Below are 57,671 nucleotides of genomic sequence, written 5' to 3'. Positions count from 1 at the left end.
CGAAGGTGGCGTGAATATCCACTACCTGGAAAAGAAACTGGGTATGGACAAGCACTAAACCAGAAGGGCCGCGCAATGCGGCCCTTTTTCATTCCCTCAGGTATACCAGATGTCGCTCAAGAGCCGCTGCCAGTCCATCTCCAGCGCCTTTGGCGAAGCCACCATCTGCCTGGCGCTTGCAGTGCGCAGCAGCCTCGGCCTCGGCGTACTGACGCGCTCCTGCGGCCTTTGCCTGCTGGCGTTCGGCCTGTGGACCTGGCTGTTCTACGCTCAGTTCGAAGTAATCGCCCAGCTTGCCGGCATGCTCTCGCTGTTCATCGTCATGGGCGCTGCGGTTCTGGGCTTGCTTCCGGGCATGGGCGGCGCCGGTGCTGCCAGCCTGACCGGCATGGCTGGTATTGCTCCTGCCCTGGGGATGCTGGTGCTGTATGCCGGGCTGCTGACACTGGCCATGATCTGCACGCTCTACATCGCCTTGATCGTGATAAGCATCCGCCTGGCCTTGCGCTGGGTGCTGATGGACAGCCTGCGCGAGCGCGCCTTGCGCCATTATCCGACGCTGGCCCTGCGCCAGGCACAGCCGAGTCAGCGGCTGCATGGCGCCCGCTACCATATTGGCCCCTGGCTGGGCCTGAGCGTCGGTACCGTGCTGTGCCTGCTGATACCACTGGTAAATGGCGTGCTGCTGCTCCTGCTGCTGGCTTACCTGAACGTACGCATCCTGATACCCGCCGCGCTGTCCGACCTTGCCAACGGCAGCGAACAGATGCACGCGGTTCGGCAGCAACGCGGTGCCATGACAGCATTCGGCCTGTTGATTCTGCTGATCGCGCCACTGCCGGGCATCAACCTGCTGCTCCCCGCATTGCTCGGTGCTGGCTCATGCCACCTTGCCTACCGCGGCTTGCTACGCGCAGGGCTCCCGGCTGGCGTGGTCGAGACGCCTCAAGTAAGCTTGCCGCCGCCATAAAGGTTCAACGTCACGTCTTCGAGGTTTCTCCATGCCCTGGTTACAAGTCCGTCTCGCCATCACTCCCGAGCAGGCGCCAACCTATGAAGACGCCCTGCTGGAAGTTGGCGCGGTATCGGTAACCTTCATGGATGCCGAGGATCAGCCGATTTTCGAGCCGGACCTGGGCACCACGCCGCTGTGGAGCAATACCCATCTGCTGGCCCTGTTCGAGGCCGACACCGACGCCGAGGCCCTGAGCGCGCACTTGCGACTGCTGACCGGTGGCGAGCTGCCCGAACATCACTTCGAGGTGATCGCCGATCAGGACTGGGAGCGCAGCTGGATGGACGGATTCGCGCCGATGCGTTTCGGTCAGCGCCTGTGGATCGTGCCGAGCTGGCACGAAGCACCGGAGCCGGACGCGGTCAATCTGCTGCTCGATCCCGGCCTGGCCTTCGGTACCGGTACCCACCCGACTACCTCACTGTGCCTGCAATGGCTCGACGCCCAGAAACTGGACGGTTGCAGCGTGCTGGATTTCGGTTGCGGCTCGGGCATCCTCGCCATCGCCGCGCTGCTGCTCGGCGCCCCCCGCGCAGTCGGCACCGACATCGATCCGCAGGCTCTGGAGGCCTCCCGCGACAATGCCGGGCGCAACGGCATCGCCGAGGAGCGCTTTCCGGTCTACCTGCCGGCCGACCTGCCTCAGGAGCCAGCCGATGTGGTGGTGGCCAACATTCTCGCCGGGCCACTGGTCAGCCTGGCGCCGCAGATTACCCGCCTGGTGAAAAGCGGCGGCCGCCTGGCACTGTCCGGCATTCTTGCCGAACAGGCCGACGAAGTGCGCGCCGCCTACGAAGCCGACTTCGCGCTCGACCCGACCGCGACTCAGGATGGCTGGGTGCGCATCAGCGGCGTTCGTCGCTAAGCCCACTGCCGCGTTGCAGGCGCGGCACTTAATGCTGCTTTTGCAATCTGTTGGGTTAGACTAACGCCCCGTTTTCGCCACCCCGCGGCCCTCGGATTACGCATGACCGAAAGTTTCGTCACCCAATGCCCGAACTGCAGCACCAGCTTCCGCGTGAATCTGGTGCAACTCGGTATTGCCCAGGGCTCGGTGCGCTGCGGCGCCTGCCTGCAGGTGTTCAATGCGGCGCGCCAGTTGCGCGAGCAGGGTCACAACATCCCGGACATGCGAGCGGCTGCGCCTGCGGTGCCAAAAGCCGCACCACCTGCACCTGCACCTGCAATCAGCATTGCGCCAGAAACGCCGCCTCCCGCCAAGCCCGGCAAGCTCGACGACGAAACCCTGTGGATCCACGACGACCTGGACCTCGATGATCTGGATCTGGACGAGGAGCTGGCCAAGCTCGAAGCTCAGGAACAGCAGTTGTCCAGGCAGTTTCTCGAACTCGACCAGCCCTCGCGACAGACGCCGCGCTTCGACCAGGTGGAAGATGACGACGAGCCGGCCGAGGACGAGCGCTGGGCCGAAGCCTTGCTGCGCGACGACCCACCCGTCAGCAAGCTGGAGCTGGAGCCGCTGAGCGAACAACCACCTCTGCAGTCGCCGGATTTCGGCCAGCCGCCACCGCCAAGCAGCCATGTGCCTGACGATATGCCGCCGATCCCGAAGACGCCCGGTATCCGCGATCTGATCGATGCTCCGGTGAAACGCGGCACGGCCCGCGACGATGCCGAGCCGGCCTTCAGCCTGAGTGCGCAACGCGATGAAGAACCTGCCGCCATCGAGCCTGAGCCCCAGGACGAGAATCTGGATGAGCCACCGCCCACCAGGCAGAAGAAGGCCCAGCGCGCACCGCGCAGCGAACCCAATCTGCGCAACGATGCGCTGTTCGAGCTCGAAGAAGAGCCGCTGCAACTGGATTGGCGCCCGCCGCGCAAGCCCTGGGGCCGCTGGATTGGCTGGGGGCTGCTGAATCTGCTGGCCGCTACCGCACTGGCTGGGCAATACGTGATCTATCACTACGCCGAGCTGGCGCGCCAGGATCAGTACCGCCCCTGGTTCGAACAGGCCTGCCCGGTGATCGGCTGCACCCTGCCATCGAAGGTCGATATCGAGCAGATCAAGAGCAGCAATCTGGTGGTGCGCAGCCACCCGGAATTCAGCGGAGCACTGGTCGTCGACGCGATCCTCTACAATCGTGCGCCCTTCTCCCAGCCATTCCCTCTGCTGGAAATGCGCTTCGCCGATCTCAACGGCCAACTGATCGCCAGCCGCCGCTTCAAACCCAGCGAATACCTGGCGGGTGAACTGGCCGGTCAGGCGGAAATGCCCCCACAAACGCCGATCCATATCGCCCTCGACATCCTCGACCCAGGCGCTCGCGCGGTGAACTACAGCCTCAACTTCCACTCGCCGGAGTAGCCGCGGCCAGCCGATGGACGGCTGCCGGCGAGCGGGCGTCTGCGACGCGGCAAGCAGGCAGCGCGACGGCAGACCACAGGTCAACTGTTCAGATTTTGTTCAAAACCACCTTTATCCGGTCATTCAGAGCGGGTATGATCTCCACCCTTTTTCGCACTCTCCTACTGGCCTCAACAGCACGTCTCTTGAGCAGGGAAGCCCTATGTCGGCGCTAAGCATCGGCCCCTATACATTGCCCAATCGACTGATCCTGGCCCCCATGGCCGGCGTCACCGATCAGCCGTTCCGACAGCTCTGCCGCCGCCTTGGCGCTGGCATGGTGGTGTCGGAGATGGTCACCAGCGATGTGCGCCTGTGGAATACGCGCAAGTCGAGCCTGCGCATGATCCACAGCGGCGATCCGGAGCCACGCTCCGTGCAGATCGCCGGCGGGGACCCGCAGATGCTCGCCGAGGCAGCACGGGCCAATGTGCAACTGGGCGCCCAGATCATCGACATCAACATGGGCTGCCCGGCCAAGAAGGTCTGCAACAAGGCCGCCGGCTCCGCCCTGCTCAAGGATCAGCCACTGGTGCAAGCGATCCTCGAGGCCGTGGTAGCCGCGGTAGACGTCCCGGTCACGCTGAAGATCCGCACCGGCTGGGACAGACAGAACAAGAACGGTGTCGACGTGGCACGTATCGCCGAACAATGCGGCATCGTCGCCCTGGCGGTACATGGCCGTACCCGCGCCGACCTGTACACCGGCGAAGCGGAGTACGACACCATTGCCGCCATCAAGCAGGCAGTGTCCATCCCGGTATTGGCCAATGGCGATATCGACTCACCGGAAAAGGCCGCCCACGTGCTGGCCGCCACCGGTGCCGATGGTCTGCTGATCGGCAGGGCTGCCCAGGGGCGCCCATGGATTTTCAGAGAAATAGAGCATTACCTGCGCACCGGTGCCCATTGCCCCGCCCCGGCGCTGACCGAAATTGAACGCATCCTGCTCGAGCACCTGGCCGCCCTCCACGCCTTCTATGGCGATGTGATGGGTGTGCGCATCGCCCGCAAGCACGTTGGCTGGTACCTCGCGACGCTACCCGGCGCCCGTGAGTTCCGAGCCGAGTTCAATCGTCTGGACAGCCAGGAGGCGCAGTGTGCAAGCGTTCGCCAGTTCTTCGGTGATCGCTACAACGACGACGAAGGGGTGGCCGCATGACAATGTTGAACGAGACTTTAGGAAGTGGGATTGCACCCGTGAGCGACAACGCCAGTTTGAAACAGCACCTCAACACGCCGAGCGAAGAAGGCCAGACCCTGCGCGGCAGTGTCGAGAAAGCCCTGCACAACTACTTCGCCCACCTCGAAGGTGCGGACGTCACCGACGTCTACAATCTGGTGCTCACCGAAGTTGAAGCCCCACTGCTGGAAACCGTCATGAACTACGTGAAGGGTAACCAGACCAAAGCCTCCGAGCTGCTCGGCCTGAACCGCGGCACCCTGCGCAAGAAGCTCAAGCAGTACGACCTGCTGTGACCCTGCATTCCCGGAAAGGGCGGCTCTAACGAAGCCGCCTTTTTTGCTAATACTCTGCTCTGATGGACGCTGAAATGACCGACCAGACCACCCGCCTCCCCGTCCGCCGCGCGCTGATCAGCGTGTCCGACAAGACCGGCATCCTCGAATTCGCCCGCGAGCTCGTTGCCCTCAACGTGGAAATCCTCTCCACCGGGGGCACCTACAAGCTGCTCAAGGACAATGGCGTGGCGGCAGTGGAAGTGGCCGATTACACCGGTTTTCCGGAGATGATGGACGGCCGGGTGAAGACCCTGCACCCGAAGATCCACGGCGGCATCCTTGGCCGTCGCGCCCTCGATGGTGCGGTGATGGACGAGCACGGCATCAAGCCGATCGACCTGGTGGCCGTCAACCTGTACCCCTTCGCCGCCACCGTGGCCAAGCCTGGCTGTGACCTGGCCGACGCCATCGAGAACATCGATATCGGCGGCCCGACCATGGTGCGTTCGGCTGCGAAGAACCACAAGGACGTGGCCATCGTGGTCAATGCCGGTGACTACGCCGCGATCGTCGAGTCCCTGAAGGCCGGTGGTCTGAGCTACGCCCAGCGCTTCGACCTGGCCCTGAAAGCCTTCGAGCACACCGCTGCCTATGACGGCATGATCGCCAACTACCTGGGCACCATCGAACAGAGTCGCGACACCCTGAGCACTGCCGACCGCAACCTGTTCCCGCGCACCTTCAACACGCAATTCATCAAGGCGCAGGACATGCGCTACGGTGAGAACCCGCACCAGAAAGCCGCCTTCTACGTCGAGCATGCCGACGAAGCCTGCGTGGCCACTGCCGTTCAGTTGCAGGGTAAGGAACTGTCGTTCAACAACGTGGCGGATACCGACGCTGCGCTGGAATGCGTGAAGAGCTTCGTCAAGCCGGCCTGCGTGATCGTCAAGCACGCCAACCCCTGCGGCGTTGCCGTGGTGCCGGAAAACGAAGGCGGTATCCGCAAGGCCTACGACCTGGCCTATGCCACCGACACCGAGTCGGCATTCGGCGGCATCATCGCCTTCAACCGAGAGCTGGATGGCGAAACCGCCAAGGCCATCGTCGAGCGCCAGTTCGTCGAAGTGATCATCGCCCCGAAAATCAGCGCTGCTGCCCGTGAAGTGGTCGCCGCCAAAGCCAACGTGCGCCTGCTCGAGTGCGGCGAATGGCCGGCCGAGCGTGCTGCTGGCTGGGACTTCAAGCGCGTCAACGGTGGCCTGCTGGTGCAGAGCCGCGATATCGGCATGATCACTGCCGCTGATCTGAAGATCGTCACCCAGCGCGCACCGAGCGAGCAGGAAGTACATGACCTGATCTTCGCCTGGAAAGTAGCCAAGTTCGTCAAATCCAACGCCATCGTCTATGCCAAGAATCGCCAGACCGTCGGCGTCGGCGCCGGCCAGATGAGCCGCGTCAACTCCGCGCGCATCGCCGCCATCAAGGCTGAACACGCCGGCCTGCCGGTTCCAGGCGCGGTGATGGCCTCCGACGCCTTCTTCCCGTTCCGCGACGGCATCGACAATGCCGCCAAGGCCGGCATCACCGCGGTGATCCAGCCAGGCGGTTCGATGCGCGACAACGAAGTGATCGCCGCCGCCGATGAAGCGGGTATTGCCATGGTGTTCACCGGCATGCGCCACTTTAGACACTAAATCGGCCGCACTGAAACCGGCATCTGCCTCGTTGCCCCGGGTTTCGCCATGCTCATTGCCACCAGGCAACTCCGCTTGTCGAAACCCAGGGCGCCTGGCATCTACCGGCTTCATCGCAGCCTCGCAATTCGTAGGGTGGATAACGCTTCGCTTATCCACCGCGCGGGCTCAAGGCCCGCCTCCATAGGGAGAGAGACATGAACGTATTGATCATCGGCAGCGGCGGTCGTGAACACGCCCTGGCCTGGAAAGTGGCGCAGGACAAGCGTGTCGAGAAAGTCTTCATCGCCCCGGGCAACGCCGGCACCGCCACCGAAGCCAAATGCGAGAACGTCGCCATCGACGTCCTGGACATTCAGGCGCTGGCCGATTTCGCCGAGCAAAACGTACAGCTGACCATCGTCGGCCCGGAAGCCCCGCTGGTCAAAGGCGTGGTCGATCTGTTCCGTACCCGCAAGCTGGATATCTTCGGCCCCACCGCCGCAGCCGCCCAACTGGAAGGCTCCAAGGCCTTCACCAAGGATTTCCTGGCGCGCCAGAACATCCCTACCGCCGACTACCAGAACTTCACCGAAGTGGAGCCTGCCCTGGCCTACCTGCGTGAAAAAGGCGCACCGATCGTGATCAAGGCCGACGGCCTGGCTGCCGGCAAAGGCGTGATCGTCGCCATGACCCTGCAGGAAGCCGAAGATGCCGTGCGCGACATGCTCGCCGGCAATGCCTTTGGCGAAGCCGGTTCGCGCGTCGTGATCGAGGAATTCCTCGACGGCGAAGAGGCCAGCTTCATCGTCATGGTCGACGGCGAGAACGTGCTGCCGATGGCCACCAGCCAGGACCACAAGCGCGTTGGCGACGCCGACAGTGGCCCGAACACCGGCGGCATGGGTGCTTACTCGCCCGCGCCGGTAGTTACCGCCGACGTTCACAAGCGCGTGATGGACGAAGTCATCTACCCGACCGTGCGCGGCATGGCAGCCGAAGGCAATGTCTATACTGGTTTCCTGTATGCGGGCCTGATGATCGACAAGGCTGGCAAGCCCAAGGTCATCGAATTCAACTGCCGCTTTGGCGACCCGGAAACCCAGCCGATCATGGTTCGCCTGGAGTCCTCCCTGGTGCTGCTGGTTGAGGCGGCCCTGGCCAAGGCACTGGACAAGGTCGAAGCGCGCTGGGATCCACGCCCAACCGTCGGCGTCGTTCTGGCTGCAGGCGGCTACCCTGGCGACTACGCCAAGGGCGACGTGATCGAAGGCCTGGACGACGCCGCTGCGCTCGAAGGCAAGGTGTTCCACGCTGGTACCACGCTGAAGGACGGCCAGATCGTCACGGCTGGCGGCCGCGTGCTCTGCGCCACGGCCATCGGCGCCAGCGTTGCCGACGCCCAGCAGCAGGCCTACCGCCTGGCCGAGAAGATTCGCTGGAACGGCATGTTCCACCGCAACGACATCGGCTATCGCGCGATCGCTCGCGAGCGTGGCGAAAACTGATGTAACAAGACGGCGGCATCAATCGATGCCGCCTGTCGGCAATACCCCGAGGCTCGCGGATCGTCGGCGAGCCCTGGCTGTCAGGATAGCGTCTCCGTGTCATAGTCTGCGCCACCACGGCGGGCTATAATTCAGCGTATAACCTCAAAGGGATTGCCACGTGCGACGGCTCAGGATCGCCATAGGTTTACTCGTCAGCCTGCTGTTGGCCGGTGTCTGCTTTTCGAGCAGCGCGGCGCAGCGAGTCTCGACACCCTATGCGACCGGCTGGTCGGTTTTCGTCGACGAAAGCGCGCAGATGGATCTCGATGACGTGCGCGAGCGGCGCAGTCAGTTCCTCCCCCTCGATAACCTCGCCTTCACCTATCCACCCAGTCAGAAAGCCGTCTGGCTGCGCTTCGACGTGCCCGAACATCAGGCACCGTACTGGCTATGGGTGTTCGCTCCGCGTGTGCAGTTCCTCGATTACTACCTGCTGCAGGGCACCCAGATCGAGCAGAGCGTGCACACCGGCGAGTCGATGCCGCTGAATTCGCGACCACTGCCTTCGCGCGCTTACCTGATGTCCCTGCCCAATGACGGCCAGGCGCGGGAAGTCTATGTGCGGATGACCTCCAACCATCCGCTGATGGCCTGGTTCAAGGTCATCGACGAGAGCGAACTGGTCAGCCTGGAAAAACCCGCCTACCTGTTTGGCGCCCTGCTCGGCGCCCTGCTGCTGGTGGTGGTCTACAACCTGATCCGCTTCGCCTACGCGCGCTCGGCCTGCAGCCTCTGGCTGGCCGGGCTGCACGCAGGCCTGGCAACCTGTGCGGCGGCCAACCTGGGCATGCTCGCGGTCTGGGTGCCGCGCCTGGGGTACAACCAGTCGCTGATCGCCGATATCAGCGCACTGATCGCCGCGTTCTGCCTGTCAGCCTTCGCCCTCGGCTTCTTTCGCAGTACGCCGATGCAGCGCAGCAAGCTCAACTGGCTGCTGCAGGGCCATGCGCTGCTGACCCTGGCGCTGGGCCTGACCATTCTGATCACCGGCCTGCTCTGGTACAGCGCCCTGGTGTATCTGATGGTGTTGCTGGGCACCCTGAGCGTACTGTTGGTCAGCGGCGTGCACTGGCATAACGGTTACCAGTCGGCACGGCTGATCGTCAGTGGCATGGTGGTGTTCAACGTTGGCTTCGGGCTGTTCATCCCCGTTCTGCTCGGTTTCAACCAGCTCGACCCTGGCTGGCTGGTTACCGGGGTGTTCACCATCGCCACGCTCAGCGGCGTGGTGCTCAGCGCCGCGCTGGCCGAACATCAGCGCCAGCTGCAGCGTGCGGCCTCGCGAGCACGCACGGCACTGGCCGCCAATGATGCGGAACTCAAGGCCAAGGCCGAGTTCCTGGCCAAGATCAGCCACGAGATCCGCACGCCCATGAACGGGGTGCTGGGCATGACCGAGCTGCTGCTAGGCACACCGCTGTCGGCGAAACAACGCGACTACGTGCAGACCATTCACAGCTCCGGCAACGAGCTGCTCAACCTGATCAACGAGATTCTCGACATCTCCAAACTGGAGTCCGGGCAGATCGAACTGGACGACGTGCAGTTCGACCTCAACGCCCTGACCGAGGACTGCCTGGACATCTTCCGCGCCAAGGCAGAGCTGCAGAAGATCGAGCTGATCAGTTTCATCCAGCCCCAGGTGCCAAGGATCGTCAGCGGCGACCCGACGCGCCTGCGCCAGACCTTGCTGAGCCTGCTCGACAACGCCTTCAAGCAGACCAGCGAGGGCGAGATTCTCCTGGTGGTGGCGCTCGATACCAGCGGCGAACAACCGCGCCTGCGCTTCGCCGTGCAGGACAGCGGGCACCCGCTCAACGCCAGCGAGCGCGAAGCGCTGCTCAACACCGAGCTGCAGAGCCGTGACTTCCTGTCGGCCACGCGCCTGGGGGGGCGCCTGGGCCTGATCATCGCCCGTCAGCTGATCCGCCTGATGGGTGGCGAGTTCGGCATCCAGAGCGGCGGCAATCAGGGCTCGACCCTGTGGCTGACCCTGCCACTGGACAACGCCCGCCTGCAGCAGCCGGGTACCGATATCGACGGCACCCTGCAAGGCACCCGCCTGCTGGTGGTGGACGACAACGACACCTGCCGCAAGGTGCTGCTGCAACAGTGCAATGCCTGGGGCATGAACGTCAGCAGCGTACCCTCGGGCAAGGAGGCGCTGGCGCTGCTGCGCACCAAGGCGCACATGCGCGAATACTTCGACGTGGTGCTGCTCGATCAGGAAATGCCCGGCATGAGCGGCATGCAACTGGCGGCGAAGATCAAGGAAGACCCGAGCCTCAACAACGATATCCTGATCATCATGCTCACCGGCATCAGCCATGCGCCAAGCAAGATCATCGCGCGCAATGCCGGCATCAAGCGCATCCTCGCCAAGCCGGTGGCAGGCTACACCCTCAAGGCGACCCTGGCCGACGAGCTGGCCCAACGGCAACATGGCCAGGTACCCAGCACCAGTGCCAGCACCACGACGCTGGTGGTGCCCGACGACTTCCGCATACTGGTCGCCGAGGACAACAGCATTTCCACCAAGGTGATTCGCGGCATGCTCGGCAAGCTCAATGTGCAGCCCGACACGGCCAGCAACGGCGAGGAAGCCCTCAACGCGATGAAGGCACAGCGCTACGATCTGGTATTGATGGACTGCGAAATGCCGGTGCTCGATGGCTTCTCTGCAACCGAACAGCTGCGCGCCTGGGAAATCGCCGAGCGCCGCCAGCGCACGCCGGTTGTCGCGCTTACCGCGCACATCCTCAACGAACACAAGGAGCGCGCACGGCTGGTCGGCATGGACGGTCACATGGCCAAGCCGGTGGAAATGTCACAGTTGCGCGACCTGATCGAATACTGGGTGGGCGAGCGCCAGGCCCAGCCTGAAGACGACACCGTCCACTCCTGATTGCACTGCTAGAATTGCGTCAGCGCCCTCGATAAGGGCGCTCTCCACGCGCTTCGCCAGCGCTGCCCAAGCCCCGACGAAGCGCCCATGGATATCAAGCAGCTCAAGTTTCTGATCGCCCTCGACGAGACCCGCCACTTCGGCCAGGCTGCCGCGCGCTGCCACGTGACGCAGCCAACGCTGTCGATGCGCCTGCGCAATCTGGAAGACGAGCTGGGGCTGGAGCTGGTGCGCCGCGGGCAGCGCTTCGAGGGCTTCAGCGCGGAGGGTGAACGCATCCTCGCCTGGGCCCGTAGCCTGATGGCCGCTCACGACGGGCTGTACGCCGAGGCGGCTGCCTGTCGCGGTCAGCTGGTCGGCACCCTGCGCCTCGGCGTGGTGCCGCTGTCCGGCTTCGACCCGATGGACCTGGTGCAACTGTTCGCCGAGCAGCATCCCGGGCTGCGCTTCCAGCTGTTCGCGTTGAGCAGCGACCAGATTCTCGAACGTCTGGGCAGCAATCAGCTCGACCTCGGGCTGTCTTACCTCGACCGTCTCGACCGTGAGCACTTCGACAGCCTGGAGCTGGCTGCGACACGCATGGGACTGCTGTACGACCGGCGCCACTTCCAGTTCGCGGAAACCACGCTGCGCTGGGAAAGCCTGATCGACCTGCCTCTGGGGCTGCTGTCTGCCGGCATGCATTTCCGCCAGTCGATCGACCACAGCTTCCGCTCACGGGGACTGACGCCCCTGCCGAAGCTGGAAACCGATGCCGTTCACCAATTGCTGCAGGCCGTCAGCGCCGGCCTGTGCTGCTCGATCATGCCGCTGCGCAATGGCCTTGCCGAATTCACCAATGAGCTGGTGCTGACGCCCATCGAAGACGCCCATACCCTGGCGCCACTGGGGCTGATCATGCGCCGCAGCGCCCCACGCTCGGCGCTGGCCGAAGCCTGCTTCGCCGAGGCGCGCGAACTGATCAACCTTTGAGCGGAGCCTCGCTGCCCTCGGGCGGCGTCTGCACACCGGTTTCACCACGATCGGCACGCCCGCCCAGGTACCAGCCGAGGAGCCCCCAAATGGCCGCGCATAGCGCTCCGATCACCGCGATCAGCGCCACGCCGTAGCCGAGCATGTCGATCAGGCTTTTCGCCCAGCCGCTGACCGCATCACCACCGCGATAGACCACGGTATCGATGAAGTTCTTGGCCTTGTACTTGCTCTCGGCATCCAGCGGCGCGAAGAGCATTTCCCGCCCAGGCCGCACGAACGCGTATTCACCGATGCGCCGCACGATCATCAACCCCGCCAGCACGGCGAAGGTTGGCGCCATGGCCAACGCGAGAAAGCCCACGCACATCAGCACCGGCACCGCCGCCAGCAACGCGCGCACGCCCAGGCGCTGAGCGACCCGACCGGTGATGAACAACTGTGCCAGCAGCGCTCCAGCCTGCACCACGAAGTCGATCAGCCCGAACACCCGCACCTGCTCGTCACGGTCCGGGAACAGCTCGGCCACCAGCCGCGCCTGCTCGAAGTACAGAAAGGTGGTGACCGTGGCAAGCAGGATGACGAAGGCGGATATCCCCAGCAGGTAGGAGGACTGGAACACCCGCGTCATGCCGCTGAACGGATTGCCTGCCACCGGTCGCCGTGGATTTTCTGCCTGACTGGCGCCCGGCCGCCCTGCTCCGGCGCGCTCGCGCCAGCCCATCAGGAAATGCTTGAGCGCCAAGGCTCCGGCCAGCAGCAACGCCGCCAGCAACGCCAGGCCACTGGCACCGACAGTGCCGACCAGCAGCGCACTGAGCGCCGGGCCGGCCAGGCCACCGACGCTGGCACCCGCGGCGATGAAGGCGAACAACCGCTTGGCCTGCGGCGAATCGAACACGTCGGCCATCAGGCTCCAGGCCACGGACACCACGAACAGGTTGTAGACCGATATCCACACGTAGAACACCCGCGCCGTCCACAGACTCTCGGCCATGACACTGAACGCCACGGCGAAAGCCAGCAGGTTGAGACAGAAGAAGCCGTAGACCCAATCGATGAAATGGATGCGTGGCACCCTGGAGTTGAGCCAGGCGAACAACGGCACGGCCAGCAACATGACCACGAAGGTGGCGGTGAACAGCCACTGCAGATTCTCCACACCGGCCTGAATACCCATGGACTCCCGGATCGGCCGCAGCATGAAGTAGCCGCAGAACAGGCAGAAAAACAGTGCGAAGCCCGCCAGAGCGGCTGCCAGCTCACCAGGCTGTGCATTGATCGCGCGGGCCACGCGCTGCGGCAGAGGAAGGGACATGGCAACGCTCTCGGGGTCGAAGCGTTGCAGTATGGCCTACTCGGGCGAGGCGTATCTCGGCAGCCGGCTCAACCTGCGCTCAACCAGGCCCTGACCTCGCTGTACGGATAGTCCTCCAACTCCGCGAAACCACTGATCTGCCGGGCCTTGAGGCGGGTGAACAGCGGCACGCTGATGCCGCACAGAAAGCGCGCCAGACATTCGTTACTGGGCAATTCACCACCGCGGACGCTTTGGTACTTGCCGATGAACGCACCACACAGCGAGCCACGATCACGACCGGCCAGTGGCACCAGTGATGGAGGCTCGGGCAAGCGGGCGACCTGGCCGCGACAGACCGAGCAGTGGCCGCACTGCCGTGGCGCGCGCTCGTCACCGAAGTACACCGCCAGGCGATGGCTCAGGCACTGCTCACTGGCGAACAATTCGAGCATGGCCTGGATGCGACGGATTTCGCTGCCTTCCTGGGCGAGGAAATAACCGTGCAGCTCGTCCGCCAGGGCCTGGGTGTCGAAGCCCTGCAGCACGGCATAGACATCGGTCATCTGCTTGCTTTCCAGCTCGATCCAGCCACGTTCCTGAAAGAAGTCCAGCGCCTTGACGACCCGCGCGCGCTCGGCCTGATGGCCGCGATACAGGGCCTCGAAGTCCACCGTGCACCAGGTTCTCGCCCGCGTCGAGGCGTTGACGATGGCCTCGACGAACTGCCGTCGCTCCCCTTCGAAGCGCGCCAGCAAGGCCTCGGGTTCGATCAGGTACTTGAAACGGTATTCGGCGAAGTAGGCATAACGCGGCGCGATGATGCCGCGCAGCTCGAGTTGCACGAGCAGCGTCTTGAGCGGCAACTGGCGGATATTGCTCTGATCGCTCAGCGCATTGATGGTCATTTCCCACTGGTCGCCACTGGCGTTGTCGCGAATCTCCTCGAGCACCCTGACGATGCCACCACGCTCCGGCGTATCGCCGTAGACGAAGTTCTCCAGCACGTTGAGGCTGTCGCGGTTGGCCAGTACCAGGCAGTCGGAGGATTCACCGTCGCGCCCGGCGCGGCCGATCTCCTGGCTGTAGTTCTCCACCGACTTGGGCAAATCGAAATGCACCACGTTGCGGATGTCACGCTTGTCGATGCCCATGCCGAAAGCGATGGTCGCGACGATGCAACCCAGCTCACCCGCCATGAAGCGGCGCTGGATCGCCTCACGGACCTCATGCCCCATACCGGCATGGTAGGCACTGACGGACAGCCCATGCTGAGCGAGCTGCTCGGCGACCTGCTCCGCGGTCTTCTGCTGAGTGACGTAGACGATGCTCGGCTCGCCCTTCCTGGCACCCAGCCACTGCTGCAGGCGTCGCTGCTTGTCACGGCCGGCCACGGGCTCGACCAGCAGATTCAGGTTGGGCCGATAGAAACCGGTGGTGACCACGTCATCCGCCGCGATGGCGAACTTCTTCTGCATGTCCGCGATCACTGGCGGCGTCGCCGTGGCGGTGAGCAGGAGCACCTGAGCGATAGCGAACTGGCGTTGATAATCCGGCAGTTTCAGGTAGTCCGGACGAAAGTTGTGGCCCCACTCGGAAATGCAGTGAGCCTCGTCGACCACCAGCAGGGAAATCGGCACGCCGGCGATGAAGTTGCGAAACCGCTCGTTCTTCAGGCGCTCGACCGAAATCATCAGGATCTTCAGCTCGCCGGACTTGGCCTTGCCCATGGTTTCGCTGACCTGCTCGCGGCTTTGCGCCGAATCGATGCTGGCCGCACTGATGCCGTGCCGATGCAGAAAGGCGAGTTGATCCTGCATCAGGGCCAGCAGCGGCGAAACCACCAGAGTCAGGTGCGGCAAATGCAATGCCGGCAACTGGTAGCACAGGGACTTGCCCGAGCCGGTGGGAAAGATCGCCGCAGCCGAGCGGCCGGCAAGCACGGCGCTGATCACCGCTTCCTGGCCGGGACGCAGTTGGCTGAAACCGAAGACACGTTCGAGGGTACTGGGCATGTGCTGTCACTCCATTGACCGCCTGATGGCCAATAACCGTAGCGTGTATGGGAAACGTTTTACAGACCGCGCCAGCCATAAATGACAAAGCCGCCCGAGGGCGGCTTTGTCAGAACGTGGCGAGCTTACAGCTGCGGGCCGGCGCTCTTGATGGCATCGCTGACATCGAACTTGGTGAAGTTGTCGATGAACAGCTTGGCCAGGCCTTTGGCGGCCTCGTCGTAGGCGTTCTTGTCAGCCCAGGTGTTGCGCGGGTTGAGCAGGTTGGTCTCGACGCCCGGAACGGCCTTCGGCACGCTCAGGTTGATGATCGGCAGTTGCTCGGTTTCGGTACCGATCAGCGCGCCGCTCTGAATGGCTGCAATCACGCCACGGGTGGTCGGGATGTTGAAACGCTTGCCGACGCCATAGCCACCGCCAGTCCAGCCGGTGTTGACCAGATAGACCTTGGAGCCGAACGCCTGGATGCGCTTGATCAGCAGCTCGGCGTAAACGCCAGCCGGGCGCGGGAAGAACGGTGCGCCGAAGCAGGTGGAGAAGGTCGACTTGATGCCAGGGCCCGAACCCATTTCGGTAGAACCGACCAGGGCGGTGTAACCGGACAGGAAGTGATAGGCCGCCTGCTCTTCGTTGAGGATCGACACCGGTGGCAGCACGCCAGTCAGGTCGCAGGTCAGGAAGATCACTGCATTCGGCTCGCCACCGAGGTTCTTCTCGCTGCGCTTCTCGACGAATTCCAGCGGGTAGGCGGCGCGGCTGTTCTGGGTCAGGCTGTCGTCGGTGTAGTCCGGCGCGCGCTGCTCGTCGAGCACCACGTTTTCCAGCACGGTACCGAACTTGATGGCTTTCCAGATGACCGGCTCGTTCTTCTCGGACAGGTCGATGCACTTGGCATAGCAACCGCCTTCGATGTTGAACACCACACCGGTGCCCCAGCCGTGCTCGTCGTCACCGATCAGGTAACGGCTCTCGTCGGCGGACAGGGTGGTCTTGCCGGTGCCGGACAGACCGAAGAACAGGGTGACATCGCCCTCTTCGCCGATGTTGGCAGCGCAGTGCATCGGCAGCACGTCGGCAGCCGGCAGCAGGAAGTTCTGCACGCTGAACATGGCTTTCTTCATTTCACCGGCGTAACGCATGCCGGCGATCAGCACTTTCTTCTGGGCGAAGTTGATGATCACGCAGCCGTCGGAGTTGGTGCCATCACGCTCAGGCACGCATTCGAAGTTGGCCACGTTGAGTACTTGCCATTCCTGCTTGGCGGACGGGTTGTACTGGGTCGGCTCGATGAACAGCTGACGGCCGAAGAGATTCTGCCAGGCCGTGGCAGTGGTCATCTTGACGGGCAGGTAGTGAGCTTCGGCGGAACCTACATGGACGTGGGAAACGAAGCTGTCCTGGGCGTCGGAGAACGCCTGAACGCGATCCCACAGGGCATCGAACTTGTCAGCCGGGAACTTGCGGTTGATCGGGCCCCAGCCGATATCGGCCGACGTGCTCGGCTCGTCGACGATGAAACGATCGACCGGAGAACGCCCGGTACGGTGGCCGGTGCGTACAACCAGAGCACCAGTGGACGCCAGTTCACCTTCACCGCGACGAAGGGCTTCTTCGACCAGTTGAGCAGTGCTGATGTCGGTGTACACAGCGTTGTTGGCTTGCGTCATGTGAGTCCCCGTCGGCCGAACGGCCGAGTCTTCCAAACGTTTTGTAGTCATGCACGAGGCAGGACTACAGCTAAAAAAGTGCGCGGATTATGCCAGAAAAGGGAACTGCGAGGGCAGCCCCCCCAATCCGGACACGCTGCGCGTTGCTAGCGGCCCTCAATGACGGGTGTCAGAGGGCTGCTGACTGCCTCCACCGGCAAACAGCTGGGCGATGTCGGCGGCATCGAAGCCATAGCGCTCGTTGCAGAATTGGCAGTCGATTTCCACGCGGCCGTGGTGCTCGCCGAGCAGCAGCTCGGCATCGGCCTGCCCTAAACTGACCAGCGCTTTGGCCGAGCGTTCACGAGAGCAGCTACAACGGAACTGGATAAGGCGTGGATCGAACAGGCGAACCGCCTCCTGATGGTAGAGACGATGCAGCAGGGTTTCGTTGTCCAGACCCAGTAATTCCTCGTTTTGCAGGGTGTCGGCGAGGGTCACCAGGTGCTCCCAGCTGGCGGCGCGCTCTTCGTCATCGGTAAGACGATCGGCAGGCAGTTGCTGCAACAGGAAGCCGCGAGCACGCAGGCCGTCGGCACACAGCCAGAAGCGCGTGGCCAGTTGCTCGGAGGTAGCGAAATAGTTGGTCAGGCAGTCGGCCAGCGTGTCGCCATCGAGAGAAACGATGCCCTGATAGCGCTGACCCTGTTTCGGATCCACCGTCATGGCCATCACCCCCTCGGGCATCAATTGCAGCAGACCATCACCATCGGCGATGCGCTCGGCTTCGTAGCGGGCAATGCCGCGTACCTCACCGTCACTCGAGCATTCCACCATAAGCAGTGGCACCGGCCCTTCGGAGCGCACTTGCAGCACCAGCAAGCCATCGAACTTCAGCGTACCGACCAGCAGCGACGCTGCAGCCAGCAATTCGCCGAGCAGTTGCGCAACGGGACGCGGGTAGTCGTGCTTGGCCAGCACCTGCTGATAGCTGCCGGACAGCCCGACCAGTTCACCGCGCACATCGGTGTCGTCGAAAAGAAAGCGTTGGGTGAAGTCGGACATAACGAGTCGCCTGCTCAAGGATGCGTAGCAGACCAGCGGACGGCGCCCCTGGCCTGGAGGCCGGCAATTTTAGGCGCAAACGCGGCGCCGACCAAGCTGAATGCGAAGAACGGCTGAGGCGCGCTCCGCTGAACGAAGGCTGAACGAGAGCCTGAAAGCCACCAAGGTCGCGCCCAGGCTGCCTAGAATCGGCGGTTTTCCTCGAAAGCCCTCACGCCATGCACCTCAGTTCAAATGCCCGATGGCGCCCTCGCGCGCTGATCATCAGCCATCTGCTCATCGCCCTGCTGTTCGCCAGCTGGCTGTGGCCGGTGACTCGTACTTACTGGAATCAGTTCGACCTGTGGCTGTTCCACCTGCTCAACGACCCGGTGCATGCCGCCGGCCTGTGGGCGCACATCTGGGCCATCGGCAGCATGCGTCCGGTGGACGCCGGCGTAGGCCTGGTGATGTTGGCGATCATGCTGCGCGCCGGCCTCATATTTCCGGCCTCACAGGTGCGTACCGGCTTCTATGCCTTTCTGGTGGCGCTGACCGTCATGCTGCTGATGCGCGTGCTGTTCGCCGACCTCGTCGAGTACATGAACTGGCAACACGCCAGTCCCTCGCTGCTGGTGGAAGGCAGCGCACGGCTCACCGAAATGTTCCCGGCCTGGGAGGAACGCTGGGACCTGAAGGACAGCGCCAGTCGCAGTTTCCCCGGTGACCACGCCTCGGTGCTGATGATCTGGGCGATGTTCTGCAGCTTCTTCGTCAGCGGCTGGCGCCGTGCGCTGGTCTGGACGGTGGCGGTGATCGGCATGCTGCCGCGTCTGGTGGCCGGGGCGCACTGGGGCGCGGATGCCCTGGTCGGCGGCGTGCTGCTCAGTGTGCTGGGTATCGCCTGGAGCTGCTATACACCGCTGGCCTCGCGCGCCAGTGCCGCCATCGAGCGCCTGACCTCGCCACTGATGCGCAGCCTGGCAAAGGCGCCCGTGCTGCGCTCACTCAGTGTGATCGCTGGCGGCTACTCCACCCAGTCGCCCGAACCGCCGCGCAGGTAGAACAACTGCCGCCGCTGCTTCTTGCTGGGTCGCCCCTCGGTCTGTACGCCAAGGGCGCCAGCCTTGCGCTGTTCGGCAGCCAGCTCACGTCGCACGATGCTCTCGCCGGTCTCGGCATACAGCGTCTGCGCCTCCGGTGCGCCACGGCGCACCACCGACAGCGCCTGCACGATCACCGTACGTTCCTCGAAACCGGTGCGAATCACGTACTCCTCGCCTACCTTCGGCTCCTTGCCCGGCTTGCAGCGCTCACCACGACAATGCACCTTGCCGCCTTCGATCGCCGCCTTGGCCAGCGCACGCGTCTTGAAGAAGCGCGCGGCCCACAGCCACTTGTCCAAGCGTACCTTGTCATCGGCATCCTGCTTTGCCACCATCACCTCACCGTTGATTGAATTGCCATCACAATTTCGCTGCCACATCAGCCTGTCCATATTGTCATACGGACACAAGCATTGATCGTGCAAACGCTATATCGGAGCAGCAGTGACCCACTTCCCCAGCGATCTTACCCATCCCGAAAAATGTCGCGGCTGCCAGAGCAGCCCGCCACTGGATTTCGACTTTCATTTCGCTTTCCAGCCCATCGTCGACGTTCGCACCCGGCAGGTGTTCGCCCATGAAGCACTGGTTCGCGGTACGGCGGGCGAAGGCGCGATGAGCGTGCTGGAGCGGGTCAACGACGATAATCGCTACCGGTTCGACCAGCGCTGTCGCACCCAGGCAATCGCCGAGGCGATGCAATTAGGCATGGACACCTACCTGTCGATCAACTTTCTGCCCAATGCCGTCTACCGCCCGGAGTTGTGCATTCGCAGCACCCTGGAAGCGGCACGCCAGCACAACTTCCCGTTGGACAAGCTTATTTTCGAAACGCTGGAAAGCGACCACATGCGCGACAGCAAGCACCTGACACACATCCTGCGTCAGTATCAGGAGTTCGGATTCAAGACCGCGATCGACGATTTTGGCGCCGGCCATTCAGGCCTCACCCTGCTGGCCGACTTCCAGCCCGACTTGATCAAACTGGACATGGCGCTGATCCGCAGCGTAGATCAGGACAAGGCTCGCCAGGCCATCGTGCGGGGCATCATCGCCATCTGCCGTGACCTCGGTGTTCAAGTGATCGCGGAAGGTATCGAGACGGCCGGCGAAAGAGACTTTCTGGCCTGTGCCGGGATCGACCTGATGCAGGGTTACCTGTTCGCCAAGCCGCTGTTCATGGGCTTGCCGACGATTGCGGAGCAGGCTTGGCCCGCCGCGAATTCGACTCACTGACAGGCGCGCACGAGCGCTCATTTTCAGTACCATGAGCGCCCTAGAGCCAGATCTCAGCCGCAACGGAAGCCTTTCTTGAAGACATTCGACCACCTCAACGTGATCGGCCTGCGCGAATGGGTCAACCTGCCGGAGCTGGGTATCATCGGCCTGCGGGCCAAAATCGACACCGGCGCCAGCACGTCGAGCCTGCATGCCAGCGATATCCAACCGTTCGAACGAGACGGCGAACGCTGGGTCAGATTCACTGCCTATATCGGCACCCAGGTACAGCGTCGCCATCGCTGCGAAGCGCGCTTGGTGGCCTACAAGAGCATCAAGAGTTCCAACGGCCTGGCGCAGAGCCGCTACGTGATCCGCACCAGCCTGATGCTCGGCGATCTATCGTGGCCGGTGGAGTTCACGCTGGCCAGCCGCAAGACCATGCGCTATCGCATGTTGCTCGGTTCCAAGGCGCTGGTGGATGGCCACCTGGTGGTCAACCCGGCGCTCACTTACGTACAAGACAAACCCGTGCTTCCCGACCCGAGCGGTGCCCAATGAAAATCGCTGTGCTGTCGCGCAATCCGCGCCTGTATTCCACCCGCCGCCTGGTCGAAGCCGGGCAGCAGCGCGGCCATGAAATGGTGGTGATCGACACCCTTCGTGCCTACATGAACATCGCCAGCCACAAGCCGCAGATCCACTACCGCGGCAAACCGCTGGAAGGCTTCGACGCGGTGATCCCGCGCATCGGCGCCTCGGTGACCTTCTACGGCTGCGCAGTATTGCGCCAGTTCGAGATGATGGGCGTGGTGCCACTCAACGAATCGGTGGCCATCGCCCGCTCGCGGGACAAGCTGCGTTCGCTGCAGTTGCTGTCGCGCCGCGGCATCGGTCTGCCGGTAACCGGCTTCGCCCACTCGCCGGACGACATTCCCGACCTGATCGACATGGTCAATGGCGCCCCACTGGTGATCAAGGTGCTGGAAGGCACCCAGGGCATCGGCGTGGTCCTTTGTGAAACGGAAAAGGCCGCCGAGTCGGTGATCGAGGCCTTCATGGGCCTCAAGCAGAACATCATGGTCCAGGAGTACATCAAGGAAGCCGGCGGCGCCGATATCCGCTGCTTCGTGGTTGGCGACAAGGTCATCGCGGCGATGAAGCGCCAGGCCAAACCCGGTGAGTTCCGCTCCAACCTGCACCGCGGCGGCACCGCCAGCCTGATCAAGATCACCCCGGAAGAACGCATGACCGCCATCCGCGCTGCCAAGGTCATGGGCCTGTCGGTGGCCGGGGTCGATATTCTGCGCTCCAACCATGGTCCGCTGGTGATGGAAGTCAATTCCTCGCCAGGCCTGGAGGGCATCGAGGTGACCACCGGCAAGGACGTCGCCGGGATGATCATCCAGTTTCTGGAAAAGAACGGCGGCCCCAACCTGACGCGCACCAAGGGCAAAGGATGAATAAAGCATTCACGGGCCGCCTGGCCCTCATCGCTCCTGCCTCGGCGATCGCCGACGAGGTCTTCGACGCGACTCTGGCACAGCTCGAGGTGCAGGGCATCGACTATCACCTGGGCCGCAATGTGCGCGCTCGCCATCGCTACCTGGCCGGCACGCAGGCGCAGCGCCTGGACGACTTGCACGAAGCGTTCAGCCTGCCGGATATCGACGCCGTCTGGTGCCTGCGCGGCGGCTATGGCTGCGCGCAACTGCTGCCCGGCGTTGACTGGGCTTTGCTGCAGCGCGCCAGCCCGCGCCCATTGATCGGCTACTCCGACCTGTCGCTGCTGCTCGACGCGTTCGGCCGCAACGGGCTGCCCGCCATCCATGGCCCGGTAACCACAGCCCTTGGCCTGCAGGCACTGTCGGCTCCGAGCGGGCAGCATGAACGCCTGGCCTCCATGCGCTCGCTCTGGGATCTGCTGCAGAGTCGCAGCCATTCGCTGCCGGCAAGACACATCAGTGGCCCTGCCTCTGCCGTCCAGGGGCCCCTGGTTGGCGGCAACCTCACGGCCCTGGCCAGCGGCTGCGGCACCATCGCGGGCATGCAGTTGCCGACCGATGCCATCCTCATCCTCGAAGACGTCGGCGAGCCCTACTACCGCCTGGAGCGCAGTTTCTGGCAACTGTTCGAAAGTTTCGGCGAACGACGCCCGGCAGCGGTGTGCCTGGGCAGTTTCACCGATTGTCCGCGGCGTGGCGTGCAGCACAGCATCGAGGAAATCATCGGCGAATACCTCGCGCCGTTCGATATCCCGCTGTATGGCGACCTACCCAGCGGCCATGGCGACGCCAACTTCGCCTGGCCCTATGGGCGACCGGGCACGCTGCAGGGGCAACGCCTGAGCTGGTAGTTCAGGCTGACGACCGCTCTATCCAGGCGCGGAAATCCGCCTCGGCCATCGGTTTACCCAACAGATAGCCCTGGCCGAACTCGCAGCCCAGTGCCTTGAGGTGTTCGAGCTGCTCAGGCGTTTCGATGCCTTCGGCCACGCACTCCAGATCGAGGTTACGGGCAATCATCAGGATGGTCTCGACCAGCAGGGTATTACTGCCGATCTCACCGACACCGAGATCCTGGGTGAAACTGCGGTCGATTTTCAGGCGATCCAGTGGCAGCCGCTTGAGGTAGGTCAGTGACGAGTAACCGGTGCCGAAGTCGTCGATGGAGAAGCGCACGCCCAAGGCCTTCAGCGCCTGCATGTTGGCGATGCACTGCTCGACATCCTCGAGCAGCACACCCTCGGTGATTTCCAGTTCGAGCGCGGCAGCCGGCACCGCATGACGCTGCAGGCAACTGCTGACACGGGCAACGCAACCGCGGCTGCGCAGTTCGCGCGGGCTGAGGTTCACCGCCAGCACCAACTGCGGACACTCCGGCAGCCAGCGCTGCAAGGTAGCGCAAGCCTGCTCCAGCACCCAGTTACCGATCTCCTTGATCAGCCCGGTTTCCTCGGCCAATGGGATGAACTGGCCTGGCATCACTTCACCGCGCTCCGGGTGCGCCCAGCGCACCAGCACTTCCGCGCCGATGACCTGCCCATCGTCGAGCCGCAATTGCGGCTGAAAGGCCAGGTACAGCTGATTGCGAACGATCGCCTGGCGCAACTCACCCTGCAATTGCAGGCGTTGATCGATGGCTGCCTGCATTTCCGGCGCGAAGAAATGCAGGGCATTGCGGCCGGCCTGCTTGGCCCGGTACATGGCGGTATCCGCCTGCTTCAGCACATCGGCAGCGTTCTGCTCGCCGAATGGATGCAGAGCGATGCCGATACTGGCGCTGACCGCCAGCTCGTGCCCCTCGATCAGGCAGGTTCCCTCCAGGCTCTTGAGCAGTCTCTCCGCGGTTAGGGCAGCCTGTTCCCCTGCCAACTGCGGGTTGGCGTCCAGGGCCTCGAGCAGCACGACGAATTCATCGCCGCCCATGCGCGCCAGGGTGTCTTCGGCGCGAAGCTGGCCTGCCAGACGGGCTGTCACTTCACGCAACAGGCTGTCGCCCACCAGGTGGCCGAGGCTGTCGTTGACGGTCTTGAAATGGTCGAGGTCGATGAACAGCAGAGCACCCAGACTGCCGTCGCGCATTTCCCGGTCCATGGCGTGCTGCAGGCGATCGAGCAACAGACGGCGGTTGGGCAACCCGGTCAGCTCATCACTGTAGGCCAGGCGTTCGATCTCGCGCTGGTAACGCTGGCGCTCGGATATGTCGGAGATGCTGCAGCGAATCAGCGCGGGCTCGCCTGGCAGGCGCACCAGGCTTACCTCACAGGGAAAATGACGCCCGCTGCTGTCGCGGTGGGTCCATTCGAACACCGGTGCATCGCCCTGCAGGGCTGCCTCGACGTACACCCTGCCGGCCTGGGCGGACAGCGCCCCATTGGGCTGCAACAAGGGGCTGAGTTCGAACGGCCGGCGGCTGAGCAGATCCTCGCGACGACAGGCGAACATGCGCAGGGCGTTCTCGTTGAAGTCGACCATCCCGCCATCTCTGGTGTAGAGCAGGATGGCTTCGGGGGCATGCTCGACAATGGTGCGGTAGCGGGCTTCGGCCTCGAAGCGCGCACTGATGTCCTCGACCAGCAGAAGGAACATGCTGACGCGGCCGTTGCCGCGTCGCACGGCACGCAGGTTGAGGCGCGTATGCACCTCCGCACCGTCGGGGCGAATGAAGCGCCGATCGCGCTCGAAGCCTTCGCGAGAGCCTTGCAGCACATCGTCGAGCAGCAGGTGCTCAATTTCGAGATCCTCAGGGAGGCTGATGGTTTCCCAACTGCACGCCAGCAACTGCTCGCGGCTGCGCCCAAGGATGCCGCACAGTTTGAGGTTGACCTCTTCCCAGCCAAAGGTGGGAGTGATCAACGCCATGCCGATCAGCGGCGCTTCGAAGAACAGCCGCAGGCGATCATCGCGCTCGCGCAGTTGCTGTTCGGTACGGCGTCGCGTGGTGATGTCCTGAACGGCGCCATACAAGCGAACCAATTCCGTGCCATCGCGCTCGGCTGCGCCACGCAGGCGAATCCAGCGTGTCTTGCCAAGAAAGGTCGTTACCTTCACTTCGAGATCGAAACGCTCGTCACCCTCGATCATCTTTTGCAGCGTCTGATAAGCCAGTGCCTGGCCGGCCGCATCGAACTGACCCACCGACTCTTCGAAGGTGAGCGTAGCGTTGCGCGGATCCAGCTCATAGATCTTGAAGCAGCCCGCGCTCCAATACATGCTCATGTCGTGCAGGTTGAGCACCCAACCACCCAGGCTGGCGATGTCTTCCGTCTGGCTGAATAGGTGGCTTTGCTGAAGCAATTCCTCGCGCTGGCGGGCTACCTCCTGCGCCAGCCGTTCGCGGGCACTGACATCCTGCTGCATGACGATGAAATGACTGAGGCCCGACTCATCATGCATCGGCGCCAGAATCACTTCGCTCCAGAAGGGCTGACCGTCCTTGCGTTGCAAACGCAGCACCGCATTACCCGGGGCACCACGGCGAATGGCCGTTTCCAGCACCCGCATCTCTTCAGGGCGCTGTTCATCGCGCAGCAACCGGCGCAGGCCAAGCCCGAGGCTGCCTTGATCGTCATGGCCGGTGATACGCTCGAACGAGGGGTTGCAGTAAATCAGCGGCAAATCCTCGCGCCTGGCATCAGCGATCACCACGGCGAGCGGGCTGGCGTCCAGCGCCAGGTTGGCGAGCGCCAATTGTCGCTGCATCGCATCGCTACGGCTAAGAGCCAGGCGCAGATCGCTGAGGCTGCGACCGACCAGAAGCGCCGCCAGCGTGAGCAACAGAATGCTGAAGTGCAGTTCCAACCGCTGCGGTTCGATCCAGCTCGAATTAGCGGCCACGCCGTGAAACCACGGCAATGCCAGAATGCTCAGCACGCTCATCGCCGCGCCACACAAGGCACCGGCAAACCCCCAGACCAACGCCAGGCTGAGCATGACCAAACCAATGAGGGGCAGCTTCAGACTGAGTGGCAGAAGCTCAAGGAGTACCGGTAAACACACCAGCAGAAGCAGCAAAACAGACCTGGACGGCAGAGCACGCAGGACTTCTGGCACCTGCTGCAGCGGCGCTGAAATGCCCTCGACGCTCACCGACCAGCCCCGGCGACGCAACCAGGGCGTGACGTAGGTCAGCAACGGAATGGAGATCACCAGAGCGGTCAGGCTGTCAGCCAACCAGAGCGACAGAGCTACCTGTGGCGCCCCCTGTGCGGACAGGCCACGGAGCAGCAGCAAACTGCCGAGCAGCGCCAGACAGGTGATCGCCGTCGGCACCAATACGCCCAGCAGGATGAAACGCAGCAAGTGACTGATATCCGGTAACGCCGCGTCGAATGGCCGCCAGCGCAACGCCAGGTAACAGAACGCGACCCCCAGCGTCTCCGGCAACGCATGCACCGGCGCCCAATGCCAGTCGAGCCCCCAGAGCGGAGCGCTGAGCATCGCATTGGCGTACAACCCCACCAGCACGCGGGGTCCCCACCAGAGAGTCAGCACCAGTCCCAAGGCAAAAGGCAGATAAAGGATCGCTATACCACCCTGGAATTGAGTGGTCAGGGAAAGCAGCGTGGCCAGATGGAACGCCGGAAGCGGCAACCACCATGTCCAGAACGGCAGGCGCTCGGAAGTGGGGGGCATGCAGACCTCATATCGATACGCCAGCACAGCATAAATCAGCCGGAACCAACTGGGCAGCTGCCTGCCTCGAAATAAAGCCTAGCCGAAAATCACGCCGCGTCGCGCGGCAGCAGCAGCCCCAGCGGCAGACAGATTCGCGCTTCCAGCCCGCCACCGGTACGGTTGCGCAGCTCGACGCTGCCGCCATGCAACGAGGCGATGCGTTTGACGATAGCCAGGCCGAGCCCTGCCCCCTGCCCCCCACGCGCCCGGTCGCCTCGGATGAACGGGTTGACGATGTTGCCAAGCTCGCTCGGGTCGATGCCGGTACCGCGGTCCATCACGCTGAGTACCACGTAGGGTGCACTGTGATCATCGGCCACCGAGAGAACGATCTCCACGGCACCGCCGCCATAGCGCAGGGCGTTCTCGATAAGGTTGACGATCAGCCGCTTGATCGACACGCGGCGCAGCGGGAATGCGGGCACCGCCTCGAGAAACAGGCTGACCTGCTCCTGTTTCTGGTTGTAAGGCGTCACCACTTCGCGGATCAGCTCGGGCAGATTCAACTCCTCCACCGGCTCGTCACGGCCATCGCGGATGAATGCCAGGAACTGATCGAGAATGGCATCCATATCCTCGATATCGCGCACCATGTCTTCGGTCAGTTCGGAGTCGTGATCGAGAAACTCCAGCGACAGACGCAGTCGCGTCAGCGGCGTGCGCAGGTCGTGAGACACCCCTGCCAGCATCAGTTCGCGCTCACGGCCGGCCTGCTCGACATCCTCGGCCATCTGGTTGAAGGCACGGTACACCTCGGCCATCTCGCTCGGCGTGTCGCTGACCGGCAGCCGCACGCTACGCCCCTGACCGAACTGCCGGGCGGCGAACACCAGGCGCTTGAGCGGCGCGCTGAGCTGGCGCACGAAAATCCACGCCGCTGCGGTGGACAGCAGGCCGATACCGAGGAACCAGCCCAGTACGCTCCAGATACGCTGGCCGCGCAGCGGATGCGGGTAGAGCGGCACCCGCAACCAGTCATCGCCCAACGTAGGGGCGTGCACCCACAAGGCAGGCGGACTCTTGGCACGTACCCGGGTTTCGGTATCGGGGCCGAGTTCGGACTGCATCTGCCGCTGGAATATTTCACTGTAGGGCCAGTGCTCTTCGCTGGCAGGCACCTCGGTACGTGGCACCCGCTTGAGGCCAGCCGCCTCGGCGATATTGTTTCGGTCCTCCGGATCAGCCGCCCAGTAAGCGCGCAGCGTCAACGCAGCACCGTGGCTGTACTGACGGTCGACCAGCACGTCCTCGTTCATCATCAGATAGACGAGGGTCAGCGCCTTGGAGAACAGCACGACGATCAGCACCAACCAGAGAGTGCGCGAGAAGAAGCTTTGCGGGAACCACAGCGGGGCTTTCATGGAGAACACACAATCCGTAGGTGTCAGCTAACTGGCGATCGGGATGCAAGGATCGCCAGCACGCTGGCTCCTAGATAGGTTTTGCCGCCGAACCGTTACTTGTTGCCGTCCGGCACGAACACGTAGCCCACGCCCCAGACGGTCTGGATATAACGTGGTTTGGAAGGGTCCGGCTCGATCAACCGACGCAGACGGGAAATCTGCACGTCGATGGACCGCTCCAGCGCATCCCACTCGCGACCGCGCGCCAGGTTCATCAGCTTGTCGCGGGTCAACGGCTCGCGGGCGTGCTGCACCAGCGCCTTGAGCACGGCGAACTCACCGGTGGTGAGCATGTGCACTTCATCGCCCTTCTTCAGCTCCCGTGTCGCCAGCGACAGTTCATACTCGCCAAAGGTGACGCTCTCGTCCTCGCTGCCCGGTGCACCTGGCACCACTGGTGCCTGACGACGCAGCACGGCCTTGATCCGCGCCAGCAACTCGCGCGGGTTGAACGGCTTGGCCAGGTAATCGTCAGCACCCAGTTCCAGGCCCTGAATACGGCTGCCCTCGTCGCCCTTGGCGGTGAGCATGATGATCGGCACCTGATTGTTCGAGGCACGCAGGCGTCGACAGGCACTCATGCCGTCTTCTCCTGGCAGCATCAGGTCGAGTACCACCAGGTTGAACAGTTCGCGCGACAGCAGGCGATCCATCTGCTCGACGTTCTCCACCGCACGTACGCGGTAGCCTTGCTCGTCGAAGAAACGTTCGAGCAGACGCCGCAGACGGGCATCGTCGTCGACAATCAGGATTTTCTCACCTTCGACCGGTTGTGCTGCAGTGCTGCTCATAGGGGCTCCTTGATCGAGAATCCGCGACGCGACGCGCCCGACTTCAACGCGGCATTATGGCTCAGAGGCCGTATAGACCACGTATTGTCCATTGTTAGCAGATTTTTCGCTGCCCTTGGCGCACTTCGTTTCCTTTAATGGTCTCACGGCTGCTCATGTCGGTGACCTGAGCGCATCTTTGCGGGGCTATAATGCGCCGCTTTATCGTCCGGCCGATCATGAGCGAGGCCGGTTTTCGTAGTTCCAGGGTGGATTTTTCCTTCTATGCTCAGCATCAACAACCGTATCGCCGAAGAACTGGGCGTACGCCCGCAACAAGTCGCCGCCGCTGTCGCACTGCTCGACGAAGGCTCCACCGTGCCGTTCATCGCACGCTACCGCAAGGAAGTCACCGGCAGTCTCGACGATACCCAGCTGCGCAATCTGGAGGAGCGGCTGCGCTACCTGCGCGAACTCGACGATCGCCGCGCCAGCATCCTCGCCAGCATCGAGGAACAGGGCAAGCTGACTCCGGAGCTGACCCGCGAAATCAATCTCGCCGACACCAAGACCCGCCTGGAAGATCTTTACCTGCCGTACAAGCAGAAGCGTCGCACCAAAGGCCAGATCGCTCTGGAAGCCGGCCTTGGCGAGCTGGCGGACGCATTGTTCAATGACCAGAACCTGACCCCGGAAACCGAAGCCGTGCGCTTCATCGATGCCGAGAAGGGCTTCGCCGACACCAAGGCGGTGCTCGAGGGCGCCAAGTACATCCTCATGGAACGCTTTGCCGAGGACGCCAGCCTGCTCAGCAATCTGCGCGGCTACCTCAAGGACAACGCCACCCTGAGCGCCCGGGTGATCGCCGGCAAGGAAGCGGAAGGCGCCAAGTTCCGCGACTACTTCGAGCATGACGAGAAGTTCAAGGGCGCCCCGTCGCACCGCGCCCTGGCCATTTTCCGTGGCCGCAACGAGGGCATTCTCAGCGCCAGCCTCAAGGTCGGCGAAGAACTGCCGGGCACCCTGCATCCGTGCGAAGGCATGATCGCCGAGCGTTTCGGCATCTCCAACCAGGGCCGCGCCGCCGACAAATGGTTGGGCGAAGTGGTGCGCTGGACCTGGAAGGTCAAGCTCTACACCCACCTGGAAACCGACCTGCTGGGCGAACTGCGTGAGGGCGCCGAAGATGAAGCCATCAGCGTCTTCGCCCGCAACCTGCATGACCTGCTGCTGGCCGCTCCGGCTGGCCCGCGTGCGACCCTGGGCCTCGACCCGGGCCTGCGCACAGGCTGCAAGGTCGCCGTGGTCGACGCCACCGGCAAGGTACTGGATACCGCCACCGTCTACCCCCACGCACCGCGCAATGACTGGGACGGCACCCTCAACGTGCTCGCCAGACTGTGCGCCAAGCATGGCGTCGACCTGATCGCCATCGGCAACGGCACCGCCAGCCGCGAGACCGACAAGCTGGCCATCGAACTGATCAAGAAATACCCAGGCCTGAAGATGACCAAGATCATGGTCAGCGAAGCCGGTGCATCGGTGTATTCCGCCTCCGAGCTGGCTGCCAGAGAGTTCCCGGACCTCGACGTATCCCTGCGCGGAGCCGTCTCCATCGCCCGTCGCCTGCAGGACCCACTGGCCGAACTGGTGAAGATCGACCCGAAATCCATCGGCGTGGGCCAGTACCAGCACGATGTCTCCCAGCTGAAGCTGGCTCGCAGCCTCGACGCCGTGGTGGAAGACTGCGTGAACGCCGTCGGCGTGGACGTCAACACCGCCTCCAGCGCACTGCTGGCCCGTATCTCCGGCCTCAATGCGACCCTGGCGCAGAACATCGTCGCTCACCGCGATGCCCACGGCGCGTTCAAGACCCGTGACGCCCTGAAAAAGGTCCCACGCCTCGGCGACAAGACGTTCGAACAGGCTGCCGGCTTCCTGCGCGTCATGAACGGTGAAAACCCGCTCGATGCCTCGGCGGTTCACCCGGAAACCTATCCGCTGGTGCAACGAATCGCCGTCGACACGGGCCGCGATATCCGCTCGCTGATCGGTGATGCCGGCTTTCTCAAGCGCCTGGACCCGAAGAAGTTCACCGACGAGACCTTCGGCCTGGTGACCGTGGGCGACATCCTCAGCGAACTGGAAAAACCCGGCCGCGACCCGCGCCCCGAGTTCAAGACCGCCGAGTTCCAGGAAGGCGTGGAAACCCTCAAGGATCTCGAGCTGGGCATGATCCTCGAAGGCGTGGTGACCAACGTCACCAACTTCGGCGCCTTCGTCGATATCGGTGTTCACCAGGACGGTCTGGTGCATATCTCGGCGCTGTCCGAGAAGTTCATCAAGGACCCGCACGAGGCGGTCAAGGCCGGTGACGTGGTCAAGGTCAAGGTCATGGAAGTGGACATCCCGCGCAACCGCATCGCCCTGTCGATGCGCATGGGCGACACGCCAGGCGAGAAAGTCGAAGGGCCACGTGGCGGCGGTCGCCAGGGTGGCGGCAAGGGGGGTCATGCACCACGCAGCGAGCGCCATTCGGGCCAGGAAAAACCTGCACCGGCCAATGCCGCCATGGCTTCGCTGTTCGCCAACGCCAAGCAACTGAGGAAGTGAGCCTGTGAACCAGCCCATGGAAGAAGTCGGCAAGAGCAGCGCCTTCGGGCGCCTGCTTGGCCTGCAGATCGTCAAGGCCGAAGCCGGCGAAGCGGTGATCCGCCTGAACATGCACGATGGCCTGCGCAACCTGCACGGCAAGCTGCACGGCGGCGCGCTGTTCTCGCTGATCGACAGTGCCATGGGCCAGGCCAGCCACAGCCTCAGTGACGGCGAGCCGAGCAGCGTCACCCTGGAGTGCAAGGTCAACTACATCCGCGGGGTTACCGAGGGTGAACTGAGCTGCCGGGCCTGGGTGGTACATGCCGGACGTCGCACCCAGGTGATCGAAGCCGAAGTGCACCAGCACGACAAGCTGGTCGCCAAGGCGCAGGCCACCTTCGCCTGCCTGTAGGGAACACGCTGGCCCTGCCTGCCAACAGCCTGCCGGGCCGTCGCGTCGCCCGACAGGCTTCCATCACGGGCAGCCCTTCGCCAGAACGCCTTGCAGCGTTAGAATGCACGCTCTTTTCGCCAGACGACCAACGTCAGCCATTCGCCCCCTTGTAGAGTGCAGAATCCACCCCCATATTGGGGCGACCGCTGCGTGAAGGAATGCAATCTTGAGCGACCTGTTCTCCCGCCGTCTGGCACTGCTCGGTGAGCACGCCAACCTTTCCCTGCTTTCCCAGTGCCTGCACGGCATCGAGCGCGAGTGCCTGCGCGTCGACAGCGAAGGCGAACTGGCACTGAGCGGGCACCCGGTCGCTCTCGGCTCGGCGCTCACCAACGCGCAGATCACCACGGATTATTCCGAGTCGCTGCTCGAGTTCATCACCTCGACCGCCGTCGATCCGCGCGACACCCTGGACGAGCTCGACCGCATCCACCGCTTCGTCTACAGCAAGCTCGACGGCGAGTTCCTGTGGAGCCCGTCGATGCCTGGCCCGCTGCCGGACGAAGAGACCATTCCGATCGCCCGCTATGGTCACTCGCATATCGGCCAGCTCAAGTACGTCTACCGCAAGGGGCTGGCCCTTCGTTACGGCAAGACCATGCAGTGCATCGCCGGCATTCACTACAACTTCTCCCTGCCGGAGCAGCTGTGGGCCGTGCTGCAGCAGGCCGAAGGCGACACGCGCAGCGCCCGCGACTATCAGTCGTCGCGCTACATCGCGCTGATCCGCAACTTCCGCCGCTACAGCTGGTTGCTGATGTACCTGTTCGGCGCATCACCGGCGCTGGACAAGAACTTCATGCGCGGCCGTGCCCATCAGTTGCAGGAACTCGATGCCGACACCCTGTATCTGCCCTATGCCACCAGCCTGCGCATGAGCGACCTGGGTTATCAGAGCGAGGCCCAGGCCGGGCTGACGCCCTGCTACAACGACCTGGCCAGCTACACCGACAGCCTGCGCCAGGCAGTCGGTACGCCCTACCCGCCCTACGTCGACATCGGCACCAAGAAGGACGGTGACTGGCTGCAACTCAACACCAACATTCTGCAGATCGAAAACGAGTACTACTCCAACATCCGCCCGAAACGCGTGACCTACAGCGGCGAGCGGCCGATTCAGGCGCTTGTGGCCCGTGGCGTGCAGTACGTGGAAGCCCGCTGCCTGGACATCAACCCGTTCCTGCCGCTGGGCATCGACCTCACCGAATCGCGCTTCCTCGATGCTTTCCTGCTGTTCTGCGCCCTGCAGGACAGCCCGCAGTTGAGCAATGGCGAGTGCGGCAGCTGTTCCGACAACTTCCTCAAGGTGGTCAAGGAAGGTCGCCGTCCCGGCCTGCACCTGCATCGCCAGGGTGGGCCGGTGGTGCTGCAGAGCTGGGCTCATGACCTGCTGGACGGTATCGAAGCGATCACCCGATTGCTCGACGGTAGCCAGGGTGGCGAAGCCCACGCCAGTGCCCTGCAGGCACAACGTGCGAAAATCGACGACGCCAGCCTGACGCCATCGGCTCAGGTGCTGGCAGAACTGCAGAAGGGTGAGAGCTTTTCGGCCTTCTCCCTGCGCCAGAGCAAGCGCCATGCCGAGCATTTCCGCGGGCAACCGCTGAGTGCCGAGCAACAGGCCGAATTCGAGCAGGCTGCGCAGCGTTCCCTGCAGGAGCAGGCCGAACTGGAAGTGCATGAGGACGGTGACTTCGACAGCTTCGCCGCTGCCTATCAGGCCAGCATCCTGGCGTTGGCGGTCTGAGCGATAGCTCGATCGCTCACGCCAACCCCGTCACAAAAAAAGCCAGTGGTCATAAATCCGAGACCAGCGGCCCGGTTACACCCGCCGTATTTGGCTAGCATTGTTTGCAGGCACTCAATGCGAACCCATCTCATGAACCACCGCGAAAAAGACCAGCACTGGAGCCTGGAAAGCCTTACCAAGGCTTACCAACAGGGCTACATGGCTGGTCTGGCAGGCCACTCTTCAGACGCGCAGCCGTTCGCTGACAGCGTCCCCGCTGCAGCCTGGGAAGCAGGCTGGGTCGACGGAGAAGGCCAGCGCCGACTCAGCGCCGAGAAGATCAACCGCGCCGCCCCCAATCCCTCCACCACCAAAAAGCGCGCCTGATTACCCCCTGCAGCAGCCACTGGCCGCTGCAGGCGATGCGGGTGAGCGCCAACCGCCGGATGCCGCCCCAGCAGCAAGCGCGGGACAGCCCGACCTAAAGCGCTTTCTCGAATATCTTCGAATTACGCTGGAAGTTGTACAGCGAAGCCCGCGCCGCTGGCATGCGCTCGACGCTGCTGGGCTCGAAACCGCGCTCACGGAACCAGTGCGCCGTGCGGGTGGTGAGTACGAACAGGGTGTTGATGCCCATGGCCCGGGCGCGTTCCTCGATGCGTTCGAGCAGTTCGTCACCGCGCCCGCCGTGGCGGTACTCGGGATTGACCGCCAGGCACGCCAGCTCGCCACAAGTCGAGTCCGCAATCGGATAGAGCGCGGCGCAGGCGATGATCATGCCGTCGCGCTCGACGATGCTGAACTGGCCGATCTCGCGCTCGAGCACTTCCCGGGAGCGGCGCACCAGAATGCCCTGTTCTTCCAGCGGACTGATCAGCTCGATCAACCCGCCGACGTCGCCGATGTTCGCCTCACGCAGCGATTCGAACTGCTCGGGGTCGACCAGGGTGCCGCCCCCATCGCGGGTGAACAGTTCGGTCAGCAGCGAGCCGTCGCCGGTGTAGCTGACGATATGGCTGCGCTTGACGCCGCTGCGGCAGGCCTGGGCGGCGGCATCCAGCAGCTCGCCCTGATAGTCGCTGCCCAGGCGCGAGACATGGGCAGGAACCTGTTGCGGGCGTAGTTCGCGGATCAGCTTGCCGTCGTCGTCGAGCAGCCCCTGCTGGCTGCTGAACAGGATCAGCTTGTCGGCCGCCAGATCGATGGCCGCGCGCATGGCCACGTCCTCGCAGGCCAGGTTGAATATTTCGCCGGTGGGTGAATACCCCAGCGGCGACAACAGCACGATATTGCGCTCGTCGAGTTGGCGATTGATGCCCTTGCGGTCGATCCGCCGCACCTCGCCGGTATGGTGATAGTCGACGCCATCCAGAACGCCGATGGGCCGTGCGGTGACGTAGTTACCGCTGCTCACCCGCAGGCGCGAGCCCTGCATCGGCGAGGCGGCGATGTCCATGGACAGGCGCGCCTCGATGGCGATGCGCAACTGGCCGACTGCGTCGATCACACACTCCAGCGTCGGGCTGTCGGTCACGCGCAGGTCGCGGTGATAGACCGGTGTCAGCCCGCGATTGCTCAGGCGTGCCTCGATCTGCGGGCGCGAGCCATGCACCAGCACCAATCGCACGCCCAGGCTGTGCAACAGCACCAGGTCGTGGACGATATTGCCGAAATTGGGGTGGGCCACCCCTTCGCCGGGCAGCATGACCACGAAGGTGCAGTCCCGGTGGGCATTGATGTAGGGCGAAGCGTGGCGAAGCCAGTTGACGTAGTCGTGCATGTGCAGCGAAACCTTTGTGAAAACGAAAGAAGCATCGGTGGGCGCGAAGCACTCGCTTCGCAGGCAGGCTCAGTGCGTTATCGTCGTCGCAAAGGCATCAGCGGCAGGCTCCCTGTTTTACAGACAATAGTGACGGATCAGCTGTTGCAGCAGCTTGACCGTGGGTTGCAGGCGGTCTACATCCAGGTACTCGCCAGGCTGGTGGGCACAGTCGATGTCGCCCGGGCCGAGCACCAGCGTCTCACAGCCAAGCTGCTGGAAATACGGCGCCTCGGTACCGAAGGCCACTGCAGCTGCGGTGTGCCCGGTCAGGCGCTCGGCAAGGCGTACCAGCTCGGCATCGGCGACCTGCTCGAACGGCGGCACGCTGGGAAACAGCGGGGCGAAGTCGATGCTCACTTCATGACGCTCGGCCAGAGGCTGCAGCTTCTGACGGATTGCCGCGCGCAAGGCTTCCGGCTGCATGCCCGGCAACGGGCGCAGGTCGAACTCCAGGGAGCACTGCCCGCAGATCCGGTTGGGATTGTCGCCACCATGGATGCAACCGAAGTTGAGGGTCGGCTGCGGCACGCTGAATTGCGGGTTGCGGTACTCCTGCTGCCACTGGCGGCGCAACTGCATCAGCTCACCCATGACGTCGTGCATGGCATCCAGCGCGCTATGCCCCAGCGCCGGATTGGAGGAATGCCCGCTCTGCCCGAGGATATCGATGCGCTCCATCATCACGCCCTTGTGCAGGCGGATCGGCTTGAGCCCGGTCGGCTCGCCAATCACCGCCGCGCGGCCAAGCGGCCGCCCGGCTTCGGCCAGGGCCCGAGCGCCCGACATCGAGCTCTCTTCATCACAGGTGGCTAGGATGATCAGCGGTTGTTTGAACGGCTGGTCGAGCAGCCCCTGAACGGCCTCGATGATCAGCGCGAAGAAGCCCTTCATGTCGCACACGCCCAGGCCTACCCAGCGATCACCGGTATCGGTGAGTTTGAGCGGGTCGCTTTGCCACAAGGCTTCGTCGAAGGGAACGGTGTCGCTGTGCCCGGCCAGTACCAGGCCGCCAGGGCCACTGCCAAGGGTCGCGATCAGGTTGAACTTGCCCGGCTCGACCTGCTGTTTCTCGCAGGTGAAACCCAGGTCGCTCAGCCAGTTGGCCAACAGATCGATGACCTGAAGGTTGGATTGATCCAGCGCAGGCTGCGTGCAACTGACCGATGGCGCGGCAATCAGCGCCGCGAAACGATCCTTGAGGGTAAATGACATGGCGGCTCTCTCGGGTCGGTCGCCTCATCATAAAGAGAAGCGAGGCCCGCGAGAACCGCCAATGGAGAATTGCCGCTCAGCCAGAGTTCTTCGAGGTCTAGCGAGCTAGAGCAATGCAAGGCCTAGGCGGCCCCGCAAAAACAGGCGAGGAAGCGGCCGGGGTCGCGGGCGACTGTACTTTTGTACATGAGCATTACTCGCGTCGCTCGACCTTCGGGCCGCGCTTAAGCGCGTTAGCCGCAAGCGGCTATCCGAGCCTGTTTTTAACCCGCAGTGCCGACGCGCAGCAGACCGTCAGAGGATCACAAGAAAATCAGCATGAAGATTTCCAGATAGATGATCGCCAGCGCCGCGCCGATTGGCAGGGTGACCACCCAGGACGTGAAGATCTTGCCGACCACGGCCAGGTTCAGGGCGCCAATACCGCGTGCCAGGCCGATACCCAGTACCGCGCCCACCAGCGTGTGCGTGGTGGAGATCGGCAGACCGATGCCAGATGCAGCGACCACCGTGGCCGCGGTGGCCAGCTCGGCGGCGAAACCTCGGCTTGGGGTCAGCTCGGTGATCTTCTTGCCAATGGTGGCAATCACTTTCCAGCCGTAGGTGGCCAGGCCGATGACGATACCCACGGCGCCCATCAGCAGCACCCAGCCGGGCACCGAAGACTGACCGCCAATCGCCATGTCGCCACCGGCTTCGATCACGCCAACGACCGCAGCCAGCGGGCCCACGGCGTTGGAGACGTCACTGGCACCATGGGCGAAGGCCATGGAGCAGGCGGTGAAGATCATCAGCACCGCGAAGACTTTCTCGACGCTGGCGAAGTGGAAATCCTTGTCGGCTTCCGGGTCCAGCTTGATACGGCGCAACAGGAGAATGCCGAGACCGGCGACCAGCAGGCCGACACCGGCGGACAGCAGAATGCTCTGGCCGGTAGTGAAGTTCAGGCCAACGTGCTTGAGGCCCTTGGTGAAGGTCATCAGTGCCAGCATGAAACCGGTCAGGAACATGTACACCGGCACCCAGCGTTTGGCATTGCGGAACGGGTCTTCGGTGTCGAAGATCAACCACTGCACGCTCATGAACAGGCCAAAGGCGAGCAAGCCGGAGATGAACGGAGTGACCACCCAGCTGGAGACGATCGGTACCAGGCCGCCCCAGTTCACCGCATCGACCGACACGCTGACCGAAGCGAAGCCGATGATCGCGCCAACGATGGAGTGCGTGGTCGATACCGGCCAGCCACGCAGCGAGGCGATCAGCAGCCAGGTACCGGCAGACAGCAGAGACGCCATCATGCCCAGCACGAACATGTCGGCGGGAATCACCGACGCATCGACGATGCCGTTCTTGATGGTTTCGGTCACCTCGCCACCGGCAAGGTAGGCACCGCAGAATTCGAAAACCATGGCGATGAGAATCGCCTGCTTGATGGTCAGTGCCTTCGCACCCACCGACGTGCCCATGGCATTGGACACATCATTTGCACCGACACCCCACGCCATGAACAAACCAAAGCAGCAGGCCATCACGAGGAGTACGAAACCGTAGTCCGCGACAAGAGACATAGAGATTTACCTGTAAACCCAGAAAGGATGCTGGCGGCTTAGCGCGCCAGCAGTTGTTCCAGCCGGTTGCCCACGCGCTCGGCGCGATCGGCAATGTCTCCGACCCAGTCGATGATCCGATAGAGGAACATCACATCGACTGCGGGAAGATCCTTTTCCAGTTTGAACAAGGTGCGGCGCACCTCGATCTGCTGGCGGTCGGTCTCGCGCTCGATTTCTTCGAGCTCCTCGACCATGCGCTCGACCAGGGTGGCCTCACGACCGGCGAAACCGGCCTCGAGCAGCGAATCCAGCTCCTTCATTGCCTTCAGCGCCTGGGCGCTGGCATCCACGCAACGACGCACGTACGCCAACATCAGCGGTTGCAGGTCGACGGGAATGGTCATGGAGCGGCCCAGCATCAGCCCGGCGATGTCCTTGGCCCGGTTGGCCACCTTGTCCTGGGTGCTGAGCAATTCCAGCAGATCGGAACGTGGCACGGGCAGGAACAGGCTCTTGGGCAGGTGCATGCGCACATTCTTCTTGAGCTTGTCCGCATCGTGTTCCAGGCGAACCATCTCTTGCTGCACCTGCTCGACGCGTGTCCAGTCTTCGGCCATGACCGCCTCGAAGAATGGCACCAGATTGGCGGCGCACTCGTGAGCCTTGGCGATATGCTGTTGCATCGGCCCGATCGGCGAGCGGCCAAAAAGGCTGCTGATGAACGGATTGCTTGGCATGGGGGTGACCCCTGTCTGTCAAAGAGGCGGCAAGTATACGGATGACATCCTGGGCAAGCCAGCGCGTGTCATCGTTCCGTCACAATGACGTATTTCGTGACGGATTTTCCGCGAACGCCGGGGAAATATCGGTAAAGCTATGGTAATGCACAGTCCAGCCACTGCCTCCCGCTCCACGATGACCGTTCGCCGACCTGCATCCGTCGCGCTTTTCCACTACCCTGTACGGCCTAAGGTGCCGGGCAGCGTCCCGCACCGTGCAATCCCCGCCGCCGTCGCCGCTTCACCGAGCCCTCGCAATGAATAAAGAAACCGAAATCAAACTGCGCGCCAGTCGCGAAACCCTGGCTGCCCTGCAAACCCACCCGTTGCTGAAGAAACGCAGCAAGGGTGGCTGGGAGACGAGCGAGCTGCTCAACCAGTACTTCGACACCGAAGCGCGCGACCTCGCCGGCGCCAAGGTCGCCCTGCGCCTGCGCAAGGATGGCGATCAGGTGATTCAGACCCTGAAGAGTCGCGGTCAGAGCGTCGCCGGGCTGTCCGAGCGCAACGAGTGGGACTGGTACCTGACCAAGGCCAAACTGGATCTGAAGAAACTCGATGACAGCTGCTGGCCCGCCAGCCTGGCAGAGCTGGACAAGAAACAGCTGAAGCCGATCTTCACCACCGACTTCGTTCGTCAGCGCGCCGAGATCGCCTGGGGCCGCGGCAAGGCCAGAGTGGTCATCGAGGCCGCTCTCGATCTGGGCAAGGTGATCGTGGGCAAGCAGCAGGAAGAAATCTGCGAACTGGAACTCGAATTGCGCCAGGGCGAGCCCGAAGCGCTGCTGGAGCTGGCCGCTGAACTGGCCGCCGACCTGGCCCTGATGCCGTGCGACATCAGCAAGGCCGAGCGCGGGTACCGTCTGTTCGACGAAGCCAGCTACAGCCTGCAGTTGCCCACACCGCAATTGCAGGCCGAGCAGAGCCTGGACGACGCCGTCGCCGCCATCGGCTGGTTCCTGCTCGGCAGCAGCCAGCGCCTCGCCGAACAGTACCGTCACAATGGCCACTGGCGCCTGCTGGTCGACTGGCTGAACTGCCTGGTGGATCTGCGCGCCCTGCTCGGCAGCCTCGGCCAGGCCGCACCACGGGCCAGCAGCAGTGAGCTGCGCAAGGTACTCGACGCCCTGCTCGAAGATTGGCGTCCACGGGTGCTGGCCGGCCAGCAGGATGACACCGCTCGCCAGGACGCACCCGCGCAATTCACCGCCGAACTGGCACAGACCCGCTGGGGCCTGTTCTCGCTGAATGCCTCGCGCTGGCTGCTGGCCCGCAGTTGGACGGCCTCGCGCAACAAACGGGGCGACCGCCAGGGTGCTGCGGCCCTGCAAAGCTGGCTGCCCACCTTCATCGCTGAAGAAGGCCGCGATCTGCAGCTCAAGCGCTACCAGCAGCAGCCCGAAGATCTCGCCGAACAATTGCCGCGCCTCGAACGCCTGCTGCTCTGGCTGCACCTGGCGCGTGACGTGCTCGACGTTGCCGAGACCGATCGCCTGTTCGGTGAGCTGAACAAACTGGCTGAACTGGCCAAGCGTCCACTGAGTCCAGAAGAACTGGAGCCACGCATGACTCAGGCGCAGATCATCATGAGTCTGAAGCCCTGGAAAACGCTGCTGAAAAACGGCTGACAAACCCGGCAGGTAGCTCGCCTACCTGCCTCGCTCGAAGACAGGACGCCCCATCGATGTTCAAACTCAGCCTGAAATCCATCATCGCGACCTGGCTCACCGGCCTGCTGGCCTTGCTGCCACTGGCGCTGACCATGGTGGTGCTGGCCTGGATCGTCAGCCTGCTGAACAACCTGATCGGCCCCTCCACGGCCATCGGTAGGCTTTTCGCGGCCCTGGGCACGCCCTTCGCGAGCAACCCCTACCTGGCCTACCTGCTCGGCACTCTGGTCCTGCTGATCAGCCTCTATCCACTTGGCCTGGCCGTGAAGCTGGGCTTGCGCAGGCCGCTTGGCTGGTTGATCGACGTGACCCTGCGCCGCACGCCACTGATCGGCAACTTCTACAACCTGGCCGACCGCTTCGTCGGCCTGCTGGACAAGAAGAACACCGACATCACCAGCATGCGGCCGGTGTGGTGCTTCTTCGGCGGCGATGGCGTGGCCGTGCTGGCCCTGCAGCCCAGTTCGCAACCGGTCGATCTGGAAGGCCGCCCGCACTTCGCGATTCTCGTGCCCACCGCACCGATCCCCATCGGCGGCGGCTTGCTCTATGTGCCTGCGGAATGGGTCAAGCCGGCCAACATGGGCGTCGACGCACTGACCAGCATCTACGTCTCCATGGGCCTGACCCCGCCACCCGCGCTGGCAGTGCAGAGCCTGGAAGACGACAGTGCCAAGGCCGACATTCAGGATCAGCCGCATGGGCAGGAGCAGTTGCCCCTGCGCGACCAGCAGCCGGCTGTAAAAGAGTGACCGCGCGCAGAGCCTGCTCAAGCTTTGAACCGGCTCTTAGTCAACGTCGCCGCAATCGGGCATGCTGACGGTTCGCACGGAGCACACCCTTTACCGGATCCTCAGGAGCCCGCATGTCCAGCCTCTCGCCTCAAGCCCCCGACCGCCTGTTGGACCTCAACGAGCTGCTGCGTGAACTGGTCGCACAGGGGCGAATCGCCCAGGAAAGTGCCGAGCAATGCCTGGCGATCCGCCGCAGCGGTGCCAGCAACGACCTTCATCCGCTGGAGTTCCTGGCAGCCCAGCAACTCGACGACCTGACTCGAGCGGGCCGCAAACTCGATCTGGAAGGGCTTACGCAATGGCTGGCGCAGCATGCCGGGCAGCCTTACCTGCGCATCGATCCACTGAAGATCGACGCCGCAGCGGTCACCCCGCTGATGTCCTACGCCTTCGCCCAGCGCCACAAGATCCTCGCCGTCGCGGTGAACGCCGAATCGGTGACCATCGCCAGTGCCCAGCCCTTCATGCATGGCTGGGAAGCCAACCTCATCCACGTGCTGAAGCGCTCGATCAAACGCGTGGTGGCCAACCCGGCGGACATCCAGCGTTTCACCGTGGAGTTCTATCGCCTGGCCCGCTCGGTCAGCGGCGCGACCAACAGCGACGCGAAGATCAGCAACGTCGGCAACTTCGAGCAACTGCTCAACCTCGGAGCCCAGGATCAGGAACCCGACGCCAACGACGCCCACGTGGTGAACATCGTCGACTGGCTGTTCCAGTACGCCTTCCAGCAGCGCGCCAGTGACATCCACATCGAGCCGCGACGTGAACAGGGTAGCGTGCGCTTTCGCATCGACGGTGTGCTGCACACCGTCTACCAATTCCCTGCCCAGGTGACCATGGCCATCGTCAGCCGCCTGAAGACGCTGGGGCGGATGAACGTCGCCGAAAAGCGCAAACCCCAGGACGGCCGGGTGAAAACCAAGACACCAGCCGGCAACGAGGTCGAGCTGCGCTTGTCGACCCTGCCGACCGCCTTCGGCGAGAAGATGGTGATGCGGATCTTCGACCCGGACGTGCTGCTGCGCGGCTTCGACCAACTGGGTTTCAGCCCGGACGACCTCAAGCGCTGGGAAAGCATGACCCGTCAGCCCAACGGCATCATTCTGGTTACCGGCCCCACTGGTTCGGGCAAGACCACCACGCTGTACACCACGCTCAAGCAGTTGGCGACCGACGAGGTGAACGTGTGCACCATCGAAGACCCCATCGAGATGATCGAGGGCGCCTTCAACCAGATGCAGGTGCAGCACAACATCGACCTGACCTTCGCCAGCGGTGTACGCGCGCTGATGCGTCAGGACCCGGACATCATCATGGTCGGCGAGATCCGCGACCTGGAAACCGCCGAGATGGCCATCCAGGCGGCACTCACCGGCCACCTGGTCCTGTCGACCCTGCATACCAACGATGCGCCAAGCGCCATCACCCGCCTGCTCGAACTGGGCGTGCCGCACTACCTGCTCAAGGCCACCCTGCTCGGCGTCATGGCCCAGCGCCTGGTGCGCACGCTGTGCCCGCATTGCAAGGCACCGCTGGAACTCGACGAGGCAGACTGGCAAGAACTGACCCGGCCCTGGAACGCCCCCCTGCCAACCGGCGCGCACCGCGCCGTGGGCTGCGTGGAGTGTCGGGAAACCGGTTATCGCGGGCGCGCCGGGGTGTACGAGATCATGGTCCTGAACGACAGCCTCAAGCCATTGATCAGTGCCGACACCGACCTCACCCCACTGCGTCGCCAGGCCTTCAAGGACGGCATGCGCAGCCTGCGTCTGTCCGGCGCGCAGAAGATCGCCGCCGGCCAGACCACCATCGAAGAAGTGTTGCGCGTGACACCGCAAAGCGAGCAGCGTTAATCTCCGCTGAACGGGCTCAACGGGCCCGATTCAGCCAGGAGCGGCGCCATGAACATCCGCCAGAAGATGCTTGCCTGTGGGGCCGTCAGCATCATTGCCACGCTTCTGGTGGGGGGCATCGGCCTTTGGGGGCAGGCGCTGCTGAGCGATGCTCTGGTCGCCAACGAAGTGAATGCCAATGCACTGCGCAATCACATGGACGGCGACATGATGCACGACGCCCTGCGTGCCGATGTGCTCGGCGCGTTCCTGACCGCTCCCGGCGACAGCGCTGCAGCCACGCAGGTGCGCGACGATCTGCAGGAGCACAGCGATCGCTTTCGCCAGGCAATGGCAGAAAACGCCAAGCTGCCGTTGGCAGCCGACATTCGCCAGGCCATCGATGAGCTTGGCCCGGTTCTCGAGAACTATATCCAGTCCGCAACCCGCATCGTCGGGCAGGCCCTCGTCGACCCGGCGGCAGCACGCACGCTGATGCCCGAATTCTCGCGCAGCTTCGGTGAACTGGAAGAGCGCAACGAGGCGATCAGCGCGCAGATCGAGGCCAGCGTCGCGCAGACCCGCACGGACACCGAAGCCATGGTGCGCCAGGCCTCCTGGTGGCAGTGGAGCAGCCTGGGCCTGGCGTGCCTGCTGATCCTGTGGATAACCCGACGCCTGCTGCAATCGGTCCTGCAACCGCTGGCGAAAATCATCCATGCAGCGCGCACCATGGCTCAGGGCAACCTGAGCACGACCATCAGCGTCGACAGCCAGGACGAGGCCGGGCAATTGCAGCAGGCCCTGGCGGAGATGCAGGCCAGCCTGCGCCGAATGATCGAGACCATTCGTACCGAGAGCGAAGAACTTCGCAAGGCCTCCCACAACCTCAGTGAAACCTCCGGTGAAGTCGCCAGAGGTGCCAGCGAGCAGGCTGACGGGGCGACCAGCATGGCCGCCGCCATGGAACAGATGATTGGCAACATCGCCCAGATCGCCGAACACACCCGCAGCGCCCGAGACATTTCCGAACACTCGGAGCACCTGATGAAAAGCGGTGGGCATGTGATTCTCGGTGTGGTCGACGGCATGAATCACATCGCTGACGCAGTCAACCAGTCGTCCCGGACCATCACCGCACTCGGCCAGTCATCCGAGGAAATCAACTCGATCATCCAGGTGATCCGAAGCATCGCCGAGCAGACCAACCTGCTGGCGCTCAACGCCGCCATCGAGGCGGCACGCGCCGGTGAAGCCGGGCGTGGCTTCGCCGTGGTGGCCGACGAGGTACGCAGCCTGGCAGCGCGCACAGCGCAATCGACCCAGGAAATCACCGGCATGATCCAGCGTATCCGCGAGTCCACGGTACAGGCGGTAAAAAGCATGGACTCGGGGGTCAGCCGGGTTAACGAGGGCGTCGGCATGGCGCAACAGGCCAATACCTCCATCAACGAGATTCGCCAGGGCGTACAGCGCTCGGCGCAGATGGTCGACGAGATCTCCCACACCATCACCGAACAATCCAAAGCCAGCAATGAAGTCGCCGAACGGGTGGAGATGATCAGCGAGGTCGCCCAGCGTAACAACCAGGCCATGCAGGAGCTGGCGAGCATGCTGGTGCAGATGGACAACTCGGCTCAGGCGATGCAGGCCTCGGTGCGACGTTTCGAGCTGTAAGCGAGGCTCTGCGCTGTGGTACCAGCGCTCTCAGGATGAACAGTGGAACCAGTAACCCGGGCGCGCACTCTCAAGGAATAGAAAAACCAACAGGAGTTACCGCTATGCGCCGTCTAAGTTCGTTGCTGTTCGCTGGCCTGTTCCTGGCCGCATCTTCCCAGGCATTCTCTGCCAACCTGCGCGATATCCTGTCATCGGGTGCGACCACTGCGTCGACCTACCTGACGTTCAAGGACAACAAGATGATCATCCCTGCGCAGGACGATGCCAGCAGCTACATCGCCAGCAATGGCGAGATCCGTGGCCCGTACCTGGAAGCGGCACTGCAGAAGATTCGTGCGGATCACCCCGATCTGCAAGCCAGCGATCTGGAGCTGGCCACGGCGATTCTCACTGCCCAGCAGTGACGGAGAAGCCGGCCAAGGGGCCGGCTTTTTCATGCGCCTTCGATGGCTCAGCCGTCGATGCTGGCTTCATAACCGGCGCTGTCGAGCAGCTTCTCCAGTTGTGCGGCATCGCTGGGCTGCAGCTTGAAGAACCAGCTGCCATATGGATCGTTGTTGACGCTTTCCGGGCTGTCGGCGAGCGCTTCGTTGATCGCGATCACTTCACCACCGACCGGTGCATAGATGTCGGAAGCGGCTTTCACCGATTCAACCACACCGGCTTCCTGACCGGCGTCCAGCACCTTGCCGACTTCCGGCAACTCGATGAACACCACATCACCCAGAGCTTCCTGAGCATGATCGGAAATGCCCACGGTTATGCTGCCGTCGGCCTCGAGTCGCGCCCACTCGTGGCTGGTGGCGTAACGCAGATCGGCGGGGATAGAGCTCATGTTGTCGTTCCTCATCAGACAGGACGGCGACCGCGCCGTCAGGGAAATTTAGCAGGTGCGCACAGGTTGCATCCAGCCGCATGTAGCGGCCGCGTCTGGCCAACCATCGCTCGACCAGATTCAGCCGACCGTATCAGATCAACACTTTGCCGTGGCGGACGAAATTCGGCTGCACGACGCGCAGCGGGTACCACTTGCCGCGGATTTCCACCTCGGCGCGATCCCCTGTCTTGGCCGGCACTCGGGCCAGGGCGATGGACTTGCCCAGGGTGGGCGAAAAGCTGCCGCTGGTGATTTCACCTTCGCCCACGCCATCGACTCGCACGACCTGATGAGCACGCAGCACACCGCGTTCTTCGAGCACCACGCCAACCAGACGTGAGTGCGAGCCATCCTGATGCTGACGCTGCAGCGCTTCGCGGCCGATGAAGGCACGCTCAGCCGGCTCCCAGGCCAGCGTCCACGCCAGGTTGGCAGCCAGCGGGGAAACCTGCTCATCCATGTCCTGGCCGTAGAGATTCATGCCGGCCTCCAGGCGCAAGGTATCGCGCGCGCCCAGGCCGATCGGCGAAATACCCGCGCCGACCAGGTCATTGAAAAAGGTCACCGCTTCGCCAGCCGGCAACATGATTTCCAGACCATCTTCACCGGTGTAGCCGGTACGCGCGATGAACCACTGACCATCGGGCAGACCCTGGAACGGCTTGAGTTCGTGGATCAGGCTGGCACGGGCCTGGCTCACCAGTTCGCTGGTCTTGGCGCGTGCCTTGGGCCCCTGGATGGCGAACATCGCCAGATCGCTGCGCTCGTGCAGCTCGACAGCGAAATCGGTGCTCTGCGCGCGCATCCAGGCCAGATCCTTGTCGCGGGTGGCCGCGTTGACAACCAGCCGGTAGCTTGGCGCATCCGATGCATCGAGGAGATAGACGATCAGATCATCGATCACGCCGCCCTCTTCGTTGAGCATGGCGCTGTAAAGCGCCTTGCCCGGCGCCTGCAGACGTGCCACGTCGTTGGCCAGCAGGTGCTGCAGGTAGCCCCGGGCATCGCTACCCAGCACATCGACGACGGTCATGTGCGAGACATCGAAAACCCCGCAATCGCGGCGCACCTGATGGTGCTCCTCGACCTGCGAGCCATAGTGCAGCGGCATGTCCCAGCCGCCGAAGTCGACCATCTTCGCGCCGAGCGCGAGGTGCAGGTCGTAAAGAGGTGTGCGCTGTCCCATGGGATCTCCTTCCGGGCGTTGCAAGGCCGTGGCGCGCACTGATCGGGCCACTCCGGCACAGACGGAGATGGGCACATGACGGGCCGCAGCGAATGGCGCGCATTGTAGCCGCATGGTCGAAGCCGGTCATCTTGGACATTGGCAGGCCTTGTAACAAAGCCCGCAGGACACGCCATGAGGCAGCCCGGCGCCTGCCTGGCGACCGTTTATCCGATTCGCCGGGCCGAGCGGCGAATCAGCAGAATCACCGGCAACAGCCCCACCAGCACCAGGGTCAGGGCCGGTAACGCAGCCCGAGCCCACTCCCCCTCGCTGGTCATTTCGAAGATGCGCACGGCCAGCGTGTCCCAGCCGAAAGGCCGCATCAGCAATGTGGCGGGCATTTCCTTGAGCACATCGACGAACACCAGCAACCCGGCAGACAGCGCGCCGGGCATCAGCAACGGCAGATAGACCCGCAGGAACAGCGGCACGCCGCCGACGCCCAGGCTGCGCGATGCCTGGGGCAGCGAAGGACGGATGCGCGCGAGGCTGTTTTCCAATGGTCCGTAGGCCACTGCCAGAAAGCGGATCAGGTAGGCCAGCAATAACGCCCCCAGGCTGCCGAGCAGCAGGGCCTTGCCGGTGCCACCCAGCCAGGTCGAGAGGGGGATGACCACCCCGTTATCCAGGGTGCTGAAGGCCAGCATGATCGCCACGGCCAGCATCGAACCGGGTAGCGCATAACCGAGGTTGGCCAGACCGACGGTGGCGCCCATCAGCCGCGTGGGGGCCAGACGCCGGGCGAACGCCAGCAGCAACGCCACGGACACGGTGATCAACGCTGCCGCAGCGCCCAGATACAGGGTGTGCTGGATCAGTGCCAGGTAGCGCTCATCCAGATCGAAGCGCCCGCGCTGCCAGAACCAAACAAGCAGTTGCAGCACCGGGATTAAGAAACCACAGGCGAATACCAGCAGGCACCAACCACTGGCCGCAAACGCTCGCCATCCGCTGAGGTGGTACAGCGCGCCACTTCGCGGTCGCTCGGCGCAAGGCCTTACGGCTCCACGCGCCCGACGCTCGCCATAGAGCACCAGCATCACCGCGAACAACAGCAGGCAAGCCAGCTGCGCGGCGCTACCCAGGCTGTAGAAGCCATACCAGGTCTTGTAGATGGCCGTGGTGAAGGTATCGAAATTGAAGACCGACACGGCGCCGAAGTCGGCCAGGGTTTCCATCAGTGCCAGCGCCAGCCCGGCGCCGATGGCGGGCCGCGCCATCGGCAGGGCGACCCGCCAGAAGGCCTGCCAGGGCGAATGACCGAGGGTACGGGCGGCTTCCATCAGCCCCCTGCCCTGGGCCAGGAACGCGTTGCGAGCAAGCAAGTAGACGTAGGGGTAGAAAACCAGCACCAGAACGATGATCACCCCGCCAGTGGAACGCACCCGCGGAAACCGTATACCCGTGCCGAACCACTCGCGCAGCAAGGTCTGTACCGGGCCGGAGAAATCCAGCAGACCGACGAACACGAAGGCCAGCACGTAAGCGGGGATGGCGAATGGCAGCATCAGCGCCCAATCGAGCCAGCGCCGCCCGGGAAACTCGCAGAGACTGGTCAGCCAGGCCAGGCTCACGCCCAGCAGGGTCACGCCAACGCCTACGCCAAGCACCAGGATCAGGGTGTTGCCGATCAACCGCGGCATCTGCGTCTGCCACAGGTGCGACCAGATCTGCCGATCCACCTCGTGCCAGCTGACCAGTAGAACCAGCAGGGGCATGAGCACCAACAGGGCCACGGCGAAGGCGATGGGGTACCAGCGACGCTGGGCAGGATGAGCCACGCAAACTCCTGGAAAACGCAAAGCAAGACGCCCCGTACAGGCCGGGGCGTCGAATTACGGATGCCTGAGGAGCGGGTCGACGGCTCGCTCAGGCACAGCGGTCAGTCATCAGTTCCAGCCAGCGCGGTCCATCAGGCGGATGGCTTCGGCCTGGCGCTTGCCTGCCACTTCCACGGCAATGCTGTCGGCCTTGAACTCGCCCCAGGAGGCGACTTCCGCGGATGGCTTGACCGCTGGATTGGCCGGAAACTCCTTGTTGGCGTCGGCGAAGATGTTCTGCGCCTCGGCACTGGTCATCCACTCGACCAGCTTTTGAGCGGCCTCAGGGTTCGGCGCATTCTTGGTCAGGCCGACACCGGACAGGTTGACGTGCACACCGCGGTCCTGCTGATTCGGCCAGAACAGCTTGGCCTTGAGATCAGGCTTCTGCTCGTGCAGGCGACCGAAGTAGTAGGTATTGACGATGCCAACATCGCACTGGCCAGCGGCAACGGCATTGATCACCGAGTTGTCATCGGGAAACACGTCGGTGGCCAGGTTGTTGATCCAACCCTTGACGATCTCTTCGGTCTTGGCCTCGCCATGGGTCTCGATCAGCGTGGCGGTGAGCGACTGGTTGTAGACCTTCTTGCTGGTGCGCAGGCACAGGCGACCTTCCCAGTTCTTGTCGGCCAGCGCTTCGTAGGTGGTCAGCTCGCCATCCTTGACGCGCTCGGGCGAGAACACGATGGTCCGTGCGCGCAGCGACAGGCCAGTCCACGCACCACTGGCGGCGCGATACTGAGCGGGAATGTTGGCGTCGACGACGCTGGATTTCATGGGCTGCAGAATGCCCATCTGTTCGGCCTGCCAGAGGTTGCCGGCATCCACGGTGAGCAGCAGATCCGCCGGCGTGTTCTCGCCTTCGGCCTTGATACGCTCCATCAGCGGCGCTTCCTTGTCGGTGATGAACTTCACCGCGACCCCGGTCTTGGCGGTGTAGGCATCGAACACCGGCTTGATCAGCTCATCGATACGCGAGGAGTAGACGACCACTTCATCGGCCGCCTGCACAGCGCTGGCGAGCGTACTGAGGGTGAAAACAGCGAGAAGCGCACGGCGTACCGACATGGCAAGAACCTTATGGAAGCTGAAAGAGCGGTGATGATAGTGACTCTCATCTACGCCGCACACTGCCAGGTCATTGCCGGATATTACCGCCGTCGCCGAACGTCGAGTGCCCACGTCCCCGTGAGCACCCGATAACGCATCAGTAGTTGTATTGCAGGCTGGTCATGACATTGCGCGGTGCGCCATACAAGCCTGCTGCCGTGGTGGTGAGGTACTCCTTGTCGAACAGGTTGTTGAGGTTCACCGATGCCGACAACGCCGGCGTGAGCTGGTACTTCGCCATGAAGTTGACCAGCGCGTAGCTGCTCTGCGTGGTCGCATAGCTGAGGTCGTAGCCACTCTCGCTCTGCCAATTCACACCACCACCAACGGTGAGCTTGTCCAGGGCGCCCGGCAGCCGATAGCTGGTGAACAGCTTGACGCTGTTGCGCGGGATCTCGGTGACGATCCGCTTGTCGTCGTCATTGAAACTGACGCTGTAGGAGTAGCCCCCCGTGAGCTGCCAACCGTCGGCGAGTTCACCATTGACCTCCAGCTCCACACCCTCGCTGGTCGTGCCGTTTTCCGCCTTGTAGGCCTGGAAGCCACTGGGCTGCAGCAGGCTGCCGTTGGCCACCGCAAGGTTGTCCTGCTCGACGCGGAACACCGCCAGGCTGCCGTTGAGGCGGCCGTCGTAGAAGTCGGCCTTCAGCCCGAGCTCGTAGCCAGTGCCTTCCTGAGGATCCAGAGGCGTGCCGTTGACGTCGCGGATGTTGGCGTTCTGCGGGTTGAAGATCTGCGTGTAGCTGGCGTAGGCCGTCCAGGTGTCATCGAGGTCGTAGACGAAGCCCGCGTAGGGAATGACGATGCCGGTTTCGGTACGCTCCGTCTTGCTGGTGGCGCCACCATACAAGCGGCTTTTGCTCTCGCGATTCCAGTCCACCACGCGCGCGCCGAGGATCAGGCTGGCTGCATCGGTCAGGTGCCAGCGCGACGTCAGGTAGGCGGCATACTGGGTTTCGGTCAAATCGCTCTCGCCGATCTTGTTGAACACCGGTTTCGGCGCCTGGCCGTTCCAGCCATAGATGTTGTCGATGCTGCCGGCATAACTGGAGCCCGGGCGTTGCCAGCCTCCGTAGTTGGACGTTCCCCGCTCCTCGAGACGCGACAGGGTCACCCCGCCGATAAGCTCGTGCTCGCGCCCCAGCAGCGGGAAGAAGCCGGTCAGATAGGCGTCGAGATTGTCCTGCTCGGGCGTCGCCTGCCAGCGGGTCGGCATGATGTAGGCACCCGAGCCGGTGGCCGGATCGATCAGGCCATCCATGTAGCTGACCACGGTGTCGTAATCGTTGCGCGCGTGGCTGTACTCCACCTTGCCGCTCCAGCCATTGGCGAACTGCTGCTCGACGGAGGTGAACAACGTGCTCTGCTGGCGATCGTAGTACGTCCAGTCAGGCGAGCTGTTGAACGAGCGCTTGATGTCGGTTCTTTCGCCGCTGGTGGTGAACAGCGGAAAGCCGGTGCGCATCGGCGCGTTGCTGTTGGTCGTTTGGTGGCTGAAGCCCAGGGTCAGCAGGGTGGATTCGCTCAGATCCAACTCGGTGATGCCGTAGACGGTACTCACCTCCTGGCTGAAGCGGTCGATCCAGGCGTGCTGATCCTTGTGATCGACGACGAAACGCCCGCGCACGTTGCCGCTCTCGGTCAATGCGCCACCGACATCCACACCCAGGCCATAACGATCCCAGCTACCGGCTTCGGCCGACAACTGCACCTTGGGCTCGATGCCCGGGCGTTTGCGAATCAGGTTGATGGTCGCGGACGGGTTGCCCAGGCCGCTGACCAGGCCCGTGGCACCACGCACCACCTCCACACGGTCGTACATGGCGGTGTTTTGGGTGTAGTTGTCCATGCCCGCCGAGGTCGGTACACCGTCGATGGCGAAGTTGCGAATGGCGAAGCCGCGCGACAGATAGGTGGTGCTGTCGGCCCCCAGACTTTCGCGAATCACGGTGATGCCGGCAGTGGCATCCAGGGCATCGGTCAGGCTGTCGAGGTTCTGGTCATCCATACGCTGGCGGGTCAGCACGGTGACCGATTGTGGCGTCTCCTTGAGTGACAGGTTCAGGCGCGTCGAGCTGCTGGACGATTCCGTGGTGTAGGAGCCCGTGCCCTCGGTGGTCGAACCCGGCGCCTTGCCGGAAATGCTCAACGCAGAGAGCTCAACTCCTTGGCCCCGACTGGCAGGTACCAGCACATAACTGCCGTTGCCCTGGCGCTGAGCCTGCAAACCGCTGCCCTGCAACAGACGCGAGAGTCCTTCGTCGACGCCGTAATCGCCCTGCAGGCCCGGTGAGTCGAGCCCTTCGGTCTGCACGGCAGCGAATGAAAGCGTCACCCCGGCGACCGTTGCGAACTGGCTCAGCGCGGTACCCAGCGAGCCAGGCGCAATACGGTAGCTCTGCACCCCTGCCTCCTGCGCCAGGGCGTGGCTCGGCAAGGCGCAGAGCATGGGTATCGGCGCACCGGCCAGACCGAACAGGGCCAGGTGAACGGCGCGGGCCATCGGCTTGGCTGGCGAGAGAAAGCGGGGCATGGTCATTTCCTTGTCATGGGCTGGGCAGATCCGCGGCGATGCAAAACCGCTTCATGTGCTTGGCCGAATGAGAATGAAAATCGGCAACCCCGGATGGCTGTTTTTTTTGCAGGCCCGATCAGGCAGCCTCGATTCGCGCCCAGTAACGACTCAGGTAACGCACTCGAATCGGCAGCGAGGCGCCCAGGTTTTCCAGAATGATGTCCGTGTCGTCGATCCGGAAAGCACCAGAGAGGCGCAAGTCTGCCACCGCGTCGGCACAGCTGAGATAGCCGGGACGGTAGCGCCCCAGTTCGGCGACGAAGGCATCCAGGCGCCAGTCGATCACCGTCAGCATGCCCTGCGCCCAGGCACCTGCTCCCGGCGGCAATGCGCTGGGCGTGCCGACCGCAGCGGCCTCCACAGCGACTCGCTGATTGGCGCCGATATGCACTGCCCGACCAGGTTGCCGGGCCGCACGCACTTCGACCTCATCTTCCAGCACCGCAACCTGAGTGCTGTCGCCCTCGCAGCGCACGCTGAAACAGGTACCCAACGCCCGTACACTGCCCTGCGCGGTATGCACCACGAAAGGCCGTCCGGCCGGATCGGCAGCGGTACGCACGAGTATCTCGCCGCGATGCAACTGCAGTTGTCGCAGGCTGGCGTCGAAACGGATATCCACCGCTGTCGCGGTATTCAGATCCAGCACGCTGCCATCGCTCAGTTGCAGGTGACGACGCTCGCCAGTGGCCGTGCGCTGATCGGCAAGCCAGTCCTGAGTCGGCGCCAGGTCGAAGGACGCCCAGCCTGCGGCCCCGGAGGCGAGCAGCAGGCCCAGGGTCTTCAGCACCGCCCGTCGCCGCGCCCGCACACCGTCCAGCGCGGGCAGCGCCACATCCGCAGGCAGGCCGCCGAGCTGATGCTGCAGGCGCTCCACCCGTGCCCAGGCCTGGCGGTGCCCGGGGTGCTGCGCGAGCCACTCGCGATGCGCCAGACGCTCGGCCTCGCTCGGTGGCGTGGCATTCAGCTGCACATACCAGGTGGCGGCCGCTTCCAGGGTCTGGCGATCCATGGCTCAGTCTTCCATCAGCAACAGGCAGTGGGTCATGGCGCGGATCATGTGCTTCTTCACCGTGGTCACCGACACGCCGAGGCGCTCGCCGGTAGCCACATAACTGAGTCCTTCCAGTTGCACCGCCAGGAAAATGCGCCGTGTGCGCTCACCAAGACCGTCGAGCATGGCATCGACCGCAGTGAGGGTTTCGAGGATCAGCAGACGGGTCTCCGGCGAGATGTCCATGGGCTCGGGACGCAGCGCCAGTACATCGAGATAGGCCTGCTCGACGGCCTGGCGGCGAAACTTGTCGATCATCAGCGCGCGGGCGATGGCGCTCAGGTAAGTACGCGGCTCGCGGATGGCCTGCACGTCGCGGGCGCTGAGCACCCGCACAAAGGTGTCCTGAGCCAGGTCGGCGGCATCGCTGGCATTGCCCAGGCGTGCCCGCAGCCAGCCCTTGAGCCAGCCGCTGTGTTCGCTGTAGAGAAGATGCAACGCGGAATGATCCGGGCCGGACATGGCAGCACCAGGGATAGAGATGATAATGCATCGCATTGTCTTCCAGCCACAGGTATGACGCAAGGCCGAACACCCGGTATAGCGCCTAGCGGGCCCTGGCCAGATCCGGCAGATCGCCGCTCAAGCCCAGCGCCTGGCGCACGAACAGCGCCTTGGCCTCGTCCAGGCCATCGACCAGCCCCAAGCCGGTGTTGCGCAGCAAGCGCAGCGTCAGTGAGTCGCTCTGGAACAGCCGCTGAAAACTCTCCATCGCCGCCATCATCGCCAGGTTGTGCGGCATGCGGCGGCGCTCGTAGCGGCTCAGCACGCGCTCGTCGGCAAGCCGCTCACCACGCCCGGCTGCCTGCGCCAGCACCTCGGCGAGCACCGCGGCGTCGAGAAAGCCGAGGTTGACGCCCTGGCCGGCCAGCGGGTGGATGGTGTGGGCAGCATCGCCAATCAGCGCCAGGCCGGGTTCGACATAGCGCTTGGCGTGGCGCTGACGCAGCGGAATGCACAGGCGTCGATCCACTTGCAGTACCTGGCCCAGGCGGTATTCGAACGCCTGCCCCAGGGCCGTGGAAAACTCATCGTCAGCCAGCGCCATCAAGTGGCTCGCTTGCTCCGGCGTGGTCGACCAGACGATCGAACACCAGTGCTCGCCATCGCGCTCGCCCAAAGGCAGGAAGGCCAGCGGGCCGTCGTCGGTGAAGCGCTGCCAGGCGGTGGCCTGATGCGCATCGGCACAACGCACGCTGGTGACGATGGCGTGGTGCAGGTAATCCCACTCGCGGGTTTCACAACCCGCCAGACGACGTACCGCAGAGTTGGCGCCATCGGCCGCGACCACCAGCGAGGTACGCAATTCGCGGCCGTCGGCCAAGGTCAGCAGCCAGTCGTCACCGGAGTGGCGCAGGCGCTCCAGCCGCGCGTCGGCGAGCAGACGAACATCGCTGGCATGCAGGCGCTCGAGCAACGCGTCCTGCACCACGCGATTCTCGACGATATGGCCGAGCATATTGGCATGCACGCTGGCAGCGCTGAAATGGATGCTGCCGGTGCCGCTGCCATCCCACACGCGCATTTCGCTGTACGGGCAACTGCGCCGCGCCAGCACGCCGGGCCAGGCGCCAAGGCGTTCGAGGATGCGCTGGCTGGCCATCGACAGCGCACTGACCCGAGGCTCGTAAGCAGCGTTGCCCTCGAACGGCTCGACCTGCAGCGGCCCGCCGTCCAGCACCAGGCAATCCAGCCCCTGCTTGCGCAGGGCCAGCGCCAGGGCGCTGCCGACCATTCCGGCACCGACGATGATCATATCTGCACGCATGTCGTCCATTCCTCAGGCTGCCTGCCGCTGGCGCGGCTTGAGCCGCACGTAAAGAGTCTTGTGTACCCGAGCGACCAGGGTGCCATCACCGTCGCGGACCTCCACCTGCAACTCGGGCAGGTACTTGTCACCCGCAGCGGTGTGCTGACGCACCTCGTCGACGAAGGCCTGGTCGATGGCGAACGAGGCGAATACCGGGCCTCTGCCCGGCGCGATGAAGTCGATGCTGGCGGCCTTGTCCCAGACCACGTAATCGCGCCCCAGGTTCTCCATCAGCATCAACATGTAGAACGGATCGGTCATCGAATACAGGCTGCCGCCGAACTGGGTACCCACATAGTTGCGGTTGTACCAACCCAGACGCATCTTCACGTCGACCTGACGAAAATCCGCTGCGATGCGCCGGATCCATACGCCAGCCCCCAGGTAGGGCGGGTAGCAATTCATGACCCAGCGCAGCAGGCGGGCCTTGCGCGCCAGCCGCCGGGCACTCATTGCGGGGTACCGCGAGTACCTATGCCCATGGCCTGGCGTGCGAACCAGCGCTTGGCCGGCGGCAACAATTCCAACCCCAGCAGGCCGAGGTTGCGGCCCGCGGCGAGCAGCGGCTGGTCGGTACTGAACAGCCGGGTGACCTGATCCGAGAAGCCGACGGTGAAGGCCTGATCGCCAGCCTGAACGGCTGCATAGCGCTGCAGAGTGGCCAGGTCGCCAAGCGGCGCGGAGCCCGCCTGCACGGTATCGGCCAGGGCACGAACGTCACGCAGCGACAGGTTGAAGCCCTGCCCGGCAATCGGGTGCAGGCTGTGCGCGGCATTGCCCAGCACCACCAGATTGGCCCGTACCTGCTCGGCCGCCTCGACCAGCACCAGCGGGTAAGGCAGCCGCGCGCCGACCTGGCGCAAAGCACCGAGGCGGTAACCGAAGGCCTCCTGCAGCTCGGCGAGAAACGCGCGCTCGTCCAGCTTGAGCAGCCGCTCGACATCACCGCTCGGGTGCGTCCATACCAGTGCACAGCGATTGTCCGAAAGCGGCAGCAACGCCAGTGGTCCGGACTCGGTGAAGCGTTCGAAGGCTTGGCCTGCGTGTGGGCGCGAAGGCGTGATATTGGCGATCACCGCAGTCTGGTCATAAGGCCGTTGGTTCACCGTGATGCCCAACTGTTCACGCAGCGAAGAGCGTCCGCCATCGGCGAGCACCGCCAGGGAGCAGTCGATCAGACTTTCATCATCGAGGGTCAGGCGATAGCCATCCGGCAGCGCGTCCATCCGCTCGACCTGGGCCGGGCAGCGCCACTGGATCACTTCGGCGTCGAGCGCCTGCCACAGGCAATGGCCGAGCCAGGCGTTTTCCACCACGTAACCCAGGGCAGGGACGCCTTCCTCCTCGGCACTCAGCCGCGCAGCGGCGAAGCGCCCGCGATCCGATACGTGTATCTGCTCGATGGGAGTGGCGTGCTCGGCGATCGCTGGCCACAAGCCAAGACCTTCGTAGATCAGCCGCGAGCCGTAGGACAGTGCCGTGGAGCGGGCATCGTAGCTCGGTTGGTAGCCTTCGCCGGGAGCAAAAGGCTCGATCAAAGCGATTTTCCAGCCACGCGTGCGCGCCTCGCCCTGCAGCGCCAGCGCCAGGCTGGCACCGACCAGACCACCGCCGATGATCGCCAGGTCGACCCGCAGCATGGCCTCAGGCCACCTGCGCGCGAGCGGCGGCCATCAGTGCCTCGATCTCGTCGACGGTCTTGGGGACATCGCCGGTGAGAATCTCGCAACCGGTCTTGGTCACCACGACGTCGTCCTCGATGCGCACACCGATGCCGCGCCATTTCTTGGCCACGTTCTGATTGTCCACGGCGATGTAGATGCCCGGCTCGACGGTCATGGCCATGCCCACTTCGAGCACACGCCACTCGCCGCCGACCTTGTACTCGCCGACGTCATGCACGTCCATGCCCAGCCAGTGGCCGGCACGGTGCATGTAGAACGGCTTGTAGGCTTCCGCGGCGATCAGCTCGTCGACATTGCCCTTGAGCAGGCCCAACTCGACCAGACCAGCGGTGATCACCCGAACCGTGGCCTCATGGGCCTCGTTCCAGTGGCGACCCGGCGCGATGTGCTTGAAGGCTTCCATGTTGGCCGCCAGCACGATCTCGTAAATGGCCTTCTGCTCGGGCGTGAAGGTACCGCTGACCGGAAAGGTACGAGTGATGTCGCTGGCATAGCAGTCGATCTCGCAGCCGGCGTCGATCAGCACCACGTCACCGTCCTTCAGCACCGCGTCGTTCTCACGGTAATGCAGAATGCAGGCGTTCTTGCCCGCTGCGACGATGGAGCCGTAGGCCGGCATCTTCGAACCGCCCTTGCGGAACTCGTAATCCAGCTCTGCTTCCAGATGGTATTCGTAAAGCCCGGCGCGGCTTGCCTGCATGGCCTTGATATGGGCGCGTGCGGAAATTTGCGCCGCTTCGCGCATCACCTTCACCTCCCCGGCCGAC

General features: G+C 63.7%; 47 protein-coding genes (2 of these 47 cut by a window edge). 24 read left to right on the top strand and 23 right to left on the bottom strand.

Annotation, left to right across the window (positions count from 1 at the left end):
* The 10 genes from accC to QRN22_RS07805 all read left to right on the top strand — a co-directional run.
* Nucleotides 1–58: the 3' portion of an acetyl-CoA carboxylase biotin carboxylase subunit gene (gene accC / locus QRN22_RS07850; protein WP_042554515.1), read on the top strand. The gene continues 1,298 nt to the left of window position 1, outside the view; 58 of the gene's 1,356 nt are visible here — the last part of the coding sequence; its start codon lies beyond the left edge, outside the window; the stop codon is at nucleotides 56–58.
* Nucleotides 59–109: 51 nt separating this feature from the next.
* Complete coding sequence (locus tag QRN22_RS07845) at nucleotides 110–970, top strand: hypothetical protein (protein WP_042554514.1); 861 nt, start codon at nucleotides 110–112, stop codon at nucleotides 968–970.
* A gap of 31 nt (nucleotides 971–1,001) precedes the next feature.
* A complete protein-coding gene (gene prmA, locus QRN22_RS07840; protein WP_042554513.1) occupies nucleotides 1,002–1,880 on the top strand; it encodes a 50S ribosomal protein L11 methyltransferase in 879 nt (292 codons plus the stop codon).
* Between the two features lie 102 nt (nucleotides 1,881–1,982).
* The gene (locus QRN22_RS07835) at nucleotides 1,983–3,341 is read left to right on the top strand and encodes a DUF3426 domain-containing protein (protein WP_042554512.1); all 1,359 of its coding nucleotides are present in this window, start codon (nucleotides 1,983–1,985) and stop codon (nucleotides 3,339–3,341) included.
* Nucleotides 3,342–3,543: 202 nt separating this feature from the next.
* Complete coding sequence (dusB, locus tag QRN22_RS07830) at nucleotides 3,544–4,542, top strand: tRNA dihydrouridine synthase DusB (RefSeq protein ID WP_042554511.1); 999 nt, start codon at nucleotides 3,544–3,546, stop codon at nucleotides 4,540–4,542.
* Entirely contained in the window at nucleotides 4,539–4,859 is a 321-nt protein-coding gene (fis, locus tag QRN22_RS07825; protein ID WP_042554510.1) for a DNA-binding transcriptional regulator Fis, read from the top strand. Before dusB ends, fis begins: the two co-directional genes overlap by 4 nt.
* Nucleotides 4,860–4,933: 74 nt before the next feature.
* On the top strand, nucleotides 4,934–6,538 hold the full coding sequence (gene purH / locus QRN22_RS07820; protein ID WP_042554526.1) for a bifunctional phosphoribosylaminoimidazolecarboxamide formyltransferase/IMP cyclohydrolase: 1,605 nt from the start codon (nucleotides 4,934–4,936) through the stop codon (nucleotides 6,536–6,538).
* A 197-nt stretch (nucleotides 6,539–6,735) separates the two neighbouring features.
* Nucleotides 6,736–8,025, top strand: a complete 1,290-nt coding sequence (gene purD, locus QRN22_RS07815) for a phosphoribosylamine--glycine ligase (RefSeq protein WP_042554509.1) — start codon at nucleotides 6,736–6,738, stop codon at nucleotides 8,023–8,025.
* 160 nt (nucleotides 8,026–8,185) lie between these two features.
* Nucleotides 8,186–10,972, top strand: a complete 2,787-nt coding sequence (locus tag QRN22_RS07810; protein WP_042554508.1) for a hybrid sensor histidine kinase/response regulator — start codon at nucleotides 8,186–8,188, stop codon at nucleotides 10,970–10,972.
* 87 nt (nucleotides 10,973–11,059) lie between these two features.
* The gene (locus QRN22_RS07805) at nucleotides 11,060–11,944 is read left to right on the top strand and encodes a LysR family transcriptional regulator (RefSeq protein ID WP_042554507.1); all 885 of its coding nucleotides are present in this window, start codon (nucleotides 11,060–11,062) and stop codon (nucleotides 11,942–11,944) included.
* Here QRN22_RS07805 and QRN22_RS07800 read toward each other — a convergent pair.
* The 4 genes from QRN22_RS07800 to hslO all read right to left on the bottom strand — a co-directional run bounded on the left by QRN22_RS07800 (nucleotide 11,934) and on the right by hslO (nucleotide 17,967).
* Nucleotides 11,934–13,262, bottom strand: coding sequence for an NTP/NDP exchange transporter (locus tag QRN22_RS07800; RefSeq protein ID WP_042554506.1), 1,329 nt, complete (start codon nucleotides 13,260–13,262; stop codon nucleotides 11,934–11,936). The two genes, QRN22_RS07805 and QRN22_RS07800, sit on opposite strands and share 11 nt — an antisense overlap.
* 68 nt (nucleotides 13,263–13,330) lie before the next feature.
* The gene (locus QRN22_RS07795) at nucleotides 13,331–15,256 is read right to left on the bottom strand and encodes a RecQ family ATP-dependent DNA helicase (RefSeq protein ID WP_042554505.1); all 1,926 of its coding nucleotides are present in this window, start codon (nucleotides 15,254–15,256) and stop codon (nucleotides 13,331–13,333) included.
* Between the two features lie 125 nt (nucleotides 15,257–15,381).
* Nucleotides 15,382–16,923: a phosphoenolpyruvate carboxykinase gene (locus QRN22_RS07790; RefSeq protein ID WP_042554504.1), complete on the bottom strand. Its 1,542-nt coding sequence runs from the start codon at nucleotides 16,921–16,923 to the stop codon at nucleotides 15,382–15,384.
* A 156-nt stretch (nucleotides 16,924–17,079) separates the two neighbouring features.
* Entirely contained in the window at nucleotides 17,080–17,967 is an 888-nt protein-coding gene (gene hslO / locus QRN22_RS07785) for an Hsp33 family molecular chaperone HslO (protein ID WP_042554503.1), read from the bottom strand.
* Between the two features lie 218 nt (nucleotides 17,968–18,185).
* Here hslO and QRN22_RS07780 point away from each other — a divergent pair, with 218 nt between their 5' ends.
* Nucleotides 18,186–19,010 (top strand): phosphatase PAP2 family protein, encoded by an 825-nt coding sequence (locus QRN22_RS07780; RefSeq protein WP_042554502.1) that lies wholly within the window; start codon nucleotides 18,186–18,188, stop codon nucleotides 19,008–19,010.
* Here the strand turns inward: QRN22_RS07780 and QRN22_RS07775 are convergent.
* Complete coding sequence (locus QRN22_RS07775; RefSeq protein ID WP_042554525.1) at nucleotides 18,974–19,387, bottom strand: RNA-binding S4 domain-containing protein; 414 nt, start codon at nucleotides 19,385–19,387, stop codon at nucleotides 18,974–18,976. The two genes, QRN22_RS07780 and QRN22_RS07775, sit on opposite strands and share 37 nt — an antisense overlap.
* A 109-nt stretch (nucleotides 19,388–19,496) precedes the next feature.
* Between QRN22_RS07775 and rimA the strand changes: the two genes are divergently transcribed.
* The 4 genes from rimA to QRN22_RS07755 all read left to right on the top strand — a co-directional run bounded on the left by rimA (nucleotide 19,497) and on the right by QRN22_RS07755 (nucleotide 22,626).
* On the top strand, nucleotides 19,497–20,288 hold the full coding sequence (gene rimA, locus QRN22_RS07770) for a S6 modification regulatory phosphodiesterase RimA (RefSeq protein WP_042554501.1): 792 nt from the start codon (nucleotides 19,497–19,499) through the stop codon (nucleotides 20,286–20,288).
* 75 nt (nucleotides 20,289–20,363) lie between these two features.
* The gene (gene rimB, locus QRN22_RS07765) at nucleotides 20,364–20,831 is read left to right on the top strand and encodes a retropepsin-like aspartic endopeptidase RimB (protein ID WP_042554500.1); all 468 of its coding nucleotides are present in this window, start codon (nucleotides 20,364–20,366) and stop codon (nucleotides 20,829–20,831) included.
* Nucleotides 20,828–21,733, top strand: coding sequence for a 30S ribosomal protein S6--L-glutamate ligase (gene rimK / locus QRN22_RS07760; RefSeq protein WP_042554499.1), 906 nt, complete (start codon nucleotides 20,828–20,830; stop codon nucleotides 21,731–21,733). Before rimB ends, rimK begins: the two co-directional genes overlap by 4 nt.
* Entirely contained in the window at nucleotides 21,730–22,626 is an 897-nt protein-coding gene (locus tag QRN22_RS07755) for a S66 peptidase family protein (RefSeq protein ID WP_042554498.1), read from the top strand. Before rimK ends, QRN22_RS07755 begins: the two co-directional genes overlap by 4 nt.
* Before the next feature lies 1 nt (nucleotide 22,627).
* Here the strand turns inward: QRN22_RS07755 and QRN22_RS07750 are convergent, their stop codons facing one another.
* From QRN22_RS07750 to ompR, 3 genes are all read right to left on the bottom strand, one after another.
* A complete protein-coding gene (locus QRN22_RS07750) occupies nucleotides 22,628–26,407 on the bottom strand; it encodes a bifunctional diguanylate cyclase/phosphodiesterase (protein WP_042554497.1) in 3,780 nt (1,259 codons plus the stop codon).
* Nucleotides 26,408–26,496: 89 nt separating this feature from the next.
* Nucleotides 26,497–27,810, bottom strand: coding sequence for an ATP-binding protein (locus QRN22_RS07745; protein ID WP_042554496.1), 1,314 nt, complete (start codon nucleotides 27,808–27,810; stop codon nucleotides 26,497–26,499).
* 95 nt (nucleotides 27,811–27,905) lie between these two features.
* Nucleotides 27,906–28,643: an osmolarity response regulator transcription factor OmpR gene (gene ompR, locus QRN22_RS07740; protein WP_179539750.1), complete on the bottom strand. Its 738-nt coding sequence runs from the start codon at nucleotides 28,641–28,643 to the stop codon at nucleotides 27,906–27,908.
* A gap of 264 nt (nucleotides 28,644–28,907) precedes the next feature.
* On the opposite strand from ompR, the gene QRN22_RS07735 reads away from it, so the two are divergent.
* The 4 genes from QRN22_RS07735 to rmf all read left to right on the top strand — a co-directional run bounded on the left by QRN22_RS07735 (nucleotide 28,908) and on the right by rmf (nucleotide 33,787).
* The gene (locus QRN22_RS07735; protein ID WP_042552332.1) at nucleotides 28,908–31,235 is read left to right on the top strand and encodes a Tex family protein; all 2,328 of its coding nucleotides are present in this window, start codon (nucleotides 28,908–28,910) and stop codon (nucleotides 31,233–31,235) included.
* 16 nt (nucleotides 31,236–31,251) lie between these two features.
* On the top strand, nucleotides 31,252–31,629 hold the full coding sequence (locus tag QRN22_RS07730; RefSeq protein WP_042552341.1) for a PaaI family thioesterase: 378 nt from the start codon (nucleotides 31,252–31,254) through the stop codon (nucleotides 31,627–31,629).
* A 208-nt stretch (nucleotides 31,630–31,837) separates the two neighbouring features.
* Nucleotides 31,838–33,418, top strand: a complete 1,581-nt coding sequence (gene gshA / locus QRN22_RS07725; protein WP_042552331.1) for a glutamate--cysteine ligase — start codon at nucleotides 31,838–31,840, stop codon at nucleotides 33,416–33,418.
* Between the two features lie 132 nt (nucleotides 33,419–33,550).
* Nucleotides 33,551–33,787: a ribosome modulation factor gene (gene rmf, locus QRN22_RS07720; protein ID WP_042552330.1), complete on the top strand. Its 237-nt coding sequence runs from the start codon at nucleotides 33,551–33,553 to the stop codon at nucleotides 33,785–33,787.
* A 94-nt stretch (nucleotides 33,788–33,881) separates the two neighbouring features.
* Here rmf and argA read toward each other — a convergent pair whose 3' ends face one another.
* The 4 genes from argA to QRN22_RS07700 form a co-directional block, all read right to left on the bottom strand.
* The gene (gene argA / locus QRN22_RS07715) at nucleotides 33,882–35,180 is read right to left on the bottom strand and encodes an amino-acid N-acetyltransferase (RefSeq protein WP_042552329.1); all 1,299 of its coding nucleotides are present in this window, start codon (nucleotides 35,178–35,180) and stop codon (nucleotides 33,882–33,884) included.
* Between the two features lie 117 nt (nucleotides 35,181–35,297).
* The gene (gene argE / locus QRN22_RS07710; RefSeq protein WP_042552328.1) at nucleotides 35,298–36,434 is read right to left on the bottom strand and encodes an acetylornithine deacetylase; all 1,137 of its coding nucleotides are present in this window, start codon (nucleotides 36,432–36,434) and stop codon (nucleotides 35,298–35,300) included.
* A 302-nt stretch (nucleotides 36,435–36,736) separates the two neighbouring features.
* On the bottom strand, nucleotides 36,737–38,002 hold the full coding sequence (locus QRN22_RS07705; protein WP_042552327.1) for an inorganic phosphate transporter: 1,266 nt from the start codon (nucleotides 38,000–38,002) through the stop codon (nucleotides 36,737–36,739).
* 38 nt (nucleotides 38,003–38,040) lie between these two features.
* Nucleotides 38,041–38,721: a TIGR00153 family protein gene (locus QRN22_RS07700; protein ID WP_042552326.1), complete on the bottom strand. Its 681-nt coding sequence runs from the start codon at nucleotides 38,719–38,721 to the stop codon at nucleotides 38,041–38,043.
* A gap of 299 nt (nucleotides 38,722–39,020) precedes the next feature.
* On the opposite strand from QRN22_RS07700, the gene QRN22_RS07695 reads away from it, so the two are divergent.
* From QRN22_RS07695 to QRN22_RS07675, 5 genes are all read left to right on the top strand, one after another.
* Nucleotides 39,021–40,391, top strand: a complete 1,371-nt coding sequence (locus tag QRN22_RS07695) for a CYTH domain-containing protein (protein WP_042552325.1) — start codon at nucleotides 39,021–39,023, stop codon at nucleotides 40,389–40,391.
* A gap of 56 nt (nucleotides 40,392–40,447) precedes the next feature.
* Nucleotides 40,448–41,185 carry a DUF502 domain-containing protein gene (locus tag QRN22_RS07690; protein ID WP_042552324.1) on the top strand — a complete coding sequence of 246 codons (738 nt, stop codon included), beginning with the start codon at nucleotides 40,448–40,450 and terminating at the stop codon, nucleotides 41,183–41,185.
* A 113-nt stretch (nucleotides 41,186–41,298) separates the two neighbouring features.
* Nucleotides 41,299–43,083 carry a type IV pilus assembly ATPase TfpB gene (tfpB, locus tag QRN22_RS07685; protein ID WP_042552323.1) on the top strand — a complete coding sequence of 595 codons (1,785 nt, stop codon included), beginning with the start codon at nucleotides 41,299–41,301 and terminating at the stop codon, nucleotides 43,081–43,083.
* A gap of 48 nt (nucleotides 43,084–43,131) precedes the next feature.
* A complete protein-coding gene (locus QRN22_RS07680; protein ID WP_042552322.1) occupies nucleotides 43,132–44,739 on the top strand; it encodes a methyl-accepting chemotaxis protein in 1,608 nt (535 codons plus the stop codon).
* 104 nt (nucleotides 44,740–44,843) lie between these two features.
* The gene (locus QRN22_RS07675) at nucleotides 44,844–45,146 is read left to right on the top strand and encodes a DUF2388 domain-containing protein (protein WP_082045714.1); all 303 of its coding nucleotides are present in this window, start codon (nucleotides 44,844–44,846) and stop codon (nucleotides 45,144–45,146) included.
* A gap of 47 nt (nucleotides 45,147–45,193) precedes the next feature.
* Here QRN22_RS07675 and gcvH read toward each other — a convergent pair whose 3' ends face one another.
* The 11 genes from gcvH to pepP form a co-directional block, all read right to left on the bottom strand.
* The gene (gcvH, locus tag QRN22_RS07670) at nucleotides 45,194–45,577 is read right to left on the bottom strand and encodes a glycine cleavage system protein GcvH (protein WP_042552321.1); all 384 of its coding nucleotides are present in this window, start codon (nucleotides 45,575–45,577) and stop codon (nucleotides 45,194–45,196) included.
* 133 nt (nucleotides 45,578–45,710) lie between these two features.
* Nucleotides 45,711–46,805, bottom strand: a complete 1,095-nt coding sequence (gene gcvT, locus QRN22_RS07665; protein WP_042552320.1) for a glycine cleavage system aminomethyltransferase GcvT — start codon at nucleotides 46,803–46,805, stop codon at nucleotides 45,711–45,713.
* 206 nt (nucleotides 46,806–47,011) lie between these two features.
* Nucleotides 47,012–48,628, bottom strand: a complete 1,617-nt coding sequence (locus tag QRN22_RS07660) for an ABC transporter permease (protein ID WP_042552319.1) — start codon at nucleotides 48,626–48,628, stop codon at nucleotides 47,012–47,014.
* Between the two features lie 108 nt (nucleotides 48,629–48,736).
* On the bottom strand, nucleotides 48,737–49,738 hold the full coding sequence (locus QRN22_RS07655; protein ID WP_042552318.1) for an extracellular solute-binding protein: 1,002 nt from the start codon (nucleotides 49,736–49,738) through the stop codon (nucleotides 48,737–48,739).
* A gap of 139 nt (nucleotides 49,739–49,877) precedes the next feature.
* Nucleotides 49,878–52,313, bottom strand: coding sequence for a TonB-dependent siderophore receptor (locus QRN22_RS07650; RefSeq protein WP_052493750.1), 2,436 nt, complete (start codon nucleotides 52,311–52,313; stop codon nucleotides 49,878–49,880).
* A 118-nt stretch (nucleotides 52,314–52,431) separates the two neighbouring features.
* Nucleotides 52,432–53,367, bottom strand: a complete 936-nt coding sequence (locus tag QRN22_RS07645) for a FecR domain-containing protein (protein WP_042552317.1) — start codon at nucleotides 53,365–53,367, stop codon at nucleotides 52,432–52,434.
* Between the two features lie 3 nt (nucleotides 53,368–53,370).
* A complete protein-coding gene (locus tag QRN22_RS07640; protein WP_042552316.1) occupies nucleotides 53,371–53,871 on the bottom strand; it encodes a sigma-70 family RNA polymerase sigma factor in 501 nt (166 codons plus the stop codon).
* Between the two features lie 85 nt (nucleotides 53,872–53,956).
* Entirely contained in the window at nucleotides 53,957–55,177 is a 1,221-nt protein-coding gene (locus tag QRN22_RS07635) for a 2-octaprenyl-3-methyl-6-methoxy-1,4-benzoquinol hydroxylase (RefSeq protein WP_042552338.1), read from the bottom strand.
* A 12-nt stretch (nucleotides 55,178–55,189) separates the two neighbouring features.
* Entirely contained in the window at nucleotides 55,190–55,672 is a 483-nt protein-coding gene (locus QRN22_RS07630; RefSeq protein ID WP_042552315.1) for a DUF4442 domain-containing protein, read from the bottom strand.
* A complete protein-coding gene (ubiH, locus tag QRN22_RS07625; protein ID WP_042552314.1) occupies nucleotides 55,669–56,859 on the bottom strand; it encodes a 2-octaprenyl-6-methoxyphenyl hydroxylase in 1,191 nt (396 codons plus the stop codon). The genes QRN22_RS07630 and ubiH overlap by 4 nt, the downstream gene beginning before the upstream one ends.
* 4 nt (nucleotides 56,860–56,863) lie before the next feature.
* Nucleotides 56,864–57,671, bottom strand: partial view of a Xaa-Pro aminopeptidase gene (gene pepP / locus QRN22_RS07620; RefSeq protein WP_042552313.1) — the 3' portion only. It continues 527 nt past the right edge of the window; the window shows 808 of its 1,335 coding nt (coding positions 528–1,335); its start codon lies off the right edge, out of view; it ends in the stop codon at nucleotides 56,864–56,866.

Origin of the sequence: Pseudomonas sp. MEJ086 (genome assembly GCF_030209025.1) — a bacterium.
GTDB classification, from domain to species: Bacteria; Pseudomonadota; Gammaproteobacteria; order Pseudomonadales; family Pseudomonadaceae; genus Aquipseudomonas; species Aquipseudomonas fulva_A.
Note: the sequence above shows the minus strand (reverse complement) of the source record. Positions and strands in the feature narration are given on the sequence as shown.

Coding starts and splice junctions, on each gene's coding strand:
- rmf (WP_042552330.1), top strand. CDS start 33,551: ATGAACCACCGCGAAAAAGACCAGCACTGGAGCCTGGAAAGCCTTACC.
- QRN22_RS07800 (WP_042554506.1), bottom strand. CDS start 13,262: ATGTCCCTTCCTCTGCCGCAGCGCGTGGCCCGCGCGATCAATGCACAG.
- QRN22_RS07790 (WP_042554504.1), bottom strand. CDS start 16,923: ATGACGCAAGCCAACAACGCTGTGTACACCGACATCAGCACTGCTCAA.
- QRN22_RS07835 (WP_042554512.1), top strand. CDS start 1,983: ATGACCGAAAGTTTCGTCACCCAATGCCCGAACTGCAGCACCAGCTTC.
- QRN22_RS07700 (WP_042552326.1), bottom strand. CDS start 38,721: ATGCCAAGCAATCCGTTCATCAGCAGCCTTTTTGGCCGCTCGCCGATC.
- ubiH (WP_042552314.1), bottom strand. CDS start 56,859: ATGCTGCGGGTCGACCTGGCGATCATCGGCGGTGGTCTGGTCGGTGCC.
- QRN22_RS07805 (WP_042554507.1), top strand. CDS start 11,060: ATGGATATCAAGCAGCTCAAGTTTCTGATCGCCCTCGACGAGACCCGC.
- tfpB (WP_042552323.1), top strand. CDS start 41,299: ATGTCCAGCCTCTCGCCTCAAGCCCCCGACCGCCTGTTGGACCTCAAC.
- QRN22_RS07690 (WP_042552324.1), top strand. CDS start 40,448: ATGTTCAAACTCAGCCTGAAATCCATCATCGCGACCTGGCTCACCGGC.
- QRN22_RS07655 (WP_042552318.1), bottom strand. CDS start 49,738: ATGTCGGTACGCCGTGCGCTTCTCGCTGTTTTCACCCTCAGTACGCTC.
- QRN22_RS07780 (WP_042554502.1), top strand. CDS start 18,186: ATGCACCTCAGTTCAAATGCCCGATGGCGCCCTCGCGCGCTGATCATC.
- QRN22_RS07645 (WP_042552317.1), bottom strand. CDS start 53,367: ATGGATCGCCAGACCCTGGAAGCGGCCGCCACCTGGTATGTGCAGCTG.
- QRN22_RS07650 (WP_052493750.1), bottom strand. CDS start 52,313: ATGCCCCGCTTTCTCTCGCCAGCCAAGCCGATGGCCCGCGCCGTTCAC.
- QRN22_RS07730 (WP_042552341.1), top strand. CDS start 31,252: ATGGAAGAAGTCGGCAAGAGCAGCGCCTTCGGGCGCCTGCTTGGCCTG.
- QRN22_RS07745 (WP_042554496.1), bottom strand. CDS start 27,810: ATGAAAGCCCCGCTGTGGTTCCCGCAAAGCTTCTTCTCGCGCACTCTC.
- QRN22_RS07640 (WP_042552316.1), bottom strand. CDS start 53,871: ATGTCCGGCCCGGATCATTCCGCGTTGCATCTTCTCTACAGCGAACAC.
- QRN22_RS07775 (WP_042554525.1), bottom strand. CDS start 19,387: ATGGTGGCAAAGCAGGATGCCGATGACAAGGTACGCTTGGACAAGTGG.
- QRN22_RS07735 (WP_042552332.1), top strand. CDS start 28,908: ATGCTCAGCATCAACAACCGTATCGCCGAAGAACTGGGCGTACGCCCG.
- hslO (WP_042554503.1), bottom strand. CDS start 17,967: ATGTCCGACTTCACCCAACGCTTTCTTTTCGACGACACCGATGTGCGC.
- QRN22_RS07705 (WP_042552327.1), bottom strand. CDS start 38,002: ATGTCTCTTGTCGCGGACTACGGTTTCGTACTCCTCGTGATGGCCTGC.
- QRN22_RS07680 (WP_042552322.1), top strand. CDS start 43,132: ATGAACATCCGCCAGAAGATGCTTGCCTGTGGGGCCGTCAGCATCATT.
- QRN22_RS07750 (WP_042554497.1), bottom strand. CDS start 26,407: ATGCCCCCCACTTCCGAGCGCCTGCCGTTCTGGACATGGTGGTTGCCG.
- QRN22_RS07755 (WP_042554498.1), top strand. CDS start 21,730: ATGAATAAAGCATTCACGGGCCGCCTGGCCCTCATCGCTCCTGCCTCG.
- QRN22_RS07675 (WP_082045714.1), top strand. CDS start 44,844: ATGCGCCGTCTAAGTTCGTTGCTGTTCGCTGGCCTGTTCCTGGCCGCA.
- rimK (WP_042554499.1), top strand. CDS start 20,828: ATGAAAATCGCTGTGCTGTCGCGCAATCCGCGCCTGTATTCCACCCGC.
- purH (WP_042554526.1), top strand. CDS start 4,934: ATGACCGACCAGACCACCCGCCTCCCCGTCCGCCGCGCGCTGATCAGC.
- QRN22_RS07695 (WP_042552325.1), top strand. CDS start 39,021: ATGAATAAAGAAACCGAAATCAAACTGCGCGCCAGTCGCGAAACCCTG.
- purD (WP_042554509.1), top strand. CDS start 6,736: ATGAACGTATTGATCATCGGCAGCGGCGGTCGTGAACACGCCCTGGCC.
- dusB (WP_042554511.1), top strand. CDS start 3,544: ATGTCGGCGCTAAGCATCGGCCCCTATACATTGCCCAATCGACTGATC.
- QRN22_RS07635 (WP_042552338.1), bottom strand. CDS start 55,177: ATGCGTGCAGATATGATCATCGTCGGTGCCGGAATGGTCGGCAGCGCC.
- argE (WP_042552328.1), bottom strand. CDS start 36,434: ATGTCATTTACCCTCAAGGATCGTTTCGCGGCGCTGATTGCCGCGCCA.
- gcvT (WP_042552320.1), bottom strand. CDS start 46,805: ATGGGACAGCGCACACCTCTTTACGACCTGCACCTCGCGCTCGGCGCG.
- QRN22_RS07630 (WP_042552315.1), bottom strand. CDS start 55,672: ATGAGTGCCCGGCGGCTGGCGCGCAAGGCCCGCCTGCTGCGCTGGGTC.
- gcvH (WP_042552321.1), bottom strand. CDS start 45,577: ATGAGCTCTATCCCCGCCGATCTGCGTTACGCCACCAGCCACGAGTGG.
- ompR (WP_179539750.1), bottom strand. CDS start 28,643: ATGAGCAGCACTGCAGCACAACCGGTCGAAGGTGAGAAAATCCTGATT.
- QRN22_RS07845 (WP_042554514.1), top strand. CDS start 110: ATGTCGCTCAAGAGCCGCTGCCAGTCCATCTCCAGCGCCTTTGGCGAA.
- fis (WP_042554510.1), top strand. CDS start 4,539: ATGACAATGTTGAACGAGACTTTAGGAAGTGGGATTGCACCCGTGAGC.
- QRN22_RS07795 (WP_042554505.1), bottom strand. CDS start 15,256: ATGCCCAGTACCCTCGAACGTGTCTTCGGTTTCAGCCAACTGCGTCCC.
- prmA (WP_042554513.1), top strand. CDS start 1,002: ATGCCCTGGTTACAAGTCCGTCTCGCCATCACTCCCGAGCAGGCGCCA.
- argA (WP_042552329.1), bottom strand. CDS start 35,180: ATGCACGACTACGTCAACTGGCTTCGCCACGCTTCGCCCTACATCAAT.